The organism is Halothiobacillus sp. (assembly GCF_028710545.1).
GTDB lineage: Bacteria > Pseudomonadota > Gammaproteobacteria > Halothiobacillales > Halothiobacillaceae > Halothiobacillus.
In genome coordinates, this window is record NZ_JAQTTX010000017.1 from 1 (window position 1) to 54,798 (window position 54,798).

51 protein-coding genes are annotated in these 54,798 nt (G+C 58.2%); 22 read left to right on the plus strand and 29 right to left on the minus strand.

The genetic code is table 11. The features are described 5' to 3' along the window. Positions 1–531: 531 nt before the first annotated feature. The 3 genes from PHD44_RS04905 to ectA are packed head-to-tail and all read right to left on the minus strand — an operon-like array spanning position 532 to position 2,735. Complete coding sequence (locus tag PHD44_RS04905; RefSeq protein WP_300188677.1) at positions 532–927, minus strand: ectoine synthase; 396 nt, start codon at positions 925–927, stop codon at positions 532–534. Continuing rightward, a complete protein-coding gene (gene ectB, locus PHD44_RS04910) occupies positions 924–2,213 on the minus strand; it encodes a diaminobutyrate--2-oxoglutarate transaminase (RefSeq protein ID WP_300188680.1) in 1,290 nt (429 codons plus the stop codon). The genes PHD44_RS04905 and ectB overlap by 4 nt, the downstream gene beginning before the upstream one ends. Positions 2,214–2,246: 33 nt before the next feature. Next, entirely contained in the window at positions 2,247–2,735 is a 489-nt protein-coding gene (gene ectA / locus PHD44_RS04915) for a diaminobutyrate acetyltransferase (protein ID WP_300188683.1), read from the minus strand. Positions 2,736–2,917: 182 nt separating this feature from the next. Here ectA and opgC point away from each other — a divergent pair, with 182 nt between their 5' ends. After that, positions 2,918–4,060, plus strand: coding sequence for an OpgC domain-containing protein (gene opgC / locus PHD44_RS04920; protein ID WP_300188686.1), 1,143 nt, complete (start codon positions 2,918–2,920; stop codon positions 4,058–4,060). Positions 4,061–4,072: 12 nt separating this feature from the next. Here opgC and PHD44_RS04925 read toward each other — a convergent pair whose 3' ends face one another. Continuing rightward, positions 4,073–5,575 carry a YdiU family protein gene (locus PHD44_RS04925; protein ID WP_300188689.1) on the minus strand — a complete coding sequence of 501 codons (1,503 nt, stop codon included), beginning with the start codon at positions 5,573–5,575 and terminating at the stop codon, positions 4,073–4,075. Positions 5,576–5,708: 133 nt separating this feature from the next. Between PHD44_RS04925 and PHD44_RS04930 the strand changes: the two genes are divergently transcribed. Together PHD44_RS04930 and PHD44_RS04935 are read left to right on the plus strand one after the other, a co-directional pair. Continuing rightward, entirely contained in the window at positions 5,709–6,056 is a 348-nt protein-coding gene (locus PHD44_RS04930) for a high-potential iron-sulfur protein (protein WP_300188691.1), read from the plus strand. A gap of 429 nt (positions 6,057–6,485) precedes the next feature. After that, entirely contained in the window at positions 6,486–7,085 is a 600-nt protein-coding gene (locus PHD44_RS04935; RefSeq protein WP_300188694.1) for a thioredoxin family protein, read from the plus strand. A gap of 102 nt (positions 7,086–7,187) precedes the next feature. On the opposite strand, the gene PHD44_RS04940 is transcribed toward PHD44_RS04935, so the two are convergent. The 10 genes from PHD44_RS04940 to PHD44_RS04985 form a co-directional block, all read right to left on the minus strand. Continuing rightward, on the minus strand, positions 7,188–8,249 hold the full coding sequence (locus tag PHD44_RS04940) for an NAD(P)-dependent alcohol dehydrogenase (protein WP_300188697.1): 1,062 nt from the start codon (positions 8,247–8,249) through the stop codon (positions 7,188–7,190). Between the two features lie 161 nt (positions 8,250–8,410). After that, positions 8,411–9,748 (minus strand): hypothetical protein, encoded by a 1,338-nt coding sequence (locus PHD44_RS04945; RefSeq protein WP_300188699.1) that lies wholly within the window; start codon positions 9,746–9,748, stop codon positions 8,411–8,413. A gap of 308 nt (positions 9,749–10,056) precedes the next feature. Beyond that, entirely contained in the window at positions 10,057–11,985 is a 1,929-nt protein-coding gene (locus PHD44_RS04950) for a VWA domain-containing protein (protein ID WP_300188702.1), read from the minus strand. A gap of 2 nt (positions 11,986–11,987) precedes the next feature. Next, entirely contained in the window at positions 11,988–12,977 is a 990-nt protein-coding gene (locus PHD44_RS04955; RefSeq protein WP_300188705.1) for a VWA domain-containing protein, read from the minus strand. Further along, positions 12,974–13,489, minus strand: coding sequence for a hypothetical protein (locus PHD44_RS04960; RefSeq protein WP_300188708.1), 516 nt, complete (start codon positions 13,487–13,489; stop codon positions 12,974–12,976). The genes PHD44_RS04955 and PHD44_RS04960 overlap by 4 nt, the downstream gene beginning before the upstream one ends. Then, entirely contained in the window at positions 13,479–14,495 is a 1,017-nt protein-coding gene (locus PHD44_RS04965; RefSeq protein ID WP_300188711.1) for a DUF58 domain-containing protein, read from the minus strand. The genes PHD44_RS04960 and PHD44_RS04965 overlap by 11 nt, the downstream gene beginning before the upstream one ends. Positions 14,496–14,521: 26 nt before the next feature. After that, positions 14,522–15,490 (minus strand): MoxR family ATPase, encoded by a 969-nt coding sequence (locus tag PHD44_RS04970; protein ID WP_300188713.1) that lies wholly within the window; start codon positions 15,488–15,490, stop codon positions 14,522–14,524. Further along, positions 15,487–16,170: a metalloregulator ArsR/SmtB family transcription factor gene (locus tag PHD44_RS04975; RefSeq protein WP_300188715.1), complete on the minus strand. Its 684-nt coding sequence runs from the start codon at positions 16,168–16,170 to the stop codon at positions 15,487–15,489. The genes PHD44_RS04970 and PHD44_RS04975 overlap by 4 nt, the downstream gene beginning before the upstream one ends. 72 nt (positions 16,171–16,242) lie before the next feature. Continuing rightward, the gene (locus tag PHD44_RS04980; protein WP_300188718.1) at positions 16,243–17,391 is read right to left on the minus strand and encodes a YeeE/YedE family protein; all 1,149 of its coding nucleotides are present in this window, start codon (positions 17,389–17,391) and stop codon (positions 16,243–16,245) included. A gap of 19 nt (positions 17,392–17,410) precedes the next feature. Then, positions 17,411–18,139 (minus strand): MBL fold metallo-hydrolase, encoded by a 729-nt coding sequence (locus PHD44_RS04985; protein ID WP_300188721.1) that lies wholly within the window; start codon positions 18,137–18,139, stop codon positions 17,411–17,413. 192 nt (positions 18,140–18,331) lie between these two features. Here PHD44_RS04985 and PHD44_RS04990 point away from each other — a divergent pair, with 192 nt between their 5' ends. Together PHD44_RS04990 and PHD44_RS04995 are read left to right on the plus strand one after the other, a co-directional pair. Then, complete coding sequence (locus tag PHD44_RS04990) at positions 18,332–19,561, plus strand: MFS transporter (protein WP_300188724.1); 1,230 nt, start codon at positions 18,332–18,334, stop codon at positions 19,559–19,561. Between the two features lie 300 nt (positions 19,562–19,861). Beyond that, a complete protein-coding gene (locus PHD44_RS04995; protein WP_300188806.1) occupies positions 19,862–20,440 on the plus strand; it encodes a DUF4124 domain-containing protein in 579 nt (192 codons plus the stop codon). A 10-nt stretch (positions 20,441–20,450) separates the two neighbouring features. Here the strand turns inward: PHD44_RS04995 and PHD44_RS05000 are convergent, their stop codons facing one another. From PHD44_RS05000 to coaBC, 4 genes are all read right to left on the minus strand, one after another. Continuing rightward, entirely contained in the window at positions 20,451–20,999 is a 549-nt protein-coding gene (locus PHD44_RS05000) for a hypothetical protein (protein ID WP_300188726.1), read from the minus strand. Between the two features lie 103 nt (positions 21,000–21,102). Further along, the gene (gene argB / locus PHD44_RS05005) at positions 21,103–21,990 is read right to left on the minus strand and encodes an acetylglutamate kinase (protein WP_300188729.1); all 888 of its coding nucleotides are present in this window, start codon (positions 21,988–21,990) and stop codon (positions 21,103–21,105) included. A 34-nt stretch (positions 21,991–22,024) separates the two neighbouring features. After that, entirely contained in the window at positions 22,025–22,495 is a 471-nt protein-coding gene (gene dut / locus PHD44_RS05010) for a dUTP diphosphatase (RefSeq protein WP_300188731.1), read from the minus strand. Continuing rightward, positions 22,488–23,681 carry a bifunctional phosphopantothenoylcysteine decarboxylase/phosphopantothenate--cysteine ligase CoaBC gene (gene coaBC / locus PHD44_RS05015; protein WP_300188734.1) on the minus strand — a complete coding sequence of 398 codons (1,194 nt, stop codon included), beginning with the start codon at positions 23,679–23,681 and terminating at the stop codon, positions 22,488–22,490. The genes dut and coaBC overlap by 8 nt, the downstream gene beginning before the upstream one ends. 83 nt (positions 23,682–23,764) lie before the next feature. On the opposite strand from coaBC, the gene PHD44_RS05020 reads away from it, so the two are divergent. Beyond that, complete coding sequence (locus PHD44_RS05020; protein ID WP_300188737.1) at positions 23,765–24,424, plus strand: redoxin domain-containing protein; 660 nt, start codon at positions 23,765–23,767, stop codon at positions 24,422–24,424. Positions 24,425–24,596: 172 nt separating this feature from the next. Here the strand turns inward: PHD44_RS05020 and gltB are convergent, their stop codons facing one another. From gltB to PHD44_RS05045, 5 genes are all read right to left on the minus strand, one after another. Further along, a complete protein-coding gene (gene gltB, locus PHD44_RS05025; protein ID WP_300188740.1) occupies positions 24,597–29,057 on the minus strand; it encodes a glutamate synthase large subunit in 4,461 nt (1,486 codons plus the stop codon). Positions 29,058–29,336: 279 nt separating this feature from the next. Continuing rightward, entirely contained in the window at positions 29,337–30,845 is a 1,509-nt protein-coding gene (locus PHD44_RS05030; RefSeq protein WP_300188742.1) for an SPOR domain-containing protein, read from the minus strand. 12 nt (positions 30,846–30,857) lie between these two features. Continuing rightward, the gene (gene aroB / locus PHD44_RS05035) at positions 30,858–31,985 is read right to left on the minus strand and encodes a 3-dehydroquinate synthase (protein ID WP_300188745.1); all 1,128 of its coding nucleotides are present in this window, start codon (positions 31,983–31,985) and stop codon (positions 30,858–30,860) included. Between the two features lie 118 nt (positions 31,986–32,103). Beyond that, positions 32,104–32,535, minus strand: a complete 432-nt coding sequence (locus PHD44_RS05040; protein ID WP_300188747.1) for a hypothetical protein — start codon at positions 32,533–32,535, stop codon at positions 32,104–32,106. Between the two features lie 84 nt (positions 32,536–32,619). Beyond that, complete coding sequence (locus PHD44_RS05045; protein WP_300188749.1) at positions 32,620–32,910, minus strand: YcgL domain-containing protein; 291 nt, start codon at positions 32,908–32,910, stop codon at positions 32,620–32,622. Between the two features lie 81 nt (positions 32,911–32,991). On the opposite strand from PHD44_RS05045, the gene PHD44_RS05050 reads away from it, so the two are divergent. From PHD44_RS05050 to PHD44_RS05090, 9 genes are all read left to right on the plus strand, one after another. Continuing rightward, positions 32,992–34,242, plus strand: coding sequence for an MFS transporter (locus PHD44_RS05050; RefSeq protein ID WP_300188750.1), 1,251 nt, complete (start codon positions 32,992–32,994; stop codon positions 34,240–34,242). Between the two features lie 16 nt (positions 34,243–34,258). Continuing rightward, a complete protein-coding gene (locus tag PHD44_RS05055; protein WP_300188753.1) occupies positions 34,259–34,735 on the plus strand; it encodes a hypothetical protein in 477 nt (158 codons plus the stop codon). Positions 34,736–34,782: 47 nt separating this feature from the next. After that, on the plus strand, positions 34,783–35,691 hold the full coding sequence (locus tag PHD44_RS05060) for a ProQ/FinO family protein (RefSeq protein WP_300188756.1): 909 nt from the start codon (positions 34,783–34,785) through the stop codon (positions 35,689–35,691). Between the two features lie 75 nt (positions 35,692–35,766). After that, positions 35,767–36,654: a glycosyltransferase family 2 protein gene (locus PHD44_RS05065; protein WP_300188758.1), complete on the plus strand. Its 888-nt coding sequence runs from the start codon at positions 35,767–35,769 to the stop codon at positions 36,652–36,654. Positions 36,655–36,868: 214 nt separating this feature from the next. Next, a complete protein-coding gene (gene msrA / locus PHD44_RS05070; RefSeq protein ID WP_300188761.1) occupies positions 36,869–38,119 on the plus strand; it encodes a peptide-methionine (S)-S-oxide reductase MsrA in 1,251 nt (416 codons plus the stop codon). Positions 38,120–38,198: 79 nt separating this feature from the next. Further along, positions 38,199–38,450: a PP0621 family protein gene (locus PHD44_RS05075; protein ID WP_300188763.1), complete on the plus strand. Its 252-nt coding sequence runs from the start codon at positions 38,199–38,201 to the stop codon at positions 38,448–38,450. Positions 38,451–38,489: 39 nt separating this feature from the next. Then, on the plus strand, positions 38,490–40,124 hold the full coding sequence (locus PHD44_RS05080) for an ATP-binding protein (RefSeq protein WP_300188766.1): 1,635 nt from the start codon (positions 38,490–38,492) through the stop codon (positions 40,122–40,124). Positions 40,125–40,152: 28 nt separating this feature from the next. Beyond that, positions 40,153–41,616 (plus strand): sigma-54 dependent transcriptional regulator, encoded by a 1,464-nt coding sequence (locus tag PHD44_RS05085; RefSeq protein WP_300188768.1) that lies wholly within the window; start codon positions 40,153–40,155, stop codon positions 41,614–41,616. Between the two features lie 525 nt (positions 41,617–42,141). Then, on the plus strand, positions 42,142–42,516 hold the full coding sequence (locus tag PHD44_RS05090) for an SCP-2 sterol transfer family protein (RefSeq protein ID WP_300188771.1): 375 nt from the start codon (positions 42,142–42,144) through the stop codon (positions 42,514–42,516). A 37-nt stretch (positions 42,517–42,553) separates the two neighbouring features. Here the strand turns inward: PHD44_RS05090 and phoR are convergent, their stop codons facing one another. Together phoR and phoB are read right to left on the minus strand one after the other, a co-directional pair. Then, positions 42,554–43,972 (minus strand): phosphate regulon sensor histidine kinase PhoR, encoded by a 1,419-nt coding sequence (gene phoR / locus PHD44_RS05095; protein WP_300188774.1) that lies wholly within the window; start codon positions 43,970–43,972, stop codon positions 42,554–42,556. A gap of 6 nt (positions 43,973–43,978) precedes the next feature. Further along, positions 43,979–44,671: a phosphate regulon transcriptional regulator PhoB gene (phoB, locus tag PHD44_RS05100; RefSeq protein ID WP_300188777.1), complete on the minus strand. Its 693-nt coding sequence runs from the start codon at positions 44,669–44,671 to the stop codon at positions 43,979–43,981. A 184-nt stretch (positions 44,672–44,855) separates the two neighbouring features. On the opposite strand from phoB, the gene murI reads away from it, so the two are divergent. After that, positions 44,856–45,722: a glutamate racemase gene (gene murI, locus PHD44_RS05105; RefSeq protein WP_300188780.1), complete on the plus strand. Its 867-nt coding sequence runs from the start codon at positions 44,856–44,858 to the stop codon at positions 45,720–45,722. A gap of 355 nt (positions 45,723–46,077) precedes the next feature. On the opposite strand, the gene PHD44_RS05110 is transcribed toward murI, so the two are convergent. Continuing rightward, a complete protein-coding gene (locus PHD44_RS05110; protein ID WP_300188783.1) occupies positions 46,078–47,064 on the minus strand; it encodes a 2-hydroxyacid dehydrogenase in 987 nt (328 codons plus the stop codon). 194 nt (positions 47,065–47,258) lie between these two features. On the opposite strand from PHD44_RS05110, the gene nadC reads away from it, so the two are divergent. Beyond that, positions 47,259–48,113: a carboxylating nicotinate-nucleotide diphosphorylase gene (nadC, locus tag PHD44_RS05115; RefSeq protein ID WP_300188809.1), complete on the plus strand. Its 855-nt coding sequence runs from the start codon at positions 47,259–47,261 to the stop codon at positions 48,111–48,113. A 49-nt stretch (positions 48,114–48,162) separates the two neighbouring features. On the opposite strand, the gene PHD44_RS05120 is transcribed toward nadC, so the two are convergent. From PHD44_RS05120 to PHD44_RS05130, 3 genes are all read right to left on the minus strand, one after another. Beyond that, positions 48,163–48,669: a cytochrome b/b6 domain-containing protein gene (locus PHD44_RS05120; protein ID WP_300188785.1), complete on the minus strand. Its 507-nt coding sequence runs from the start codon at positions 48,667–48,669 to the stop codon at positions 48,163–48,165. Positions 48,670–48,675: 6 nt separating this feature from the next. Next, positions 48,676–48,948, minus strand: coding sequence for a PepSY domain-containing protein (locus PHD44_RS05125; RefSeq protein WP_300188788.1), 273 nt, complete (start codon positions 48,946–48,948; stop codon positions 48,676–48,678). Positions 48,949–49,345: 397 nt separating this feature from the next. Then, a complete protein-coding gene (locus PHD44_RS05130) occupies positions 49,346–49,669 on the minus strand; it encodes a hypothetical protein (protein ID WP_300188791.1) in 324 nt (107 codons plus the stop codon). A 175-nt stretch (positions 49,670–49,844) separates the two neighbouring features. Between PHD44_RS05130 and PHD44_RS05135 the strand changes: the two genes are divergently transcribed. The 5 genes from PHD44_RS05135 to PHD44_RS05155 are packed head-to-tail and all read left to right on the plus strand — an operon-like array spanning position 49,845 to position 54,593. Continuing rightward, a complete protein-coding gene (locus PHD44_RS05135; RefSeq protein ID WP_300188794.1) occupies positions 49,845–50,213 on the plus strand; it encodes an ArsC family reductase in 369 nt (122 codons plus the stop codon). Further along, positions 50,210–51,361, plus strand: coding sequence for a succinyl-diaminopimelate desuccinylase (gene dapE / locus PHD44_RS05140; RefSeq protein ID WP_300188796.1), 1,152 nt, complete (start codon positions 50,210–50,212; stop codon positions 51,359–51,361). The genes PHD44_RS05135 and dapE overlap by 4 nt, the downstream gene beginning before the upstream one ends. A 28-nt stretch (positions 51,362–51,389) precedes the next feature. Next, a complete protein-coding gene (gene murJ / locus PHD44_RS05145) occupies positions 51,390–52,955 on the plus strand; it encodes a murein biosynthesis integral membrane protein MurJ (RefSeq protein WP_300188798.1) in 1,566 nt (521 codons plus the stop codon). Then, on the plus strand, positions 52,945–53,889 hold the full coding sequence (locus PHD44_RS05150; protein ID WP_300188800.1) for an NAD-dependent epimerase/dehydratase family protein: 945 nt from the start codon (positions 52,945–52,947) through the stop codon (positions 53,887–53,889). Before murJ ends, PHD44_RS05150 begins: the two co-directional genes overlap by 11 nt. A 59-nt stretch (positions 53,890–53,948) precedes the next feature. Continuing rightward, the gene (locus tag PHD44_RS05155) at positions 53,949–54,593 is read left to right on the plus strand and encodes a 2OG-Fe(II) oxygenase (protein WP_300188803.1); all 645 of its coding nucleotides are present in this window, start codon (positions 53,949–53,951) and stop codon (positions 54,591–54,593) included. Positions 54,594–54,798: the final 205 nt, after the last annotated feature.

Sequence of the window (54,798 nt, forward strand, 5' to 3'; positions counted from 1 at the left end):
TCGGCGTAAAAACCGGGCAATGCTGCTTGGAAAGGTCGTCGTTTGTTGTGAAATTTGAGCTGGATTCGGCCACAGGCATGATTCAGTGGCTGAATTCATTGAAAATCTCGGGTTATTCGAGCTGCCCATCTGTTGAATAAATCCCCCTCAATCACCCTTTTGCAAAGGGGGAGGCAGGAAAGCCACCTTATTGCACAGAGGAGGCAGGACAAGCCTGATTTTGAAAACAGATTGCTCGCTTTGAAAAAGCCCCCTTTTTCAAAAGGCAATGCCACCCCCCTTTGAAAAAGGGGGGCAGGGGGGGATTTACCAACCTGCCCTATCTGTTGAATAAATCCCCCTCAATCCCCCTTTTGCAAAGGGGGAGGCAGGAAAGCCCCCTTATTGCACAGAGGAGGCAGGACAAGCCTGATTTTTAAAACAGATTGCTTGCTTTGAAAAAGCCCCCCTTTTTTCAAAAGGCAACGCCACCCCCCCTTTGAAAAAGGGGGGCAGGGGGGATTTACAAACGGGTCGCGTCTTTTTAGAACGTCACGACATCAACGGATAATGCCCGTTCTCGTCGTGCACTTCCTTGCCGGTCAGCGGTGGATTGAACACGCAGATCAGGCGCATGTCTTCCGTGCCGCCGCGCAGGTAGTGGCGGTCATGGTTATTGAGCAGATACATCATGCCGTCGCTGATCTTGTGCGTGGTGTCGTTGGCAATATCGTGGATTTCGCCATTGCCTGCCACGCAATAAACGGCTTCGATGTGGTTGGCGTAATGGATGTAGGTTTCCGTCCCCGCGCGGATAATGGTGTCATGGAAGGAGAATCCGACACCGTCATCGGCCAGCACCAGGCGGCGGCTGACCCAGTTGCCATTCTCGGCTTCCACTTCCCGGTCAGTACCCAGAATATCGGGTGTCAATCGACGAACAATCATGCGGTAACCTCTTGCTTGGTTGTGGGATGTTTTGCGGCAGTCGCTTCAATCGCGGCTTCCAGAATATTCAGACCCTTGTCCAGCTCCACATCAGAGATGGTCAACGGAGCGAGGAACTTGATGACCTGATCCGTCGCGCCTGCCGTTTCGGCGAGCAAGCCGTGCTCGAAGGCTTCGCGGGATACTTCATTACAGAAGCCCTCGATGGATGATTCGATGCCCCAGATCATGCCGAGGCCACGTACATCGCTGATGTGATCCGGAAAACGGTCTTTGATTGCGCGAAAACGTTTCTCGACCCCTTCACCTTTGCGACGAACTTCCTTGGCGAAGTCATCGTTGTCCCAGCGCTTGAGCGCCGTAGCACCGGCAACGAACGCGAGACTGTTGCCCCGGAAGGTGCCGGTATGCTCGCCCGGCGACCACTGATCGATTTCGGGGCGCATCAGCACGATCGCCATGGGCAAGCCCGTACCGATGGATTTTGAAATGGTGATGATGTCCGGCGTGATGCCTGCCCGCTCGAAACTGAAAAAGTTACCCGTGCGGCCATTGCCAACCTGGATATCATCGATGATGAGCAGAATGTCCAGGTCGCGGCACATTTTTTCGAGCTTTTTGAGCCATTCAACGCTGGAGACGTTGATGCCGCCCTCGCCCTGGATCGTCTCGACGATAATGCCAGCGGGCAGTTCATAACCGGAACTGCCATCCTCGTAATAACGGCGCATCATGTCGATGCTGTCCATCTGGTCTTCTTCATCGAAATAATGATCGAACGGCATCTTGCTGACATTCAGCGGTACGCCGTAATAATCATCGTGATAGAACTCGTTGCCGGTCACGGCGAGCGCACCGAGCGTATGCCCGTGATAGGCATTGGTGAAAGCGACGATCTTCGAGCGCTGCTTGACCTTGCGCGCCAGCTTGAGCGCGGTTTCCACGGCATTGGTGCCTGTGGGGCCGACGAACTGGATTTTATAGTCCATCCCGCGCGGCAGCAGGATTGTTTCCTGAAACTTCTTGATAAAGTGGTACTTGGCATCAGTCGCTTTATCCAGCGCGTTCAACATGCCGTCCCGACGGATGAAGTCGATCATCGCCTCTTGCACGGCTGGGTCATTGTGGCCGTAGTTGAGCGACCCGGCACCGCCAAAAAAATCAATATACGATTTGCCGTGGTGGTCCCAAACCGTCGCGTTTTTGGCGCGGGTAAAAATAGTCGGGAAAGAGCGGATGTAACCGCGTACATTGGATTCATATTTTTCGAACAGATCAATGTCCATCAAAAGTTCCTCGGTGCGTGAAAATGAGCGGATTTAGCGCAGGTCGATCGAATAGAGATCTTCCGGTTGGTGACCGGTGTCCTGCCCTGAATTGAGTAGTTCTGAAGAGAGATAGGGCGAAACCGTGAGTGGGCGCTCCAGCCGCGCGGCCCAACGACGGAACAACGCCTGAGAAGCCGTGTTATCGGGGGATATGGTCAGTTCGATTCGACGAATGTCTTCGAACCATGTGCGCCGGGTGAGTGCGTCGAGCAGACCGGAAGCCACGCCACGCCCTCGCCAGTCGGGGTGAACGGCTACCTGCCAGATGAACAAGGTATCTGGCGCACGGGGCAAGCGGTATGCGGTAAGAAATCCGCAGAGCACCGAATCAGATTCGGCGACCACACAGGTATCGCGAAAGTGATCCGAGAGCAGAAAATAGAGGTAGGCCGAATTGACATCCAGCGTACCCGCTTCAAGCACCATCCGATGAATGCGCGCCCCATCGTCAAGGCGCGGTTCTCGATAGTCTAAGGTCATGATTTTATTTCGTCAGCTGCACCAAAAAAGGCGGCTGCGTTAATTCAAATGAGTCAAGAGGGTAACGCGATGAGCGCCGAATTTCAAATCGCATCCGGACTTTTTGCCCCGGGAAACAGGTGAAAAACGCACTATTACCCCGTTCGTAATCCGCTCCAACACCCTTCGGAACAACCCGCGCCATGAGCCACAAGCCGACTCAATCAACCCAAAGCAACCGACTGTTATATTTGGATTTTCTCAGAGGACTCATGCTCGTCGGCATCACGCTTGGGCATTTCGGGCCCACCTTCGAATGGCTGATGTGGCAACCCTTGGGATTCTTCAGCAATGCCGAGGGCTTTGTTTTACTTTCCGGCACCATATTCGGACTGGTCTACGCCAAACTCGAGCAACGTGATCCTGCTTCCATGGCCATCAAGGCAAGATATCGCGCGTGGGTCATTTATCTCAGCCATTTTGCGCTGCTGATTTTTGTCGCGCTCTACACCTGGCTTACCAACGGCTGGGCGGATGACTGGCATAGCCACGCCCAGTTCATCGCCCAAGCGCCCGCGCTGGGGTTGATACTCGGCACGTTGCTGATCTACCAGCCGCCACTGCTCGATATCCTGCCGATGTATGCGCTGTTCGTGCTTGTCGCGCCGGGGATCATCCGACAATTAGTCGCCGGGCGCGTTTGGCTGGTATTGAGTGTCAGTCTGCTGGTCTGGTGGTTGTTCTCGCAGGTGATTGCAGGTGGGCACTGGCGCACGGCGCTCGCTGAATCGATGGGGCTGGGCTTTCCGTTTCAGGTCGGTGAATTCGATCCCCTCGTCTGGCAAATCCTGTTCTTCGCCGGCGCGGCGCTGGGCGTTCGCATGTTCCAGCAACGTCTGCCTCGGCAACCGCAGATCGTGCTCGCGCTCATCGCCATGGTCGCGGTCGTGTTATTTTTCGGTTTGCGCCACGAGCTGATACATGCCCCCACCTTCTGGAACCCCGCCTGGGTGGATCGACACCAACTGGCCGGACTGCGGCTGGTCAACATCGCCGCGCTTGCCTACACGTTCTGGACGCTGCTGTATCTGGCACGCAAAGTGGATTGGCCCGCCTGGGCACTGACACTACCGAAACCGTTCGCCTGCCTCGGGCGCCATAGCCTGGCGGTGTTCAGCACGCATGTGGTGCTCATTTATCTCACCATTCCGATTCAGATGACCTACCCGCTGTTCTGGCGTTATGTAATCGGCCTGAGCCTGATATTCATCCTGTTGGCGCTGGCTTGCGGACTGGATGTTCGTGCCAGGCGGCAGCGGCAGGCGCAGTCCATATCCGCCCGGTGACAGCGGCGCGATTCAGGTACCGCAGAATGTCGTGAACGGTCCGAACGACGCGGGTGCCGGTTCGGCGTACTTCTGCCACTCGGGGCGATTTTCAAACGGATGCGTGACCGCCGCGAGCAACGCGTGAAAAGGCGCAAAATCACCCTCACGCACCGCGGCCTCAATCATTGCTTCCACCTGATGATTGCGGGGGATGATCACCGGGTTCACGGCATCCATGCGTTCGGCGCGCGCATCGGCCGTCCGTTTTTCCTGTGCCACGCGGGTGTTCCAGCGCTCAAGCCAATCGGCAAAATCCGCCGAGCCATTGAACAACGAGCGCAGCGGTTCTGAATTACCGCGTACCGCCGTCGATAGTTGTCTGAAACCTTGCGTGAAATCGACCCTTTCGGACTGCATGGCCGTCAGGAGCCAGTGAATCAGTTCCGTATCGGCGCTATCGCTCACACCCGTATCGCTACTCAAACCGAGTTTGGGGCGCATGGCCGCCAGCCAGTGTCGGGCATAACGGCCCGGGAAATCAGCCAGAACGGTATTGGCTTGCGCAATCGCTGCGTCACCATCCGTATCGATCAATGGCAATAGGGTTTCTGCAAATCGCGCCAGATTCCAGCGCGCGATATTCGGTTGATTGCCGTAGGCATAACGCCCCTGCAAATCGATCGAACTGAATACGGTTTTCGGGTGATAGGCATCCATGAACGCGCAGGGGCCGTAATCGATGGTTTCGCCCGCGATGCTCGTGTTATCGGTATTCATGACGCCGTGCACGAACCCGATCGACATCCAGCGCGCCACCAGATTTGCCTGCGCATCGACCACCGCTGCGAGTAACTCGATATAAGGCGAAACGCTGTCCTTCAAGGCAGGATAATGACGATTGATGACGTAATCGGCGAGCTGTTTCAACCGAACGGCATCCCCGCCGCGCGCGGCGAGAAACTCGAAGGTACCTACCCGGATATGGCTCGTCGCCACCCGTGTGAGGATGGCGCCCGGCACCTCGCCCTGGCGCCACAGCGTTTCCCCGGTAGTCACCGCCGCCAGCGCACGCGTGGTTGGAATGCCTAGGGCATGCATGGCCTCGCTGACCAGATATTCTCGCAGCACCGGGCCGAGGGCCGCCTTGCCGTCGCCGCCGCGCGAGAACGGCGTTCGCCCCGCCCCCTTGAGCTGAATATCCCGCCGTTTTCCGTAGCGATCGACCACTTCCCCCAGCAGCAGAGCCCGACCATCGCCCAGCAGCGGCACAAAATTGCCGAACTGATGCCCGGCGTAGGCTTGAGCCGACGGTTCCGCGCCGGCAGGAAGGCGGTTTCCGGAAAAAATCTGCGCCCCGGCTTCATCGTTTGGCAAATCAAGCCCCATCTCGGCGGCCAGTAATTCGTTCCAGGCGATCATTCGCGGGTTCGGCACGCGATCTGCTTGGGCGGGCAGACACAAGTCATCGACGGCATAGGCCAACGTCTGCTCTAAACACCAGTGCGAAGAATCCTGCTTGGGAGAAAAAGACATGAGAACCCTCGATACGAAAAGGCGATACAGCAAACAGTATGGCCTGATGAACAAAAAATCGGGAGGAAGGAGGAAAAAGATAGCAAAACCATCTAGTATAAGAGGGGCTTAAACAGCACAGAGGAGATTGAACATGAGTAATAATCGTTCCGAGAGCGCTTCTGCGCCCACCCGTCGTCATTTTTTGAGCGTTGCCGTCAAATCGGCTGTACTGATTCCAATGGCCGGTATGGGTATGGCGCGTATGGCCGTCGCCGCAGACTTACCGCACCTCTCGCCTTCCGACCCGACAGCCAAGGCATTAAGCTACGTCGAGGTGGCCTCCGAAAGCAAAAGCTCGGCGTATAAAGCGGGTGATGCCTGCGATAACTGCGCACTGTATCAAGGGGACCGCAAAGCCGATTGGGGGCCATGCGCCGTTTTCCCGGGCAAAGATGTCTCAGCGAAAGGCTGGTGCACCTCGTACGTGAAGATGAGCTAACGCCCAAGCCACACAACAGCAGGCGAATTCGCAAAATCTCGCATCATGTCAACAAAGCCCGCGCATTGCGGGCTTTGCTTGTTTTAACTTTAGGGAAGCGCTGCACAAAAGCAGCTTTGCTTTGAGTAGCAGGTATGACTCGGCAAATCCCCCCAGCCCCCCTTTTTCAAAGGGGAGAGGGCAGCCCTTTCTTTTGAGCGAGAGTGCCTCCCCCTTTTCAAAGGGGGGAGAATCAGCCCTTGCTTTTGAACGAGAGCGCCTCCCCCTTTGTAAAAGGGGGAACGAGGGGGATTTAAGGGGGCTTGTCTTCATGCAGGGGGCTTAACAAATTGAGTTGCTCATTTAAGTCATTGCCCGTATAAACAATCAGGCAAACAGACATCATCATTCGAGGCGAAAAGCCCAATTTCAGTGATCGGGGGAGATCAAATGGCCAAAATGCCAGAACGCTATAACGCACCACATCGGCGCATTTTCACGCTTGTGCTGCTCATCACGGCAATTTATATCGGAACACCCGTTTACGCTGATGCCACGACCGGTACCGCATCGGATAGCGGAGTGGAGATGGTTGGCAATGTGGCGTTCGTCGATCACCTGATCAACCTGCCCGCCGATTTCGCTGTCATGCGCGAAAAGAAAATTCCGATGATGATTTTTTTCCACGCCAGCTACTGCGGTTACTGCAACCAGGTGGATGATCAGTTCCTGATCCCCATGCGGATGGACCCCGAGTTTCAGGGCCGCTTGCTGATCCGCCGTGTGAAGGTGGACGCCGATACCCAGTACATCGGGCTGGATGGCAAAAAACACGATTATCCTTATCTCGCCAACAAGCTGGATGTGCGTGGCGTGCCCTATATCCTGTTTCTCGCCCCCGATGGCTCACGCATTACCTCGATCCAGGGCACCGCCTACGATTATTACGACTACTACCTGAGCAAGGACATCAACCTCGCCACAGACTGCGCCAAAAATCCGGGCCAGAAGAAATGCGACGGACGGGCGGACGGGCCGGGGCTCAATTAAGAAATCGGCAAGAATCCTCCCCGGGCTTCATGCCGATATGTCAAAAGCGGTACTGCCCGGTCCATCACGGCGCGGTTGCGCCGTGGCTTTATCCCTGCGCGATCATGCCTGTTCGTTGAGAGAGGCCATGTCGATCACGAAGCGGTATTTCACATCGCTTTTGAGCATCCGCTCGAAAGCTTCGTTGATTTCCTGGATATTGATGACCTCGACATCGGATGTAATGCCATGCTGCCCGCAAAAATCAAGCAGTTCCTGAGTCTCGGGGAGGCCGCCGATGAGCGAACCGGCGATGGATCGGCGCCCCAGAACCATAGGTACGGTGCTGAGCATGGTATCGAGCGCACCAAGATAGCCCACCAGAACCAGAGTGCCGTTGACCGACAGGGTGGGTATATAGGGATTGAGATCATGAACATAGGGTACGGTATCGATGATCAGATCGAAGCGCCCCTGAACTGACTCCATCTGCTCTGTGTCGGTGGAAAGCACCACCTGATGCGCGCCCAGACGGCGGGCATCGGACTCTTTGCCTGGTGATCGGGTAAACAGTGTCACATCGGCACCCAGGGCATTGGCGAGTTTGAGCGCCATGTGGCCCAGGCCACCCAGACCGATCACGGCCACCTTGCTGCGTGGCCCAACCTGCCAGTGGCGCAGCGGCGACCAGGTCGTGATGCCTGCACACAGCAAGGGGGCCGCACCGGCGAGATCCAAACCTTCCGGCACCTTGAGTACAAACTTCTCGCGTACAACAATCTTTTCGCTATAGCCACCAAAGGTAGGGCTCTGGTCCCGACGATCCACGCTGTTGTACGTCATGGTGGGAAAGGCCTCGCAGTATTGCTCAAGGCCATCGGCGCACGAAGCGCAGTGCTGGCAGGAATCCACCATGCAGCCAACACCCACACTGTCGCCGGGTTTGAAGCGAGTCACCTCGGCCCCCACACTGATCACTTTGCCGATAATTTCGTGACCGGGCACCATGGGGTACATGCTATCTGACCAGTCATTACGGGCTTGATGCAGATCCGAATGGCACACACCGCAATAAAGAATCTCGACGACCACATCATCAGGGCGGGGCTGACGGCGCTCAAAACGGAAAGGTTTCAAGGCATCTGTCGGCGATTGCACTGCGTAACCGAGTACGTTCAAGGTCATGTTTTTTGCTCCATTGGAAAATATGCCTTAAGAGCGTAGCAGAGTAATTTATTATCGTGCTACTTAATGACCCGAACGGGAAGCTGGCGCAAGCCCGCATTCAGACACGCCTTGGCCGATACATGCCCTGCACGGGAAGATCTGCATTTTTGCAGACCTTCTTAAAAAAACACCCTCGGCAGCCAACGCACCAGTTCCTCGTGCGTCTGGGCCCACTGTGATGGTGGCGCTTGGGTATCGCCATAACAGGCGGCATCAAGGGCGTGCAGCGCGGCCATGAACCGTGGATTGGGGGCGCGGCAAATCATGCCATTGATACTCGATTCGCCCGTCAGCCAACGCAGTAACTGCAACACGGCCTGTGGGCTATCCAACGCCGCCAGCTCGACCTGCGCCGCCCGGTGACGACGACGGCGCTGCCACCGTCGCCAGGCATCATTCAGCGCAAAGCCGGCGCCATACGCCAACGCAAGCAGCAACAGGCCTCGCCACCACCAGAATTCCACAGCCTGCGCCAGGCGCACACCGGCCGGCGCGGACCAATGCAGGGTCCGCCCAGGCAGTATGGCCTCGCTCAACACCTGACCCGGCGCGTCACCTCGACTGTCGATAAATGGCAGGCGCAGTGCGGGCAGCGTTCCTTGGGTGCTGCCCTTGCCTTCGGGGTCGGGCAAGAGCGAAATACGAATATCGAAGGTTTGCGCGAGTAGGTCAGTGGCGGGCACAGGCGCATCCGGCGATCGGTTGATTTGGGCATGGCCGATACCCAGGGCGGATGTGCCGAGCAATTGTTCTTCCAGCAGTTTACGCAGCGCGTATTCACTCAAATCACGACCGGTGATGTGGAGCACCCAATCCACCGGTTGGCCAGCCGCCATCGGCGGTAGCGGTTCCTCGGTGATGCGCAAGGCCGGCGTCACCGGCAGATAGGCGGGCCAGAATCCGGGCAGCGGGCGCACGGTCAGGGTGCGCGCGACGGGTATGAACGCGTAACGGGTATCGGCATCACCCACTTCGCGGAATGTCATTTCTGCAAAACCCAATGAAACCTCACCTGCGGACAGAGGTGTCACGGCAAACCGATACACGCGCACATTCGCCATACGGCCATCCACCGACATCAACTGCTGGTTGATGTCGATACGGCGTGCTTCGATATGATCGCCTTGCGGGCGATGCAAGGTCAGCGAGGCGATGGATTTGTTCCTGTCGGTTATTGTCAGTGTCACCAGAAATGGCGCGCGCAGCAAGAATCCGCCTGGCGTGGCGACAATCTCGGTGCGAATGCTTACCCCGTCGGGCAGATGTCCGGCACCCGCCGTGGTATCCAACTCAGGTGTAGGCGCCAATGGCGTGACGGGCCCGAAATCCTTCGGCACACTGAAAGGTGTTGTCGTGATTTTCTGCGGCTGGTTTTGTGGCGTGGGAATATCGAACGCCCAGGCTGGTTGCCCGATCAAACCAAGTATGCCCAACCCTACGAACACCCATCGTTGCATAGGGAGGCTCTGCGGAACCACCAAGGGTCTCGATGCAAGGGGAATAGTCACCGCCATTCTCAAGCGTCGCAACGCTAACGCGGGCTTGCGCCTGCTTAACGCAGAGCTGGCGTAAGCCCGCATTAAGCTGACGAAGTCCGCAAATAGGCCCTTGGCAACCCACCCCAATCCCCCTCGTTCCCCCTTTTTCAAAGGGGGAGGCGCATAAGCATGAAAAAAGGCTGACCCACCCCCCTTTTCCAAAGGGGGGCAGGGGGGATTTGCTCGCACTCGATATTGCCAACGCTTGGATGGTCTCCTCACCGAACTCATGGCACCTCCGTCGGAATTGGCTGATTTTTGCCCGGCGCGGAGATTGTCGGCAGATGATAGGGCTGCTGGCGCAACAGGCCATCGAGCAGTGGCGCGGGCGCATCGTGGATCAGATTCAACTTGGCGCGCGCACTGCTGGCCGTGGCCTCGTTCAACACGAAAGGCGTCGCGGAGGCATTTGCCGCCGGACTGGCGGGTTGTGCGGCGATACTCTCAGTGGCGCCATCGGATTTTTGGATTTCCTTGTCCATCCGGCTTTTCGTCGGCTCTTGGTAATAACCGTAGGTCGCGATTTGATGCCCCTGAAATTTCGGGCTGTCTTTGCCGTTTTTGGCCGCCGTTTGCAGGATTTTCTGCAGAATATCCCGGTTATTGAGCGCCGCGTCGCTCAACTTTCGGGGCAATGGCTTGATCGAAAGTACATGATTGAACGCATCCAATGCGGCGGCATAACGCCCGGTCATCGTCAGCGCATTACCCAGATCGAAACTGGCCATAGCGGCCTGATCCGGCGTCGAGGCCAACCAGATGGCCTCTTGCCATTGATCCACCGCAAAGGCGTAATCCGCCCGGCGAAACGCCGCCAAGCCCGCACCCAGTCGAGCTCCGAACCCTTTGGCGGACGCAAACTCGACCTGTGCTTCGGCGTAGGCGCCCCGCAGCAGCGCCCGATTGCCCGCCGCGCCCCGCCGCTCATTCGCCGAATGGCTCAACCAGTCCTCGGCCAAGGGCGTGGAAATCGCTTCAGCCGCATGCGCACCAGTAGGCGCCGTGACCACACCTGCCCAGAATGCCGTCTGAGCCAGCATGAGCACAGCCCCCAAAGCGGCGGGCGGCACATTGGGTCGCAAGCGCCGAAGCGCGGGTTGCAACATCACGCCAACGGCAATCAATGCACTCAGCCATGCCAGCAACAACGGCAGGGCATGCAGTGAACGCTGTGACTTTACCGAGTTTTTGTCCGGCGGGCGGTTCGGCATGGCATCGACAGCCTGTCGAACAAAGGCGACATCCTCGGGCAAGGTGCGGGTTTGCGCCGCTGCTCCATGCGTCAGCCCGGCAAGCTCGGCCACACGTTCCGGTGACGGATCGCTGGTCAGCACCTGCTCTTCGGTATTTTTCATCGGCAGCCCATCCTTACGCATCGGCCCGCCTTCACCTGCGACAGTCAATGCGATCAGTCGCACATTGGCCTTGTTCAACGCCTCGGCGGCCGCGAGCTGCCGACTGCCCAAGGCAGCCTGAAAACTCGCCGAATCGCCACTGGTCAGCCAAACGACCGCACCGCCGTGCATCTGCGGCATCCGGGCGATCCAGTCGAAGGCCCGATCCGGTCTTGGAACGACCAATGGATGATTCAGCGTGGGCAGTTGTTTGAGATAGAACCCGAACAGGCCGGCATCGCCAGCGGGCGGCAGGAGCAGGCCCGGTTCATCGTTGTACACCATCAGCCCCATCCGGTGACCAGACAAATCACGAGCCATCAGCCCCAGCAACGCCACCGCCCGTGACAGGCGATCCGGGCTGACATCCGCCACGCTCATGGCGGCGGAATCATCCACAAGAAACAATACCGGCGGGCGAGTGGCCAGCGTGTCATCGCCCGCCTTGGGCACTTGTGGATCGGCCAGCGCCAAACAGAGAAACAACCAGAATGACAGCATCAACAACCAAACCACACGCCCTCGCCACCGTGCCTCTTCTTGGGACAACCGCACCAATGCCCAGGGTTGCAACGGCTCATCGGCGTAATGCATCAATTTCTGGCGGGCGCGCAGTCGCCAGATCAGCAGCCCCAATGGCAACAGAAGCAGGCCAAGCCAAAGCGGATGCGCGAGTTGCGGCATCACGAGCGGCCTTTGCGACAACCAGATGAAAACATCGTGCAGGCCAAGCACGGAAGCGGCATGAGAGAGAAAGGACATGCTCATCCCTCCGCCCCCGGCTCTTGCCACAACAGGGCTTGTGCGAACAGAAGCAGCAAGGCCGCCAGAATCACAAAACCGGCGTAGAGCGGTATGTGTCGGCGCTCGGTCGATAACGCCGCTTTGGGGGACTCGCTCAAGGCGACCTGATTGGTCACCTCGTTCATGGCGGCAATATCGCCCGCAAGAATCGGCTTGCCACCCGTCAGATCGGCCAGCTCCGCCAGACTGGGCTGGCCTGCTTCCGGCGGACCGCCCTTCGGTGCGAGATTCACCGTGAACAGATGGATATGGTAGCTGCGCGCCAGTACCAATGCTTCGGCAGGCGTCATCAAGCCGCCGGTGCTGAACCCATCGGTCCAGACCACCAGCAACGGCGCGGGCTGACCGGCCTGACTCTGCGCGGCGATGCTGCGAATCGCCATTGCCAGCCCATCGCCCAACGCCGTATCCGAACCGTTGATTCCGGCGCGCAGTTGGCGAATCCAGTATTCAAGCACCGCATGATCGGCGGTCATCGGCACCAGCGTGCCCGCCGAATCGGTCACAACGATCAGCGAAAACCGATCTTGAGGGCGGGCGGCAATAAACCGCAACAATCCCTGTTTCATGGCATCGATACGGGAAATAAAGTGATCCTTGCCTGCGGGAAAATCCTCCGCCTGCATACTCGGGCTGGCATCCACCAGCAGCAGGATGGAACGCGCGGGTGGCGGGGCAGGAATGAAATCGCCTTCCCATACCGGATTGGCCAAGCCGATGACCAGTGCCGCATACGCGCCAAGCCATAACCCGGCGATCGTTTGAACCCGGCGTGAAGGCGGGCGTGAATTCTCGCTCCCCTCAACCAGTGGGTGACGCAGCATCACGGCGGCCGGGCGGCTGGCGAGATAGCGCCTGATCGGTGCATAGAACCACGGCAGAGGCAACAAGGCAAATAGCCACCAGGGCGCGGTCATGCTCAGTGCAGAGGGCATATCGAAGCCAATCATGATGATGTCGCCTGCGGGTGAGTCGCGCAGCGCGCGCGCGTGAGCGTGGCGATGTTATCAAGCAAGGTCAGCCAATCGGTGGTGGGTGCCGCCGGGCCGAAACGCAGTGCGTCCAATGCGCCGATCTGCACCTGCCACTCGCGTGGCAGCGCGCGCCGATCCACGCCCGGACGCATGCGAAAATAACGCGCCAAGGCCCACATCAGGGCCGCGCCGACCGGCTCCGGCGCACTGCTGGGGTCTCGTTGCAGCAAATGCCGCAATCGGCGGATCTGCCAACGCAGCAGGCGGCCGCGCCAATCACGCCAGAACCAAAGCCCGAATCCAATCAGCACAACAAGCACAAAGCCCCAAAACACCAGACCGAACGCATGCGCAGCAATGGCGTCCACAAGGGCGGCCCGCGCCTGTTCAGCAACGGGCGGCTGCGTGTTCATCCACACATCCACCAGCCCCTTGGGCGCCCCTTGAGGCAAACCGCCCGGCGGGTGAATCAACAGATCACGGCTCATGGCGGGCCTCGTCGCCTTCGCCCGGGTGACGACCAAAGCCCGTCAGCAGCAGTTCGGAGAATGCCTTGAGCAATTCGGGGACGTCGGTTGTGGTATCGACCTCATCGAACAGCCCGCCGACAGCCAGACAAAACGCCCGAACCGCATGCTGACGCTCGGAAAAACGCGCGGCCAGTGCCGCACGCATTGCCGGATCATGGGTATCGAGCCGCTGCGGGCTTTTCGGTGGCATGGCCGCGAAGGTGACCGTGCCCATGTCGGTAAGCATCCGTTCCGCGGGGTCGACCATCGAAAGCAGCATCAGCCGGTGTTTTCTCGCCAAGGGCAACCACCCCATCATGCTGGGATCTTCTGCATATTCGGTCTGAAAATCGCCGATCACGATCACTAATTGCCCATCCGGGAGACATCCCTGCAATCGTCCGCGAAACCCCGTCCAGTCAATCGGCTGCGGTGCGGCAGGCGGCGCAAGCCACAAGCCGATCTCGTGGATCTGATCGAGCAGGGCGGCACGACTGGTGCCCGGGTGGCGGGTGGCGCGCGCGGTCAGCCCCGGTGTGTGAATGGCTACGGACAAATTCTGATGCAGGGCCGCCGCCGTCAGCAGATGCGCCACCGTCAGTGCTTGGGTAATCTTGAGTTGGCGGCGGGTGCCGAAGAACATCGAATCGCTGGTATCGAGCACAATATGGCACTGGCGCTGTGCCGGTTCACGAAAAATCCGCACGACCGGCTCAGCTGTGCGTGCGGAAATACGCCAGTCGATCAGATGCGCCGGTTCACCGGGTTGATAAGCGCGCAATAGCTCAAAATCCATGCCTTGGCCAAGGCGTACCGCGCGCTGATCGCCCGGAAACAAGACCGCAGCCGACATATTTTCGGGGGCGAGCGGCGGCAATTGCCCGCCCAGATGCCAGGCAGTTTCAATCGCTTCGGGCGAGGGCACAACATGAGCACTGGTCGGGGCCGCGCTCCGTGCCGGACGTCTTAAAAAGGCAGGCCACATGTGCCGTATCAAATTCACGGTGTGGATCAAGGCAAGGGGATTTCGGTACACAGCCTGGCAATCAATGCATCACGGCTCAACCCCGAAACCAGTGCCTTGGGACTCAGTATCAAACGGTGACGCAGCGCGTCGCCGGCCAGTTCCAGCAAATCGTCCGGCACGATGAAATCACGCCCATTGAGCCAGGCCAGCGCCTGCGCCGCCTGCACCCAGGCCAGCGCCCCGCGGGGCGAGGCACCAACCAGAACCATGCCTGCCAACGATTCCAGCGCCGGGGCTGCTTTCTCTGGCGCACGGGTAGCCGCGACCACATCCACCACCCAGTGCTGCAAGGCCGCATCGCAATGCACCGCCCGCACATCGGCGCGGGCTTCGAGCACTTCATCAACGGTCAGACCCGTCGCCTCGTCGTCGGCACGGCCCAGCGTGCCTGCCAATGTGCGCGCCAGAATGTCGTATTCATCCTGCCGTTCGGGGTAAGTGAGCGACACATGCAGCATGAAGCGATCGAGTTGCGCTTCGGGCAACGGGTAGGTACCTGATTGCTCCAGCGGATTTTGTGTCGCCATGACCAAAAACAGCGCAGGCAATTTGCGACTCTCGCCCGCTACGGTTACCTGCCGCTCCGCCATGGCTTCCAGCAGCGCCGATTGCACTTTGGCCGGCGCGCGGTTGATTTCATCGGCGAGAATGATTTCGTTGAACAACGGGCCGGGCTCGAAAGAGAAACTACGGGTCTCGGGGTGATAGACCTCGTTGCCGAGCAGGTCGGCTGGCAAGAGATCCGGCGTGAACTGTACCCGTTTGAAACGCGCATGGACGCCCTCGGCCAGCGCCTTGACCGCCGTGGTTTTCGCCAGGCCCGGTAGCCCTTCGACCAGCAAATGCCCGCCGGTCAGCAAGCCAATCAATAGCCGATCAACCAGCGCGGCCTGGCCGACGATGTGGTGAGCGAGGTGCGTTCTGAGCGCGGCGATGGCTGTGGGTTCGGTCATAAGGAAGCCTGATTGGTCGGTGAAGTCGCAGGATAGATTACAGAGTGCCCGGCCAACTGCCATTCGGGGAAGCCAACAGCGAGCCGTCGGGCACTAAAGCCGCGCTCACGCAAAGCGGCCACGGCATCATACGAAAAAGCACAATAACGCCCCCGACAGTAGGCCACCACGGGGCGCGTGGGGTCAAGTCGGTCGAGTGCAGAGGCGAGTTGATCCGGCGGGATATTCACCGCGCTCGGCAAATGGCCCGCTGCAAACTCCTGCGGTGGGCGAACATCAATCAGCGTGATGTCACCCGCAGCCATTTGTGGCTGCAGTTCGTCCAACGTGATGGGCGCGAGCGCATCACGTGGCGCCAGGTGTGTGGCCACCAACGCTCGAACTTCGGCCAAATGCCGATCGGCCAAAGTGTGCAGCGTATTGAGCAAGGTAACCACTTCCCCATCAGCAAGCTGATAGATGATGTATTTACCTTGACGATTCGCCCGCACGAGGCCCGCTTGCTGCATTTTCTGCAAATGCTGAGAGGTATTGGCAATCGTCAACCCGCTGACCTCGGCCAATTGCTCAACCGAGCGCGGGGCTTGGGCGAGGTAATCGAGCAATTCCAGCCGACGACCGCTGCCAAGCACTTTGCCCATGCGCGCGAATTGGTCGTTAAGGTCTTGTTTGAAAGCCATGAGTGATCCGTTGGTAACGTTTATTTAAGCATTCAATCATATTGAAGAATGTTGATCAATAAGGGCGTGCCTTTAAGGCGCTTCATGTTGGGCGAGGCAGGCGTCTTCGGTGCAGGTCATCACCGCTTGACGGCTAAACGCGGCTTCGACGATCAATGCGACCCAGGCACCGGCCGCAATGGTAGCAAGCGCGATGAATGAGCCCAACGCCAGCGTCGAGATACCGCTGAGGCCATGACCCACCGTGCAGCCCATGGCCAGCACACTGCCGACACCAACCATCAGCGCCCCGATGATCGTGCGGCCCCATTCCGACCAAGAGCGGGGAATCGTCCATTGAAACTCACGGCGAACAAGTGCGCTGATGAAACTGCCCAGCAAAAGCCCCGCCACAGCCACCACACCAAAGGTAATCGTAGCGAATTGGGTTGGGTGTTGCAGGTAGTAGACAACATCCCCCATTGGCGCGCTGAAGGTGAACGATTGCAAGCCCAAACCCTGTTGCGGGTTATTCATCATTTGTGCCGCATCTGACGCCGCTTGCCCCAATGACCCGCCGGTGACCCAAAAAGCAAGAGCGACGACCAAGCCAATCAGCACTGCGCCCAACCAGCCCAGGCCATTTGCGCGTAGCGGCAGCCAACGCCAGGAAACAAAAAACAGCAATCCACTGATGGACAGCGCCAAAACCCAATACAATGCGCTGCCGCCGCCCAGCAGACTGGCCAGATCCTGATGCTGAATGCCAAACGCGGTGAGGTTGGTGCTCAAGTGGCCAACCCAGGGCAAAAAAGCCGAGGCATATAGACTGGTGCGTGTCATGGCGTAAGCCGCCAGCGCCATGAAGACGACGGCCAGCAGCGCCTGAAGATTCCCTTGAGTGACCTTGACGAGGCTACGCACCGGGCAACCGCGAGCCAACACCATACCCACGCCAAAAATAAAGCCACCGATGACATAGCGCCCCCAGGCAAAATCGGGCGAGCGGTACGCCGGACGCGTCGCATCTAGATCGATACCAGTGAGTGATTGGATCACGGTAGTGGCGAGCAGAGCGACTCCGATGGCGGCCAGATAGACTGCCAGACGCCGTCCGTCCCGCGATTGCCGATAGCTGCCGAGTCCACCGACCAGGCAGAAGCGAGAAAACTGAGCCGCCAGACCGAACACAATCGACAGGCCGAGCACCCAGGACAAGTAATGAATGATGACGGGATCCACGATAAAACTCCTTTCCGACTCAAAGGGATGTGTTGGCTTGGATGATGGCCTGCATTTCATCGACCGGCGGCAACACGACCGCACTGACGGTTTCGATGAACTGTTCGCGGGATTGGCTCAATGTGGGGTTATGCCGCTTCTCGAACCCGATTGTTGAGCAGGGCTTGCCACTAATGCCGCCGCCGCAGACGCTGCCAGCCTGCGCGCCCGGCAGAATTTCCAGATAGTCGGGCAGACACAGGAGGCGGTTGACCAGCGAATCATAAAGATGATCGGCCATCTCTTGAGTTCGTCCTTGCAAATCAGGCCGACCGATGCTGCCGACGAACAGCGCGTGCCCTGTCAATACGAACCACGGCTCATCACCACGAGAATGATCGGTTACGAGCAGGCAGATGTGGTCTTCGGTGTGCCCAGGCGTGTGCAACACTTTGACCGACACATTCCCCAGTGTGAGCGTTTGCCCATCAGTCAGCGGCAAGAATTCGAACGGCAAGCTGAGATCACTCTCATGCAAAGCGTATTTTGCCCCCGTCAGTTCGGCCAAGCGACGCCCGCCCGATACATGATCGGCGTGAATATGGGTATCCACGACATAGTTAATTTTTACTCCTCGCGCCTGCGCCATCTCCACGAAACGCTCTTCGTCCCCGGCGTGGACATCGACGGCCATGGCCAACCCTTTGCCCGCACAGCCAAATAAATAAGCCAAAGACGCGTGTTCACAAACGACTTGCTCAAGAAACATAGCTACCCCCTGATGAGTTGAGAAATCTCTGAATTCGATGAGCGACAGCTGAAGGCTTTTGCGCTCCGATTGCTCAATCATTCAATCATATTATTGATTGAATGGTCAACTTGTTTCATACTGTGCCGGATGGTTGGGTGGTTTGCTCAACCCACCGCTGACCAATCACACCACCGGAACAAAGAGGCACCCATGCACGTCAACCAGGCCATCACCTACGGTATTCGCCCCAATGCAGCTCAGTTCACCCTACAGTTGCTGCAGGTGTTTCTGGTGGGCAGTCTGGTGGGGATGACCCGAACCGTTCTGCCGGAACTGGCTGAGTCCAACTTTGGTTTGACGGCGGGATCTTTTTTGGCGCTGGCCACCTTTGTTGTCGTGTTTGGGCTGGTCAAAGCGCTCTTGAATTTATTCGCAGGCACCTTGTCGGATCGCTGGGGGCGGCGGCGCGTGCTCATCGCCGGATGGGTGAGCGCCTTGCCCATTCCCTTGCTCATCCTGTACGGCCCGAATTGGGGCTGGATTATTCTTGCCACCGTGTTCTTGGGCATTAATCAGGGTCTGAGCTGGTCCATGGCCTTGAACAGCAAGCTGGATCTCACCCATGCGCGTCAACGCGGGCTGGTCAATGGCTTCAATGAGTTTGCTGGATATGGCGGAGTGGCGATTGCCGGCATACTGTCGGCCCTGGCCGTTCATGCACTTGGTGCGCGCACTGGGCTGTTCATCTTTACACTAGCGATTATCGTGCTGGCATTGTTGATCGCGCTGGCGGCGGTTCGGGAAACGCGTCCCTGGGCCATGTTGCATCAGGGCAATCCCACGATCGAGCCAATTGGAATGCGCGCCTTGTTTGCTTATGCCAGTTGGAAAAATCGATCACTGCAGGCCCTTAATCAAGCCGGTCTGGTGGAAAAATTCACCGATGCCATGGTCTGGTTGTTTTTTCCGGTATTTTTCATGGCCAAAGGATTGTCATTGGTCGCCTCCGGTTCGTTGATCGCCATCTACGGCGTGGTTTGGGGCGCAGGACAATTGATTACCGGCCCCTTGTCGGACCGAATCGGCCGAACGATCATGATCGTCGGCGGCATGTGGCTTTGCGGCTTGGGTGTGGTCGCCGTCAGTTTGAGCCACTCGATAGGGCTTTGGGGGCTGGAACTGGCATTGATCGGCATTGGCATGGCGATGCTCTATCCCACTCTGGGTGCGGCGGTGGCCGATCAGGCCGAACCGGCCCAACGGGCGAGCATTCTGGGTATTTATCGCTTCTGGCGGGATTTGGGCTACGCCGTGGGCGGGTTGCTCCTGGGTCTGACAGCGCAATGGAGTGGTGGAATTTTGCTACCCTTTTGGCTGGTTGGATTGTCCATGGCCGCCTCCGGGTTATGGGTGGCCGTGGTTGCGAATAAAAGCCAATAAAAATTACCCATTCAATAACAATAGGTTGTCTTGACATCGAAGGAAATCATGATATCGATTTGGTGATTTTTTGTTCAACAGGGTGAATGCCACGTCTTGTTAACTCCGCTTTACACGGGCTGATTGCCCGATCAAGTTGAATACCGGCAAGTGATTAGGCAAACTGCCATGATTGTTTGGCAAAGGAATGCGCTCATGAGTTCTGTGAAAATCCACACCGGTTTTTCTTCACCGTTGCCACTACTTTCTCGCTTTCGAACTTTATGCTTGTTACATGTCTTTGTGGTTTTGATCACGATGATGTGCACAGGTTTTGTGTCTGTCGCTCACGCAGATTTGTATCGCTGGACAACCAAGGACGGGATGGTGCATTACGGCGATAACATGCCGTCATCGCAAGCCATGGATGGTTATGATCTGATCAACCCATCCACCGGTGAGGTAGTACGGCACATCGACCGGGCGAAGACACCACAGGAACTCGCCGCCGAAGCCGCCGCCAAAAAGGCGGAAGAGCAAGCGGCAGAAAAAAAGCGCACAGAAGAAGAAGCACAAGCCCGACGTGATCACATGCTGCTGGATCTTTACAGCAACACGTCCGATCTGGAACGGGCAAAATCGCAACGGCTGAGCGAAATTGATGGCCTGATCAAACAAACCCAGAACGCACTGGATCGCGCCATTGAGCGATCTAAACACGCTCAGGCATCATCGGAGCAAAAAGCGGCGTTCAAAGATATGCTGCAATTGCGCAAAAACCTGTTCGATCTACAGGAGCGCCGCAACGAGACCGCCAAACGGTTTGATGAAGATCTTCGGCGCTTCGAACAACTACAGGCCAAAGACAAGCCCGAACAATCAGATCAAGCAGTCCAGTAGACCGTCCGCATCAAGGCTTGTCGGCGAAATACCCGGCAACCGCCAGGTCATGCACGCGCACAATACCGGCCGGAACAACCCGTGCCGCTGGCACAAGCTTGGGCGCGTAACCCAACATCTGAGTCTCATGGTGAATGGCGTTGCCACAAGCTGAAAAACGTACGCCTTGCGCACTGAGCTTGCCAATAAATGGATCTAGCGGGTTGTCATTCGCAAAAAGCAGCTTGATTCCGGGGCCGAAGGCAACCACCTCGACATCGACCTTACCTTTGCCATAGCGCTTGAGCAAATGTTCAGCAACCGCCAGCACCTCGTGTCGTCTGCTGGCATCGGCATCGCTGATCTGCAGCACATACCGAGCGGCGACATCCGGTGTTTCCGCCTTGATGGCTTCGACGCTTTTGGCCTGAGGGTAATGCGCGGCCTTGATGAGTGCGGCGACATCCACATGCGGTGTTTGGGCGGGCGGCGCGGCCAGACTGGCCACGGGCAGCAGAACAGACAGACTGAACACGCCTGCCAGACAGAGCGGTTTGATGCGGACAGAGCTGATCATCATGGTCATTCCTATGTTCCGAGTTGGGACGACCGAGATTAGACCAATATAGATGCATTTACTATTAAATTATAAGGCAAATCAGAATCGCCCCGGATTTGCATGATCAACCACGAATCAGGGTGCCGACGCCCTTGTCCGTCAACAACTCCAGCAATACGGCATGCGGGACGCGCCCATCGATGATCTGAACCGTTTTGACTCCGCCGCGCACGGCATCCAAAGCAAAATCGATCTTTGGCAGCATGCCGCCGTAAATCGTGCCGTTTTCGATCAAGGCTTCGACATCCCGCGCCGAAAGGCCCGTCAAGAGCTTGCCTTCCTTGTCCAGAACACCGGCCGTATTGGTCAGCAGCAACAGTTTTTCCGCACCCAACACCTGCGCGATCTTGCTCGCCACCACATCGGCGTTGATGTTGTAGGCGGCGCCATCCTCACCCACGCCAATCGGCGCGATGACGGGAATGAAATCCTTGCTTTCCAGTAAATTGAGAATGGATGGATCGATACTTGCCACTTCACCGACGTGACCGATATCGATGATTTCCGGTTCCAGCATATCCGCCGTTTGGCGGGAAACCTTGAGCTTTCGGGCGCGCACCAATCCGGCGTCTCGCCCCGTCAACCCCACCGCGCGGCCACCATGACGATTGATGAGCGCCACGATGTCCTTGTTCACCAGCCCGCCCAGCACCATCTGCACCACATCCATGGTTTCCCGATCCGTGACGCGCATCCCCTGAATGAACTCGCCCTGCTTGCCGAGTTTTTCAAGCAACTGATTGATTTGTGGACCGCCACCGTGCACCACGACAGGATTCAGCCCTACCTGTTTCAACAGCACGATGTCGCGGGCGAACGCGTCCTGCAAGGCTTCATCCACCATGGCGTTACCGCCGAATTTGATCACGATGGTCTTGTCGAACAGCCGCTGGATATAGGGCAGCGCTTCCATCAATACTTCGGCGGTCACCTCTGGGGCGTAACTGGTCATGATGTTCCTCAAAAAAATTCGGTAAGTGGGAAGGTCAGGCGCGGCCGGTATGACCGAAGCCGCCGCTGCCCCGGTGGCTGGGCGTGAATTCTTCAACCGTCTCGAAGGCGACCTGCACCACCGGCACCACGACGAGTTGCGCAATGCGCTCGCCGATATTGATGGTGAACGGCTGGCTGCCTCGATTCCAAACAGAGACAAACAACTGCCCCTGATAATCGGAATCGATCAAGCCGACGAGGTTGCCGAGCACGATGCCGTGTTTATGCCCCAGCCCCGAGCGCGGCAGGATGATCGCCGCCAAGCCCGGATCTTCAATATGAATGGCCATGCCGGTGGGAATGAGTTCGGTTTGCCCGGGATCAAGCACCAAAGGTTCGGCCAAACAGGCACGCAGATCGAGCCCGGCTGAACCGCTCGTGGCGTAATCCGGGCGCGGGATGGCATCGCCAAGACGAGCGTCCAGCCACTTGACTTCAACCTTGTTTTTCTTGCTATCAGGCATCTGTTTTTTCTCTGTTCATGATCTTGTCCAGCAAGGCAATCAACTGTGTTGCCAACAGTGTTTTATCGGCACGCTCAAACTGCTGCGCGCCATCGGCCCAGATGACACTCAAGGCGTTATCCGGCTGATCGAAGGCCAATCCTGCGCCCACGAGGTTGGCACAAATCACGTCCATGCCTTTGGCGCGGCGCTTTTGTTCAGCATAGGCCTGCAGATTCTCGGTTTCTGCTGCAAAACCGACCACGAAGGGTTTCGCGGTGCGTTGTGCGACTTCGCTGATGATATCCGGATTTTTCACCAGTGTGAGCGTCAGCGAATCGACATCGGGTGATTTCTTGAGCTTGTGTTCGGCGGGTGCACTCACACGGTAATCGGCCACGGCGGCCGCGCCGATGAATACATCCATCTGCTCCACCGCCGCCACGGCCGATTGCATCGCAAGCGCGGTTTCGACATCGACCCGATGGACTCCGGCGGGCGTGGGCAGGTTGTTCGGCCCGCAGATCACGGTTACGTCCGCACCAGTCTCACGCGCCGCTTCGGCTAAAGCAAAGCCCATTTTGCCGGAAGAGCGATTGGCAATGAAGCGTACCGGATCGATCGGCTCGCGCGTTCCGCCTGCCGTAATCACAACCCGTTTGCCTCGCCAATCAACGCGTGATCGGGCACGCAGAACCTGGGCTGCAATTTCCTCTGGCTCGACCATCCGACCGGCACCCACTTCGCCACAGGCCTGCACGCCGGATGCCGGGCCGATCACGCGCACTCCGCGTTTTTTCAGCACATCCAGATTGGCCTGGACCGCCGGATGCGCCCACATCTGCTGATTCATGGCGGGTGCGACCGTCACCGGCGCGGTCGTCGCCAGCACGAGCGAGGTCAAAAGATCGTTCGCCATGCCAGATGCCATCCGCCCCAAAATATCGGCTGAGGCAGGCGCGATCACGATCATATCGGCCCAGCGCGCCAAGGCAATGTGATCCATGCCTGCTTCCGCTTCGGGATCGAACAAATGCGTGCGCACCGGCTGGCCGGAAACGGCTTGCAGGGTCAATGGCGTCACGAATTGCGTGCCGCTCTCCGTGAGCACCACACGCACCTCGGCACCCGCTTCACGCAAGCGCCTGATCAAGATGATGGATTTATAGGCCGCTATGCCGCCGCTGATCCCGACTAAAATCCGCATAATATGTGTGCTCGTCTTTGTTGCCATGGGCGTGCCATACAGTCCATAGTGTACCAGTACCACCGGAGAACCCAGCGCCTGCCATGACCCGATCAGCGCCCCATGACGACAAACACGATCACACACCCCACGGTGTTCCGGATTCATCTGGAAACTCGCCCCGAAATTCGCCCGAAAAAACACCAGAAACACCGCCCGAAACACCGCCCGAAACATCACCAAAGAAACGACGACGCTGGCGCAGATGGCTGATTGAAATCGCGGTGTTTGTCGGCGTGTTGCTGGCGGTACGCGCGTACATGGCGCCTGCCATTCCAACCGATTTCGCGGATGCGCCCTTACCCGCCATCACCTTCCCGACACTGACCAATGGTACAACGGGGCCGGGCACAACAACCTTGGGCAGTAACCCGCGGCCCACGGCGCTGGTGTTTTGGGCCACCTGGTGCGGCGTTTGTCATGTCGAACTGCCCTGGCTCAATGACCTGGCCAAAACACACCGCATCATCACTGTCGCCATGCAATCGGGCGACGCCGAAGCCGTGCGCGCATACCTGAACAAGAACCAGTTCAATCAGCTCAGGGTCATCAATGATCCCAATGGGCAAATCGCCAAACAATTCGGTGTGTCCGTCACCCCTACCCTGTTTTTCATCGCGCCCGACGGCCGCATCGCGATGGCCGAAACCGGCATCACCAGTCCCTGGGGTATTCGCTTGCGTTTATGGTGGCTGGGGCTATGAGAACGTGATCAAAAAACCGCCGCGCAACTGAGAGTTTGAGCGGCGGTAATGCAAAAAACATTTAAGGGCTGGGGCAGGTTGTCTGTCAATACCTGTCAGAACAGTTAAACGGATGCCCACAATACCGCGAGGTGGTAGTGGGTATCCATTCAACAAAGCCCTTCGATGGACCTTACGCGGCGTTAACCAGTGTGGCCATCAAATCGTGGATGTCGGTTGCCTTGGGCTTGATGAGCCAGAACTTCGGCAGGAACAGTTCAAAGTATTCCAGAATTTCCGCTGCCCGTGCGCTGCCGGTTTTGGCCAGATGGGTTTCCAACGTGCCGCGCAGGTGCTGGCGATGACTTTCCAGTTCTGCCGCTTGCAGACGATTGATGTCAATCAGCTCATGGTTGTAGCGGTCAACGAAATCGTTGGCTTCATCCAACACATAGGCAAAACCACCGGTCATGCCGGCGCCGAAATTCACGCCCGTGCGGCCGAGAATGGTAACGATGCCGCCGGTCATGTATTCGCAACCGTGGTCGCCGCAACCTTCGATGACGGCAACGGCGCCGGAGTTGCGAACAGCAAAGCGCTCGCCTGCCTGGCCTGCTGCGTAGAGTTGCCCACCCGTGGCGCCATACAGGCAGGTATTGCCGATAATGGGCGTTTCGAAGGTGGTAAATGTGCTGCCTTTGGGCGGGTAAATGACAAGTTCACCCCCGGCCATGCCTTTGCCGACATAATCGTTGGCATCGCCTTCGAGTGTCATGTTCAGGCCGCCTGCATTCCACACCCCGAAACTCTGGCCGGCAATGCCGGTAAATTTGAGGTGAATCGGCGCATCCACCATGCCAAGGTTGCCGTAGTGTTTGGCAATTTCGCCGGATATGCGAGCACCCATGGAGCGGTTGATATTCTTGATGTTGAAATTGAATTCACCACCCGTTTTCGCTTCGATGGCGGGCAGAATCTGCCGCACGATCTCTTCTGCGAGTTCGCCCTGATCGTGCGGGGTGTTGTGCGGCGCGATGCAGCAGGTGGCAGCGTCGCTAATCAGGCCGCCATCTGAAATCAGCGCGTCCAGATTGAGATTGGCCTGCTTTTCGGTTTGCGGCTTGCGTTGCTTCAAAAGATCGGTACGGCTGATGAGTTCATCGATCGAGCGCACGCCCAGTTGCGCGAGCAGCTCACGCACTTCCATGGCGATGAAGCGGAAGTAATTCATCACCTTCTCGACATTACCCTTGAAGTGGTCGAGGCGCAGCACCTTGTTCTGCGTGGCTATGCCTGTCGCACAGTTGTTGAGGTGGCAGATGCGCAGATACTTGCAACCCAGCGCAATCATCGGGCCGGTACCGAAACCGAAACTTTCGGCGCCCAGAATGGCGGCCTTGATGACATCCAGACCGGTTTTCAGTCCGCCGTCGGTTTGCAGGCGAACCTTGTCGCGCAGGTCGTTCGCGCGCAGGGTCTGATGCGCTTCGGCCAGCCCCAGTTCCCACGGTGAACCGGCGTATTTCACCGAGGTGAGCGGGCTGGCACCGGTGCCGCCGTCGTAGCCGGAAATCGTGATCAGATCAGCGTAGGCCTTGGCGACACCGGCCGCGATGGTGCCGACGCCCGGCTCGGAGACGAGCTTGACCGAAACGAGGGCTTCGGGGTTGACCTGTTTCAAATCGAAAATCAGTTGCGCCAGATCTTCGATGGAGTAGATGTCGTGGTGCGGCGGTGGGGAGATCAGGGCAACACCGGGGCGGGCATAACGCAGGCGTCCGATAAACGCATCGACTTTATGGCCGGGCAGCTGCCCACCTTCGCCGGGTTTGGCCCCTTGCGCAATCTTGATTTGCAGCACTTCGGCATTGACGAGGTAATGCGGGGTGACGCCAAACCGTCCGGAGGCGATCTGCTTGATTTTGCTCATCTTGGCCGTGCCGAAGCGCGCGGGGTCTTCGCCACCTTCACCCGAGTTGGAACGGGCGCCCAGCCGGTTCATGGCTTCTGCGAGCGTTTCATGGGCCTCGGGCGAAAGCGCACCGAGGCTCATGCCCGCCGAGTCGAAACGGCGGATGATGGATTCGAGTGATTCGACCTCATCAATCGGGATCGGCTGGGTATCGTGTGCCAAATCGAACAGGTCGCGCAAGGTGGCGATCGGGCGGTGGTTCACATGGGCCGAATACTGCTGCCACAGCGAGAAATCCCCGGTGTTGACTGCCTGTTGCAGGGTTTGCACCACATCCGGGTTGTAGGCATGGTACTCGCCGCCATCGATGTATTTGAGCAGGCCGCCCTGACGTGGCCGCTTGCTCTTGAGTGAGGCTTCACGGTGCAGGATTTTCTGGTCGGCTTCGAGATCGACGAACCGTGCGCCTTCGATCCGGCTGGTGGTGTCCTTGAAGCAGAGGTTGACCACTTCGCTCGCCAGACCAATGATTTCGAACAATTGGGCGCCGCGGTAGCTGGCCACGGTGGAAATCCCCATCTTGGAGAGGATTTTTTTGAGGCCCTTGCCCAGCGCTTTGACATAATTGCTGGTGAGTTTTTCGCTGCTATCCGCCGAAATCTGCTTCGTTTGCCGCATGTTTTCGATGGCTTCGAAGGCGAGATACGGATAGATGGCGGTGGCGCCATAACCCAACAGAACGGCACAGTGGTGCGGGTCGCGCGCGGTGGCGGTTTCAACGATGAGGTTGGCATCGGTGCGCAGACCGTCGCGGATCAGACGGTGATGGACTGCACCGGTGGCCAGCAGGGCATGAATCGGCAGGCGATCGGCGCTGATGCCGCGATCGGACAATACGATGATGACCTTGCCCGCACGAACCTGGGCGACCGCTTCGTCGCAAACCCGCTCAATCGCCGATTGCAGGCCTTCATTGACCGGGTAGTTGAGGTCGATGCGGCAGGACGCAAAATCGGGATCGGTTTGCGCCACCAGTGCCTGGAACTTGGTTTCACTCAGAATGGGGGTTTCCAGTTGCAGGCGATGCGCATGCTCGGGTGTTTCCGCGAAGATGTTGCGCTCGCGCCCGATCAAGGTTTCGAGCGACATGACGATGGCTTCGCGCAGCGGATCGATTGGTGGGTTGGTCACCTGCGCGAATTGCTGGCGGAAATAATCGTACAGCGAGCGCTGGGTCTGGGAGAGGACGGCCATCGGCGCATCGTCGCCCATCGAGCCGATTGCTTCCTGTCCATCTTCCGCCATGACGCGGATGACCTGATCGCGTTCCTCGAAGCTGAGCAGGAACTCTTTTTCGTATTGGCTCAATGTATCGACATCGAAGGGCTGGCTGGTGAGCTGGCCTTCGTCCAGCGCGCTGGCAAGTCGCACGGCATGGGCCTTGAGCCAGGCACGGTAGGGCTGGCGACCTTTCATGAGATCGTCAATGGCCTCGGGTGCCAGCAACTCGCCTTTGGCCGTATCGACTGCGATGATCTGACCGGGGCGAACGCGCCCCTTTTTCACGACATCAGAAGGATCGTAATCCCATACGCCGATTTCGGAGGCGAGCGTGATGTGACGGTCTTTGGTGATGACCCAGCGGGCCGGGCGCAGGCCGTTGCGATCCATGGCGCAGGCCACGGTCTGGCCGTCGGTCATCACGATACCGGCCGGGCCATCCCAGGGTTCCAGATGCATGGAATTGTATTCGTAGAACGCACGCAGATCGGCATCCATGTGTTCCACGTTCTGCCAGGCAGGCGGCACGATCATGCGCATGGCGCGCAGCATGTCGACGCCACCGGCCAGCAGCGCTTCGAGCATGTTGTCCATGGAAGAGGAGTCGGAACCGGTCGTATTCACCAGCGGGGTGACGAGACTCATGTCGGGAATCAGTGGTGTTTCAAACTTGCTGGAGCGCGCCAGGGCCCAGTTACGGTTGCCTCGAATGGTGTTGATTTCGCCGTTGTGCGCCAGATAGCGGAACGGTTGCGCCAAACGCCATTCCGGGAAGGTGTTGGTGGAGAAGCGCTGGTGGAAGACGCACTGGGATGAGGTGAGCGTGCTGTCCTTGAGATCGAGGTAAAAACCGGCGAGATCGTCGGGCATCATCAGCCCCTTGTAGGAAATCACCTGAGCCGACATCGACGGCATGTAGAACACCGGATCGTCGGCCAGACGTTTTTCGGCTACGCGGCGAGCTATGTACAGACGCGTGTCGAATTCGCGCGCGGTCAGATTCGCTGGCGCGTTGACGAATACATGCAGTACATCCGGGCGTTTGGATTCAGAAATGGAACCGAGCACGGAAGGGTCGACGGGCACATCGCGCCAGCCGGCGACCGTCAGGCCCTGTGCCGCGAGTGTTTCGCCCAAGGTGGTTTTAACGGTTTGGGCAGATGCCGCGTCACGGCCGACGAAGACCACGCCGACGGCATATTGATCGGCCAGCGTAAAGCCCAGCTTTCCTGCTTCTGCACGGAAAAAAGCATCTGGTTTTTTCAGCAGAATGCCGCAGCCATCGCCTGATTTGCCGTCGGCAGAAATACCGCCACGATGGGTCATGCGCGCCAGTGCTTCGATGGCCGTGGAAACCAGTTTGTGGCTGGGCTGGTCGTCCATATGGGCGATCAGGCCAAAACCGCAGTTGTCCTTTTCGAAACTCGGGTGATACAGACCGGCGGTTGGGGCGCGATTCATCAGGCTAAAACCTCTTCTCATTCTTAAAATACAGACCCGAAACCCGTGTTCAAGAGCGCGCTCTCAAGCCTGGGGCGGGCGGTGCAGCGGATCAAGCAAAGGCCTGACGGGCCGGCAAGTGAAAGCCCAGAATCCATCCGTTGCTTTCCATTGCTTGTCAAAATATAGCATCTACCGTGTGTTTCACGGACAAAATGGGGCCGAATTTTAGCGGCATGTGGCAAAGCTGGCAAATTTACGCCAGCTTGCAGGGCGATGTGCGCCGATTTGGCTGAACGGTCAGGGCGTTAAGACCGCGCGGATAGAGCCGAACGACCGTGGGTACGGCTTGAGTTTTTGCAGGGTGGAAGGCAACTGTGTGACGCCTTTGCGCGCAGCTTCCAGCGTGGCAAAGTCGCCCGCGGTGACGGTGTACAGCACCTGATTGTTCTTGGTCTGGGAGAACACATGCCAGTCGTTGATGTGCGCACTCGCAGCGTATTTTTTGATGAAGCCCAGCGCTGCTTTCTCATCGTTGAACGCACCGAACTGGATCGAGGCACGCTTCGGGGCACGGGCGCGATACCACGCATTGTCCACCCCTTTGACGTCAACGTGCCTGACGGCTGGCTGTGGCTTGGTTGCTTTTGCGACCGGGGCTGCGGCCTTCACCTGTGGAGCGGTTTTTTCCACCGGTTTTATTACGTGCTCAACCGGCTTGTCCACTGGTGTCTGAGGCTTGGGTGGGATCAGGTGCGGCTCACTCACGACCGGGGCTGCTGCTTGCTCAGCAGTTTTGTCGGTTCCTGCCGGTTTGGTGGCCGGAGCTGGTGTCGGCGTGGTCGTTTCATCTGATTGGGGCGCGGCCGGGGCGGCGGCGGGCGATGTCGTCGGTGAAGGCGACGCGGTGATCTGATTGTCCTGGATGCCCGGGGTACTGGCTGCGCCGTCATTCGGCAACGGGTTGCCTGTTTGCGACGTGTCGTTGCTGGCCAGTGATGGTGCCGTTGTGGCCGGTGTTTCGGTCGGTGTTTGGGTCGGTGTTTGGGTCGTCAGCGGCAGGGTTTGGGGTTCTGCCGGTTTGTCGGTGGAGCGGGTGAGTAGCGCGAAACCGCCGAAGGCAATAATGGCCACACTGATGCCGGCAGCGATCAGTAATGTCGGACTGAAGCGCTTGGGCGGCGTTAGGTGATCGGACGGACTGAAACGGCTGCCAGCTTCTGGGTCATCGACGAACAGTGATTGGGTCGTTGCCGCGGCCGGTGCTTCAGTAGATGTTTGTTCTGTTGAAGGCGGAGCTTCTCCCAGCAGTTGGCACGGGTGCATATCACTCTGCATTTCGGAGAGTTCGGGTTCGAGCCGGAGTTGATCGGTCAGACCGATATCGCCCGTTAACAGGAACAGCAGTTGGTTTGGTGCATAGTCGTGCGCCGCACGCAGGTAACTGACCATCTCTGACCATTGCGGGGTGTTGAGCCATGCATGGGCATTTTCAATGATGACCAGAATGCGTTCGGATGCCGTGAGCGCTTCGTGAGCGGCGGTGGCCAGTTCTTGTGGGGATTCGATTCTCGGCGAGAGCTGCAACGCGTCGGTGACCAGGGTGATGATCGCCGATGGGGTGGTGGTCGGGCTGGCTCTCAGGCCGAGGATGTCGATGTGATCCGGCAGCTGATCGTCCAGCAGTTTGACGAATGCCCGTCGTTCCGGTTCGGATGCGCTCTCGACCAGGATCGTCCGGTCGGCGTACTTGATCAGTTGCGTGATCAGATTGGCTTGTTCGAGGGCGTGTTGCTGCGCGGTATTCATGAGGGTGTCCATTCAAATCAAAGAGGCCGTTGCATGGGTGTGTCGTAGCGTATCCATTAGGGTTTCTTCCGAAGCCTTATCGGTGACGAGCGCCGAACCGAGGCCGTGCAGCAGAACCAGTCGAAGCCGTCCGGCCTGTACTTTCTTGTCACTGTCCATGAGGCTGCGGATCGTTTCGACGCTGAGCTCGCTTGGGCTGCTTGTCGGCAAACCAGCGGCGGCCACAATGCGATAAACGCGGGCCAGATCGGTAGCACTGATCCATTCGAGCCGGTGGGAAAGGTCGGCCGCCATGCACATGCCGGCACCCACGGCCTCACCATGAAGCCAGTTGCCGTAGCCCATACCTGCTTCGATGGCGTGACCGAAGGTGTGCCCCAGATTGAGCAGGGCGCGCAGGCCGCTTTCACGTTCGTCCTGATTGACGATATCGGCCTTGATGGCGCAAGAACGTGTGATGGCGTGTTTTAAAGCGGCTTCGTCACGGGCGCGCAGCTTGGCCATATTGGCTTCGATCCAGTCGAGGAAATCCACATCCCAGAGCAGGCCGTACTTGATGATTTCCGCCAACCCGGCCGACAGTTCCCGATCGGGCAGGGTGTCGAGCGTACGGATGTCCGCGATGACACAACGGGGCTGGTAAAACGCGCCGATCATGTTCTTGGCGCGAGGGTGATTGACCCCCGTTTTTCCACCAACTGAGCTATCGACCTGCGAGAGCAGTGTCGTCGGAATCTGGATGAAGGGCACGCCACGCTGGTAGCTGGCGGCGGCAAAGCCGGTGATGTCGCCGATCACGCCGCCGCCCAGGGCAACCAGCGTGGTCTGGCGGTCGCAGCGCGCATCCACCAGGGCATCGAAAATGGTGCTGAGTACCTCAAGGGATTTGTACTGCTCGCCATCCGGCAACACGATCTGTTCGACTTTCTTGAACTCACTTAATCCGTTGATCAACGCATCGGCATAAAGCGGGGCAACGGTGGTGTTCGAGACGACGACCGCGGTGTCACCCGGAATGTGTCGGGCCAACAGCTCGGGCTGCTTGAGTAAATCGACCCCGATGTAGATCGGATAACTGCGATCTGCCAGGTCAACAACCAGGGGAGCGGTGTTCGTGATTGCAGCTGCAGTATCTGGCATGGGGCCACCTTCGTTCATGGAGACAGTAAGTTGGACGAGTACGATACAGTCCTCAAGTTATGGACTATATCAGGAAGATGGAAACGCGGCAGCCGCAGCGTGGCGACGTCGAGCGGCATTATTTACGCTCTACCGGCATCCAGCCGCTGGACCCTTTCAAGAGTTGCAGGCGCGCGTGATAGGTTTGCGTTTGTCCTGCCTTGAAATTGCCGAATTGCAGCATCAGGCCAATTTGCCCGACGGTGCCCAGTAAACTGCTGGCCGAATCGGCGCTTTGCAGTGATTTGGCAACCTGTTCTGCGCTTTGTTTGAAGATCAATGTGGCGGCGGTATCGACCGTCCATTTCTGATCGTGTTCGGCCGAATTGAGGGAATCGATGTGTTCGACTACGATGACTTTGCCGGACGGATCGAGTTGATCTTGCAGAATCTGTCGCACGGAGTCCTTGTCGGGGCCGTTGTTGAACAGGCAGCCGCCCAGAGACATAAAAACAACAGACAAAAGAACCAGCGAAAAGAGACTACGGGTCAAAAAGGTCAATGGTCGCAAGGCGAAGGCTCCTTAAAACAGAGTATGGACTCGGGTATCGAACGGGATGGGCCGGAATCTCGAAGCCGGGCTACAGGCTACAGGCTATGGGCCAGCTGGCCGCGCAATGCCGGCCTTGAGGTTGTCCCAATGCGCCCAGTTCTGGCTTCCGGGCGGCGTTTGCACATAAAACCCGAGCGTCGACAGATAGTGGCGCACGGTGGCCGCATCCGTCCGGGCCAGCGCGCGATCCACGCTCAAATCCAGATGCATGACCTCTTCGAGTCGGCCAAAAGGTGCCAGTATTGTCGCGTCCAGCGTTTCCGGCAAGGTGCCCTTGGGCAGAAACAGATACAAATCGGCTTTTTTCAGGCTTTTGTAGATAGTGCAGTGCATGGTGATCAATTTTGGTGGTGAACGAGGCGAAGTTTATCGCAAATGCAGCGTAAACCGATTTTTCATGCGAGGATGCGCAGCATGAATACCGCCTGGTTAGCCCCTTTTCGCCGTGTCCTGACCTCGCGAACCGAGCTGGCGGTTCTGTTGCTTGGGTTTTCTTCGGGGCTGCCATTCCTGTTGAGTTCCGGTACCTTGCAAGCATGGTTGACGGTGAGTCATATCAGCACGTCCACAATCGGCTTGTTTGCGCTGGTCGGGTTGCCCTATACGCTCAAGTTTCTCTGGGCGCCTTTGCTCGATCGATACAGCCTGCGCTGGCTGGGGCGGCGTCGAAGCTGGATGTTGCTGGCGCAGGTCGCCATCGCGCTGGCGTTGCTGGCCATGGCAATCACGAAACCGGAAAGCCAGATCTGGGCCTTTGCTCTTTTGGCATTGATGTTGGCGACACTTTCAGCCACGCAGGATATCGCCATAGATGCGTGGCGAACTGACACACTCAGCCCCGAAGAGCGTGGTTTTGGCGCGGCATTGTTCGTTATGGCCTATCGCCTCGGAATGCTGGCGGCCGGTAGTCTGGCGATGATCTTCGCGCAATATTTCGGTTGGCCGCTCACCTATACGGCGATGGCCGTGTTCATGGGTATCGGCATCGTCGCCACCTTGATTGCCCCGGAGAAAAACACCCTGGAGCTGGCACCGCCGAGCTTGATGGCAGCGGTGGTCGAGCCGCTGCGGGAGTTTTTTGGACGACGCGAAGCCTGGGCCTTGCTGGCACTGATTGTGCTGTACAAATTCGGTGATGCCTTCGCCAGTGCGCTTTCAACCACGTTCCTTATTCGCGGTGCCGGTTTCAGCTTGGCCGAGATTGGCCTGATCAACAATGGACTGGGGTTGGTCATCACCCTCGTCGGCGGTTTGTTCGGCGGTTTGTGGATGATCAAGCTGGGGCTGTTTCGCTCGCTGATGGTGTTTGGTGTATTGCAGGCGGTGACGAATCTGGGTTACGCCCTGCTGGCAGTGGCGCCCAGCCTGGAGTTGATGGTGCCGGTCATCGCGCTGGAACATTTCACGGGCGGGCTGGGTACGGCGGCCTTTGTCGCCTTGCTGATGGCCGCTTGCGACATCCGTTATTCCGCCACGCAATTTGCCCTGTTGTCGGCAATTGCCAGCCTGGGGCGTGTTTATCTCGGGCCGGTTGCGGGGTTGACGGTAACCGCCTTGGGGTGGCCCAGCTTTTTTGTGCTGACTTTTATCGCCGCTTTGCCCGGGCTTTGGTTATTATTCAAACTTAGGTCGATGATCCAGCAAATGGATCGTTCGCCGAATTAACCCGGGAGGGTGTGCTATGCGTTTGAGAAATCAGGTTTTAATGGCCGTTGTGGCCGGTATGTTCAGCGTGAGTGTCGGCAGCACGGTTGCGCGTGCCGACCCGCCACCTTGGGCTGGCGGACAAGATCGATCGGATAAACATCACGGTGGCGACCATGATCGCGGCGATGATCGTCGTGGTGAGCGAGCGGATCGTGGGCACGATCACTACCAAATCACCACCCGAGAGCAGTACTACATCAACGACTGGTATCGCCGCCACGGGCACAAGAATCATGCGCATCGACTGCCGCCGGGGCAAGCCAAAAAACTCTATCGCGGCGCACCTTGGCCACCACCGTATGCCTATGCCCCACTGCCTTACGAGGTTGTGCGCGGGTTGCAGCCATTGCCGCCCGGATACCGTTATTATCAGGTGGGTGCCGACGTGGTGATCGCCAATTTGGCCGGACGGGTTGTCACCGATGTGGTGTACGACTTGCTAAACCGTTAAGCTCCGCATCCTGACTTCCTTTGTACCATGGCCAGTAGCGTTTGAATATGACCGAGCAATCTTCCCGCCCTGCCGCTGATGCGGCTGATCAATCCCCATCCCGCGATCTGGCTCTTGATCAGACCGGCCCCATGGCATCGGTGCCGGATGCTACGGCATCGGCAGAAGCCGACATGACTTCTGAAACATCCGTGGAACAAGTAGTTGAGTCCAGCGCTGACTCCATGCAGACAGGGTTGGAGCAGACAGATTCGGAGCCCACAGATTCTGAACAAAAGACGGATAAACCCGCCAAAAAGCGGGTTCCGCCGCAGGAAGTCATCGCCCGTCTGGTCGCGGCCTGGCCTTCGGCTTTCTTTGCGGAGCCGCGCTCGGTCAAGCCACTGACGATCGGTGTGTTGCAGCAGATTCTGGCGAATCGTCCGGCTGAACTCGATGGCTTGAACAGCCACGCGATTCGCACGGGCATCAAATTTTATACATCCCGGTTGTCGTACCACTACGGCATGGTGCACAACACGCACCGCATCACGCTCGCGGGAGAACCGGCCGAGGAAGTGGACGATAAGGCGCGCGAGTTTGCCAAAGCCCAGATCCTAGCGATCAAGCAACAGCGAGAAGCGCGCCAAAAAGCAAGCCAAGCTGAACAGAATCCGGAGGATGCAGCCTCGGGAGCGCAGGCCGCGGATGAGCCCGCGGAGGGCAAGAAACCGTCCCGTTCCAAGCAGGCCCGCAAACCGCGCCCCGCCAATGGCAGCGAAGGAAAAGGGCGTGATGCAGATGCTGGCACACCATCAGGGCAGCGTCCGCGCCGTCCGCGCCGGGATCAGGCGCGCCCTCCGCGATCAGACAAGCCGGTGGCTTCCGGTACTCAGGCTGCGGCACCCGCAACCGAGAACCTGAGTATGGAAGAGAAGCTCGCCCGTCTGGCACAGCACTTCGGCAAGCCCGGTTAAGCGCCCGGTTAACAGCCAGATTAGATCGATAACAGACCGCTGTATTCAATCAGACCCTTTAAGGAACCCCATGCCATGATGGCTTCAACCGCCCTCTCGATCATCCTGCCCGCCAAGAATGAAGTGGGGGCGGTGGGGGATACCGTCAGGCGGATTCGTCTGGCCTTTCCCGATGCGGAAATTCTCGTGGTCAACGATGGCTCGACCGATGATACGGCCCAGGTGGCAGAAGCGGCTGGGGCACGGGTCATTACTCATCCCTACAGTATGGGCAATGGCGCGGCCATCAAAACAGGCGCACGTCACGCGACCGGCGAGGTGCTGGTGTTCATGGATGCCGACGGTCAACACGATCCGGCGGATATTCCCCGTTTGCTTGCCCGGCTCGATGACGGGTTGGACATGGTGGTGGGCGCGCGCCAATCCGGTTCACAGGCCAGTGTGGGTCGTGGTTTGGCCAACCGCTTCTACAATGCGCTGGCTTCCTGGATGACCGGTCAGAAGATCGAAGATCTGACTTCCGGCTTTCGCGCCGTGCGCGCCGATAAATTCCGTGAATTTCTCTATTTGTTGCCCAACGGATTCTCCTACCCCACCACCTGCACAATGGCGTTCTTCCGCGCCGGCTATGGTGTGGCCTATGTCCCGATCATGGCAGCCCAGCGGATTGGCAAAAGCCATATTCGGCTCGTCAAGGATGGCATCCGTTTTTTGCTGATCATCTTCAAGATCGGCACCCTGTACTCCCCCCTCAAATTGTTCCTGCCGGTTTCCCTGCTGCATTTCATAGTCGGTCTGGGCTATTACCTGTACACCTACAGTGAATTCAATCGCTTGTCGCTGGCATCGGTGTTTTTGTGGAGCGCAGCGGTCACCATTTTTCTGATTGGCCTTGTTTCCGAGCAGATCACGCAGTTGATGTACAAGGACAGCGGCAATCGGCCCGATTCCCGGCACGAATAGCCTGTCAAAAAAGGCACTTCCGCCCTTTTCCCAATCACCCCGTTTTTTCTGCCCGCTCTCATCAGGCTGCCCGTATGATTTCTGTAACGGAATTTCATCGTTGATCGAACTACACTCAGAGCACAAACAAATACGTGGGAAATGAGTCATGTTTCAAAGCAGTCGAAAGCAGATCTGGAAAAAGTTAGGTTTATTGATCGGAGGGATTGTACTCATGGCAAGCAATGTTCACGCGGCCGATACCGGCGCAGGTCAAACAAGCCCCGTGGCCACCGACTCGATCGTTTTGGGCATGGGCTGCTTCTGGGGTGCGGAAAAGCGCATGTCGGAAATCCCCGGTGTGGTGGATGTCGAATCCGGCTATGCGGGCGGTGACAAGGCGCGGGTTGGCTATCGCGAGATTCTGAACGACGAGCAGGCCATCCGCCGGGGTGCGCTTAACGAGCGGAATCACGCCGAAGTCATCAAGGTCACTTTTGATCCGGCCAAAGTGAGCCTGAAAACCATCCTGATCAAATTCTGGGAAAACCATGACCCGACTCAAGGTGATCGTCAGGGTAACGATGTCGGCAGCAACTACCGCAGCGTGATTTATTACCATGACGACGCGCAAAAGGCGGTCGCACTGGAAACGCGAGACGCGTATCAAGCAGCCTTGACGCGCGCCGGACGCGGCACGATCACCACCGAGATTGCACCGTTGCGTAATTACAATACCGCCGAGGAATACCATCAGGACTACCTCAAGAAAAACCCGAACGGCTACTGTGGTCTGGGCGGCACCGGCGTGGCCTATCCCGGCAGTGATCAGGCCGCTTCTGCCCCGGCACCGCAACTGGTCGCGGCGGATTTGAATGCCGATCGTCAACTGATCGTGTTTGAAGCGCATGATTGCCCGTTCTGCGCCCAGTTCAAGAAAGACGTGCTGGCCGATTGGCGTTCGCCTGTGCCGGTCGTCGCCACGCTCAACCCCAATCCACCCAAGGGCTGGACGTTGGAGAAAGCCCTGTTTGCCACGCCCACCATCGTGCTCTTCGAGCAGGGCAAGGAAGTATCCCGATACACCGGCTACAACGGCGACAAGGACCGATTCTGGAAATGGCTCGGCTTTCATCTTTTAACGCCGGAACAACAGAAAATCGCCTTTGAGCAAGGCACGGAGCGGCCGGGAACAGGATCGCATCTGGACGAAAAACGCCCCGGCACCTTCGTCGATCCGATTACCGGTGCACCCTTGTTCCGAAGCGACACCAAATTCAACAGCGGCACCGGTTGGCCGAGTTTCTTCAATCCCCTACCGGGCGCCATCGAGCTCAGAGAGGACAATGCCTACGGCATGCACCGCGTCGAGGTGATCAGCGCCAGCTCGGGCATCCATTTGGGGCATGTTTTCGATGATGGCCCACCACCGACCGGCAAACGCTACTGCATCAACGGCGATGTACTGAATTTCGTGCCGGATTAGTTATCTGGTTCCCGGGCCAAACGCAGTAAGATAAGCGGCAGTTCTTGTATGTGCCCTGATTTTTTACTGTGAAGATTTCATGTCTAAATTATTGTTCTGGATCGTCATCATTCTCGGGATTGTCGGTTACGTGGTATACAAGCGTCGTGCACGCACGGCACCGCGATTGCCACGCGACAAGCCGCTCGACACCTTCGAGACGATCCGCTGTGCCGAGTGCGGCGTGTTCACGGCAAAAAACAAGGCGGTGATGCGCGATGGGCACTCTTTTTGCAGTTGGGAGCATGCCCAGAAATGGCATGATCGGCATTCCTCAAGCGATCATTCGTGATCCGCGAAACCATGACCCGACATCAATGATCGAGGCCCAATGATTCAGACTCGCCCCAACACCAGATCCGGTTCCGAAGCCGACAACTGGCGGGGTATTCGTCTCGTCAATGCCTACCGTGTTTTTCTTGCCTTTGCGCTCGTCGCTGCCTCTATTTCCGGCCGGGGCCCGCAGGTTTTCGGTCAGCAGGATCCCTACCTGTTCGGTTTTGTGGCCTGGGGTTATCTTGTCCTTGCGATGGGGTTCGAGTTCCTGCTTGAACTGCATGTCCTGCCTTTCCGTCCGCAGGCGCATTTGCACGCGCTCGGCGACATCATTGTTCTGGTGCTGGTGATGCATGCATCGGGTGGTCCGGGTGGTGGCATTGCCCTGTTGATGATTATTGCGGTCGGCCTGTCGGCGGTCTTGTTGGGCGCTACGGCCGCGATGGGCTATGCCGCCCTGGCCAGCATCATGGTACTGGGCGAGACGATGGTTTCCTCTCTGGTCGATCACGAAGAACGTCAGTTTGCGGCTGCGGGCTTTCTGGGTTTTGCCCTGTTCGTGGTGGCGATCCTGGTGGCAACATTCGAGCAGCGCGTCCAGCGTATAGAGCGTCTGACTCAACGCAAGGAAAAGGAAATTAATTATCTGTCTACCTTGGCCGTCCAGATTATCGAGCGGTCGCCGAATGGCATCCTGATCAGCGATCCGACCGGGCAAGTGGACTATATCAATACGGCGGCACGACAACTGTTGGCGGCCCGCCGACGGAGTGATGTCCGGAGTGTCGAGGGGAAACCCCCATCCAAATTGCGATTACGGGATACGCATCCCGCGCTGGCGAATGCACTGCAGGACTGGTACGACGGGCGGATCACCAAACATATCGAGTGTGACGAGCCGCATCGATTCAGGGCGGAATTCCACGCGCTTCAAACCGAACTGGGACAGCGGGCACTGGTGGTTCTGGTGGATCTGTCTGCCGAAGATGCCCGTGTGCAGCAGAACAAACTGGCCTCATTAGGGCGGTTGACGGCGAGTATCGCGCATGAAGTGCGCAACCCCTTGTCGTCCATTCGCCAGGCCAGTGAGCTGCTCGCCGATTCGACGTCGGAAGAGGAACGCGCCGAGCTGATCCCGATCATCATCCGCCACAGTGCGCGCATCAACACGCTGGTCGAAGGTGTGCTGGATGTCGCGCGCAGGCCGCAGGTGCAGCCGACCCGTATTGATTTCACCCAATGGCTGGCCGAGTTTGTCGAGCTTCATCGGCTCGACTGGGAGGCTAACTCGGTCGTCTGGCAAGCACCGGCAAAAGCCGATAAGGCCTGCGCATTGACCTTTGATAACTCACATCTCTGGCAGATTATGGATAACCTCGTTACCAATGCGATGCGGCATGGTCGTAGTGCCGATGGTGTGACCTATTTGAATATTGCCTGTCAGCTCGTCGAGCCGGATACGGTGACGATCCGTGTCTGTGATCGCGGCCCCGGCTTGTCCGATACGGCCACTCATTCGTTGTTCGAGCCCTTTTTCACGACACACGTCGAAGGCGTGGGACTGGGATTGTATGTCAGTCGGGAACTTGCCCTCTCCAATGGCGCGCAACTCTACGCCGAAGCCGCAGGGAATGATGCCGCCGGTTCGACCGGCACCTGCTTTGTGCTCCGTTGTCCGCGCGCGGTATGATGGCGCTTCATGAATAGGGATTTTGTTTATGACCGCTTGCTTGATCGTTGATGATGAACTGGATATTCGCACGCTGATCGCCCTATCGTTGCGCCGTGAAGGCGTGACCTGTCATCTGGCCGCCGATCTGGCCAGCGCGCGCGCTCAGTTGGCCGAGCTGGGCCACACGTTAAGTTTTTGTTTGACCGACATGCGCCTGCCCGATGGCGACGGGCTTGATCTGCTCGATGAGATTCGCCAGCGTTTTCCCGATTTGCCTGTGGCGGTGATTACGGCGCATGGGCAGGTGGATGCGGCCGTACGCGCCCTCAAGGCGGGCGCATTCGATTTTGTGTCCAAGCCGATCGAACAGTTGGTGCTCAAGCGTCTGTTGCGCGATGCATTAAAGGCCAGAACGCTTGATTCGGCCACTGATGGGGCAACACTGGATGCTGAAGGGGTAAGTGCAACTCAGCAGGAAACAGCGCCTGGGGATGGTCAGCCCGATGTTGGCATGAACGCAGCGGCCAAATCGCCCTTGATCGGTCAGTCGCGTGCCATGCAGATGCTGCGCGAGACCATTGCCAAGGTGGCGCGATCTCAGGCACCGGTGTTCATCTGCGGCGAGTCGGGCACAGGCAAAGAGCTGGTAGCGCGACAGATTCATGAACTCAGCGGTCGGGCAGATGGCCCCTTCATCCCGGTCAACTGCGGCGCCATTCCCGCTGAATTGATCGAGAGCGAGTTGTTCGGTCACAGGAAAGGCGCATTCACGGGGGCGCATCAGGCGCATGAGGGGCTCTTCCGTGCGGCGGAAGGCGGGAGCCTGTTTCTGGACGAGGTGGCCGATCTGCCGCTTGGCCTGCAAGTCAAGTTATTGCGCGCCATTCAGGAGCGCAAGGTGCGCCCGGTGGGTGAATTGACCGAAGTCCCCATCGATGTGCGCATCATCTCCGCGTCGCATCAGGACCTGAATGCGGCGGTGCGCGATGGGCGCTTCCGTCACGACTTGTTTTACCGCCTCAATGTGATCGAGCTGCGCGTGCCGCCCCTGCGCGCTCGTTTGGAAGATCTACCCGAACTCTGCGCCCATATTCTGGGCAAACTGGCCGAACGGGAGCACCGTCGTCCCCCGCACCTTACTGCGGATGCCTTGCACTGGCTGGCCCAGCAGTCATTCGAGGGGAACGTTCGGGCATTGGAAAATCTCTTGGAGCGGGCGATTGCGTTGACCGACAGTGATCTGCTCGGTGTTGCCGCACTGACCGATTTCCCCGACACGGGCGCGCTTACCCCGGCGATCGATCAGAATAATGCTCATCTCGATACATCAGGGGTCGTCAAGTCAACTTGGGGCGCTGCGCCACCGACCAGTGCATTGGAAGCGGAAGAACAGCGGCAGGTGCTGAGCGCGCTGGAAACGACCCGGTGGAATCGCAGCGAGGCGGCCCGGCGTTTGGGGTTGAGCCTGCGGCAACTACGCTATCGACTGGCTAAATGGGGTGTCGAATAAGCCCATCGCTTACCGTTGGTGATCCGTGTGTTTTGATGTGGTGCGATACGCCAGGGTTCGCTCGGCCTATGAGCGAATAACTAATTTAGTATTAACGAATTTACTTGGACAGGCTCCGGGATGAGCGAATAATCCAGGCATCGGGCAAGAGGCCCGTGTACTGAGGTGATCGGCGACGCACTTAGATTCGATGCCGATTATTGGATAATCACTCAGCTAGTGTACTGTTTCGCTCTTGGAGGTGCTTTCAGCGAGTCGCTGGCCGATTAGATGCAAGGCGCGCCCGCGCCGCAAGGGCCACCCCCTTGCAAGCGGGCGCAACACCGCAGATGATCGGCCAGCGGCTCGCCCGAAGGGAGTCCTCCGAATGCGCCATGACGGCGTTGCCGTGCTTGCCAAGGGCGTGGCCATTGCCTGCGCACGGCGCCTTGTCCTGACACATTCGGAGGACTCTGAAAGTACCCCCAAGAGCGAAACAGTACACTAGGAGGCGGTGAAAAGATGGAATTGTTCGGAACAGAATGGATGAATGCATATCAACAACAATGGAATGCCGCGCCGGAAGTTGCCGGCGCGTTGTCCGAGGCGGGTTTTTCAACGACGATCGGGGTGGGCTTCCCTGATGATCCGGCACCTAAGGCGTATGTTCGCGTCGAACAGGGCAAGATCGTTTACGCAGGGGCTTATGACGGCAGCGAACTGCACTGGGACATGCGCGCCGCTCCCGAGCAGTGGGAGAAGTGGCAGGATTCCCCGCCGGGTATGGTGGGACTCGGGTCCGCCGTGGCCTTGGGGCGACTGAAGGTTTTTGCCGGCGATTACGCCACCATGATCAAGAACCCAGCCTTGGCCGGCCCGTTCGTGAAAAGCTTTGGTCTGATGGGTAAAGTGGCGGCCTGACGCAACCAACTCATGTCCCGTTCTAAATTAACGCCCTTTACTGGGCGTTTTTCATGCCTGTTGTCAGATTCGGCGCGTTGTGGCGCTCGGCGCGCGAGGCAGGGAAGGTGACCCGGAACACGCTGCCCTGATTGAGTTGGCTGGTGATGTCCAGCTTGGCATCGTGTCGCAGAATCACGTGTTTGACGATCGCCAGGCCCAGCCCCGTGCCGCCGCGCGTGCGTGATCGCGCCACGTCGATCCGGTAGAAGCGTTCGGTTAAGCGGGGAATGTGCCGCGGCTCGATGCCGATGCCGGTGTCCTCCACTTCAAAAACGGGTTGGTTTTTTTCGTTTTGCTGCCAGCGAATGGTGATCGTACCGCCGCCGGGGGTGTATTTGACGGCGTTGAAGACCAGATTCGACAAGGCTGAGTGCAGCTCTCGCATGATGCCGACCAGCCATAGCCCCGGGTCTACTTCCAGCAGAATCTGATGCTGTTCTGCGCCAGACAGTAATTGTGCGTCGTGAGCGACGGTTTCGAGCAGACTGCGCATGTCGATGGACTCGAAATACTCCTCGTCGGGGCGCGAGGTTTCCAGTCGCGAAAGCAGCAACAGATCTTCGACGATGCGACGCATACGCTCAGATTGTTGGTGCATGTTGGTGAGGATGCGGAACATTTCACCCTGCGTATCTTCCTCGCTGTCGAGCAGGGTTTCGAGGTAGCCCGCCAGCACGGTCAGCGGCGTGCGCAATTCATGCGACACGTTGGCCACGAAATCCTGCCGCACGCCCTGAAGACGATAGAGTGCCGTCACGTCCCGTCCGATCAGCAGGCTGCGATCCTCGCCATAGGGCTCCATGCGCAGATTCAGCGCCCGTTGCTCATCGCCCGGAGACTGGAATTCCAGAACGCGCCCCGAAGCGCCTTCCCCCAGCCAGTTCACGAATGTGGGATCGCGTATCAGGTTGTCGATACGCAGGCCCACATCGTTCTGCGTCAGATTCAGCAGATCGCAGGCGGCATCGTTCAGCCACTCGATTTCACGCAACGGGGTCAGCACCACCATCGCATCCGGTACCGACATGGCGGAACGATGGTAGCGCTTCAACAAATCGACCAGCTTGCGTTGTCGCCGAACCCAGGAGGCGCGTACACGGCGTTGGCGATCCTGAATCAGGCCGGTCAGACCGTAGGTTGTCTGACCGGTGAATTGACGCCGGACGTTACGCGCCAGACGCATCAACCGATACAGCAGCGAGAGGGCGTAACAGGCAAACGTGAGGGCGATGGCCCAGCTGATTGCGCCACCCAACATGAACAGAACCCCGCCCGGCACGGCAGAGAGCAGGAGTAACAGCAATTCCTGCCGCCAGCGTGCGGCGTTCAGGCGCCATATCCGGTCTTGGTGCCTGTATCGGGCAGTGGGAGATCGATCGGGTCGTTTGACGGTGTTGAGTATTTTCTGTGGCACGATCGATCAGGCTTTGCTGGATAGCCGGTAGCCGACGCCGCGTACCGTTTGAATCAGGGCATCGAACCCGCTGGGCACCAGGGCCTTGCGCAGCCGCAGAATGTGGACATCGACGGTGCGCTCTTCCACATAGGCGTTGCGGCCCCAGATGCGGTCGAGCAATTGCGTCCGGCTGAACACGCGCTCCGGGTGCGTCATGAAGAAGGTCAGAAGACGGAATTCGGTCGGGCCAACTTCGATATCGACACTGCCGCCCGTCACCCGATGGCTTTCCGGATCAAGCCGCAAGCCCGCCACTTCGATCACGCCACCTTCGCTATCGGGTGATGCGCGACGCAGAACAGCCTTGATGCGCGCCATCAATTCCCGCGGTGAAAAGGGTTTGGTGATGTAGTCATCGGCACCGGCTTCGAGGCCGCTGACCTTGTCTTCTTCCTCGCCGCGCGCGGTCAACATGACGATCGGCACATCCCGTGTGAGTTCATCCCGCTTCATGCGCCGGGCGAATTCGATGCCGCTTGCGCCTGGAAGCATCCAGTCCAGCAAGACCAGATCCGGTAGTTTGTGCGAGAGTTGTTCGAATGCTTCGGAAACATCGCTCGCTTCGATCAGATCGTAGCCCGCGCGCCCGAGGGCGAACGTCACCATCTCCCGAATGGGTTTCTCGTCTTCAACGATCAAAATTGTTTTGCGTGCCATGATGAATGCTCGTGTTGCAGGGTGATGACTATTTGACCGCAAGGGAATGACACGATTATGACAATATGACAAACCGCCCGATTCTCCAAGCAGGGAACTTCCAAATAATCGCCATCTTTTTGTATGTTTTCTGCATAATCCCAAGAAACCGGGCAAAATCGCCTGGCACTCACACGAATGCACTGTGAAAACAACTAATCTCACCTCCTCGATTCTCAGCCCCTCGGCGCCTATCGGCATTTTCGACTCGGGTGTGGGCGGCCTTTCTGTTTATCAGGCGGTTCGCCATGCGCTCCCTGCGGAAGACATCATCTACATTGCCGATTCAGGCCATGCACCGTATGGAGATCGCTCATCCGACTTCATCACAGAACGGGCAGTTGCCATGACCGGGTTTCTTGTCGCCGCGGGGGCGAAGGCCGTGGTTGTCGCCTGTAATACGGCGACGGTCATCGCCGTGGAGCAACTGCGCAGGCAATTCTCGATTCCCATCATCGCGCTGGAACCGGCGATCAAACCCGCGATAGAGCATTCCCGATCTGGCGCCATCGGCGTGCTCGCCACCCGCAAAACAATCGAGAGCCCGGCCGTAGAGCGCTTGTGCCGCACACACGGGGCCAACACGCGCGTGCTTCTTCAACCGTGCCCCGGGTTTGTGGAGCAGGTCGAGCGGGGGGAAATGGAACATCCGAAGACTTACGAACTCATTCGTCGCTACGTCGAACCGCTGCTCGCGTCCGGGGCGGACACGCTGGTGCTGGGATGCACGCACTATGTGTATCTGGCTCGGCAGATCAGAGCCATCGTTGGGCCGGATGTGACCATACTGGATTCGTCGGCCGCCGTAGCCAGACAGGTCGGGCGGCGCATCGGCTCATCCAGCGTCGCCGCATCGGATGGTCGGAGCATCGAGGATCAGTTTTTCACTACCGCAGCATCGACAGATCATGCGCGCACGGTCATGTCCACACTACTGGGGCGTGCAGTCGATGTACGGTCTGCCCAAAGCACGAGCCCCGATTGGTCATGTACACACGAGGCGGTTCCCTGAACCTGCAAGACAAAGGGGTTCCCCAAAAAATTCCATGGAAGGTGTTTTCGAGGTTCCCTTGGGTGAAATGGAATGGTTATATTCTGCGTCCCTGAATAACCCGCACCAAAATTACGATAATCGCAAAAATCAATAAAATATGGGGCACATCGAAAAACCTTTCGATGTGCCCTTAATTTATAAGGCCGTGCCCGTGTACTACCCATCCCATCACGCACAACTCAAGGCGCATAGCCTCGCGAGCGAATCTGAGCCCTGTGGCGAAAAGGGAATCTCTGAACGCGGGCTTACGCCTGCTTCACATTAAGCTGGCGTTCACAAGCCGGCGCGCGGGCCGATCACGGATGGCTTGTGTTTACAGGCGATTCGGGCAGGGCTCAGCCGCTTCAACCTGCTTGAGATTATTCAGCGTGATCTTCGCAATGGCGTCGATCGCCTCTCGGGTAAAAAACCCCTGATGGGCGGTAACCAGTACATTGGGGAAGGTCATCAGGCGTTCAAGCACATCATCCTGAATGATCTCCTCGGAGTGATCTTCGAAGAACAGATTTTCTTCCTGTTCGTACACATCCAGACCCAACGCCCCGATGTGGCCGCGCTTGAGCGCTGCGATCACTGCACGGGTGTCGATCAAAGCCCCGCGACCCGTATTGATCAGCATGGCACCGCGCTTCATTTTGCCGATGGCCTTCGAATCGATGAGGTGGCGTGTTTCCTCACTGAGCGGGCAGTGCAGGCTGATGATGTCGCTTTGCGGCAGTAGTTCATCCAGCGAGACATACCGCACGCCCAGGGCCTTGCATTCATCGTTCGGATACAGATCGTACGCGAGCACGGTGCAGCCGAAGCCGAGCATGATGCGGGCCAGTACGGTGCCGATTCGCCCGGTGCCGACAATGCCGACCGTCTTGCCGTTCATATCGAACCCGAGCAGGCCATTGAGCGCAAAATTGCCTTCGCGCACCCGGTTATAGGCCCGATGGGTATGGCGGTTGAGCGTCAGCATCATCGCCACCGCATGCTCGGCCACGGCATAAGGTGAGTACGCCGGCACCCGCACCACATCAATGCCCACTTCACGCGCGGCGGGCAGATCGACGTTGTTGAAGCCGGCACAACGCAGGGCGACGGCCTTGACGCCGCGCCCCGCCAGACAGCGCAGCAGATGCGCGTCGATCTGATCGTGCACGAACACACAGACGGCCTCGGCATTTTCTGCCAGGCTGCATGTTTGGAGATTTAGTGCCGCTTCAAAGAATTGCAGTTCATGCCCGAAAGCCGCATTGGCTCGGGTCAGACTTTCCTTATCGTAGGGTTTGCTACTGAACACGGCAACACGCATGGCGAAATCTCCTACTGCTGAATCAAGAATCGGAACGCATCAAGCTTATCGCAAAGAGTGCCAATGCTCAGGTACGATTGCCGACATAGGGGCCTATCGGACTGTGATGGCGAGATGGTTTAGACTAGGGAGTCCTCTTCTATACCCCTGGCGATCCACGGTAAACGCCCTGAAATTCCGGAAAATATAAAGTGATGATTGATTCCCAGCAGATAGCCGACGATGTAACACGCGCGCTGACCGAAGATATGGGCAGCGGCGATGTCTCCGCGCGGCTCGTTCCTGCCGAACAGATGATGCAAGGTCAGATCGTGGCGCGAGAATCGTGCGTGTTGGCCGGCACGGCCTGGGCGGAAACCGCGTTCCGCCGTGTATCGAACCGCTCACTGGTTCAGTGGTTGTACCGTGATGGCGATACTGTCGCGGCAGATAGTGTCATCTGCACGCTCGATGGACCGGCACGCGCGCTGCTGACGGCCGAGCGCACGGCCTTGAACTTTCTGCAAACCTTAAGCGGCACGGCGACGATCACCCGCGCCTATGTCGATGCCATCAGCGGGACATCGGCACGCATTCTCGATACCCGCAAGACGATCCCCGGTTTGCGTATGGCGCAGAAATACGCCGTCACCTGTGGCGGCGGCTTGAACCACCGTCTGGGTTTGTACGACATGGTTCTGCTCAAGGAAAACCACATCATGGCGGCGGGGTCGATCACGGCAGCGGTGCAGGCCAGCCGCGTGATCAACCCGGATGTTCCGCTTGAGGTAGAAGTTGAAACCCTCGATCAGCTCGAAGAAGCATTGGCGGCGGGCGTTGACCGGATTCTGCTGGATAATTTCGATCTGGCCGGACTGCGCGCCGCCGTGGCAGCGAACAAGGGGCGGGCCAAACTCGAAGCTTCAGGCAATGTGGATTTGTCCACCGTGCGGGACGTTGCCCTGACCGGTGTGGATTTCATTTCGACCGGCGCCATCACCAAGCACGTTCAGGCCATCGACCTGTCGCTTCGTTTCACCCCTTCGTCCGACCACCTGATCGTGCCCTGAACCCCATCGAGAGGGCTGATGCCTGCGATTGCAAGCGATTCGGGGTGTTTTACGCCCCGTCCGGGCCGAGTACGGGCCGACGTCTCAGCCAGCGCACAAGGTGGGTCAGCACATGCAGTGCCGTCCAGGCCAGGGTCAGATTGAATGCCCAGTAATGACGATCCTCGGCAGCATCCTCGCCAACAAACTGCTCGAGTGTCAGCATCCAGCCCGTGACTGCGGTGGCGGTCATCAATAACAACAGCATCATGGCCGAAAAAGCGCCCAAGGGACCGAGCACAGGGCGCCCATCGGGATGATCCGCCGACGGCGACCGACGGAAGGCAAGCAGTTGGTGCAGGAAAAATCCCCATCTCGCATGCGGATGCCTGCTGCCAAAGCCGATCAAAAAACGCAGCCCGAGCAAGGCCAAGGCCCCGTAGCCCACCCATTCGTGCCATTCATCGCCATTCGATCCGCTCCACCACGCCAACAGCAGGATCAGCACCAAGCCCCAATGGATTGCGCGCTGACTGCGCGACCATCGACGGGTACCGGATATCGGGCGTTTCAGCACCATCGATTACCAGCTGCCGCGCTTGACGACCTCGCCGGTGACCGGGTGGTAGTAGATTTCCAGCTTTTCGCCGGCCTTGCCCCAACCGTAGATCTCAAAACAGTTGCCATCCGTCACCTTGAACAACTTGAGCTTGGGCACCTCTTGGGTGGCCTTGGCCAGCACCTTGTCTGCCGGCATCCAGGCCGAACGAGGCTCTTGCGTGCATTGCGGGCCAGCCTGGGCCGCGGTGCTCATGAACGCAGCGGTCAATCCAATAAAAAAATAGCGCAGTCTCATTGTGCAAAACCTCATGCTTGATTGAATAACCTGAGCCGCCCGCCCTGACGACCCTCCAAAAACAGTACGCGGCACACCTGGGTTTATGTTCCAAATAGCGTCCGCGGGGTACGATTGCAAACGCACCGTCACAAACCGCATCGACAAGGGGGCGGGCGCATCACTAAAGTTAACGTTAATGCGAATGATTATCAAAATAAATCGACTATAGGGCGCAACTAATTGCCTGGCTAACGAGGGCAACCCATTACTTAACCAGAATCTGGTTTTAGGGAATATTGAAAGGTTGTTCGAGGTGGCTTTAACAAATCGTTCATGGCAGCACATTCTTGTGCCGCACAGAACCTACGATTAAAGCAGAGTGTCCCTACGGGCTATCCGGCTAGTCGGCACGGGTCTAATCGAATTGATAATAGGTCTGATTCAGATAGGCCGACACGGCACTTACTTCCTCATCGAACCAGGGCACATTGAAGTGGTTGGCACAGGATTGCACCATCGTGTTCAGGCTGGCCATGTTCTTGATTTTACCGCCGCGTTTGGAAGTATAAAAAGCGGCATCATGAGGAGCGGAGTGGCAGTCGGCGCAATGCTGTGCATGCAGTTCGCTACCCCAGGAAGCATCATGCTGTTCGGCCGCTGCCGGCAAGGCGATCACGAGCAAAGCAGCGGCAAGTGACACACTTCGGGCATACTTGATGGTCAATGGCGTAGAATTCATGGATGGCTCCTCAATGAAATCGATTCGTTTGGCGCTGCTTCTGCGTGTGAGGCATCCCGCCGATTGGCGGTTTTTTTAATCTCACTCGTAGTTTAGTAATCGGTGAACGTGCCGCGAATCAAACTTATCTATCTTGAACAATACAAATCACTTGCACAGCATATTAATGAACATGATGACTTTATTCGGAATTCCTCAATGCGACACCGTGAAGAAAGCCCATGTCTGGCTGACCGATCACGGCGTGGATTACCAGTTCCATGATTACAAGTTGGCCGGTGTGCCAGAAGAACTGCTGGATCGCTGGCTGGATGAATTCGGTTGGGAAACGGTGATTAACCGTCGTGGCACGAGCTGGCGCCGTTTGCCGGAAGCTGAACGCAACGCGATGACCACAGCCACTGCACGCGCAGCCGCTTTGAGCAATCCCAGCCTGATCAAACGTCCGATTCTGGTGTCGGATCAATTCACCTTGATCGGTTTTGATCCAGAGCAATGGCAACACGCCCTCACTCAAGCGACTACCAACAAGGTGCCATCATGAACGACGTGCTCAATCCCAACCCCACTATTGCCCTGGCACAAGATCTGATCCGCCGCGCTTCGATCACGCCGGAAGATGCGGGCTGTCAGCCACTGTTGGCGGAGCGCCTGGCGGCCGTGGGTTTTACGATCACACCCTTGCCGTTCGGCGCGGTCGATAATCTCTGGGCCGTGCGCGGATCATCCGGCCCGTTGTTCTGTTTTGCCGGGCACACCGACGTGGTGCCGACGGGCGATGCCGCAGCTTGGAGCCAGCCGCCGTTTGCCGCGAATATCGTCGATGACGTGCTGATCGGCCGCGGCAGCGCAGATATGAAAGGCTCGATCGCGGCGATGGTCACGGCCATCGAGCGTTTTGTGCAGACGACGCCCGAACCACCGTTTCGCATGGCCTTTTTGATTACCAGCGATGAAGAAGGCGTGGCCGTCGATGGCACGGTCAAGGTCATCGAGTGGTTGAGCGAACGCGACGAAAAAATCGACTGGTGTCTGGTGGGCGAGCCCTCCAGCCGCGAGCGACTGGGCGATGAATACAAGATCGGTCGTCGCGGTTCGATCACGGGTAATCTCGTCATCCACGGCAAACAGGGCCACGTCGCCTACCCGCATCTGGCCGACAACCCCGTGCACCGCGCCGCGCCGTTTCTGGCCGAACTCACGGCCATCGAATGGGATCAGGGCAACGCACACTTCCCACCGTCTACCCTGCAAATCGCCAATATCCATGCGGGGACGGGCGCGAACAACGTGATTCCCGGTCAATTACAGGTGCAGTTCAATCTGCGCTTCAACACCGAAAGCAGCGTGGAGAAAATTCAATCCCGTATCGAAGCTTTGCTGGAAAAACACCAACTGCGGCATAGCTTGAACTGGTCGATTTCGGGGCAACCCTTCCTCACGAAACAGGGCCCGTTCGTCCATGCCGTCGAAGCGGCGGTGGCGGCCGTGACCGGTGTCAAACCGTTGCCGTCGACGGCGGGCGGCACCTCTGATGGCCGGTTCATTGCCCCGACCGGGGCCGAGGTGATCGAACTCGGCCCATTGAACGCGACGATTCATCAGATCGACGAGCGGGTGCCTATGGCTCACCTCATCGACTTGTCACGCATTTATGAGGCCCTGCTCCACCAACTGGCAGCGGCGCAATGATTCTTAAGCGCGCCGGTCACTGACTGCCATGGGCCTACTGCGTTCCACCGCGCTGATCAGCAGCATGACGATGATTTCGCGCGTGCTGGGTTTCGTGCGCGACATGCTGCTGGCGCGCGTCTTTGGTGCCAGCCCGGCCACGGATGCGTTTTTCGTGGTGTTCAAGATCCCCAATTTCCTGCGTCGCCTGTTTGCCGAAGGCGCGTTCCAGCAGGCGTTCGTGCCGGTGTTGTCGGAATATCGGGAGAAGAACAGCCGAGCGGAACTCAAGGATTTTATCGATCATATGTTCGGCACGCTGGCGGCGGTGTTGATCGTGGTCGTCGGCTTGGGCATCAGTGCCGCGCCGCTGGTCATTACTGTCTTTGCACCGGGCTTTTCGGATGATCCGGCGCAACGGGCGCTTGCAGCGCACATGCTCTGGATCACGTTCCCCTATCTGTTTTTCATCTCGCTGACGGCTTTTGCCGCCAGTACGCTCAACGCCTTCGGGCGATTCGGCATGCCTGCGCTGGCGCCGATCTGGCTCAATATCTCGCTGATTGCCGCCACCCTCGTTGCCGCGCCCTGGTTCAAGGAGCCGGTGATGGCACTGGCCTGGGGCGTGTTTTTCGCCGGGATTCTGCAGTTGTTCTTCCTGCTGCCTTTTCTGGCGAGACTGGGTTTGTTGCCGCGCCCGCGATTCGGTCGACACGCGGGGGTGCGCAAAACCATCCGCCTGATGATTCCGGCGATGTTCGGCGCCTCGATCACACAGATCAATTTATTGGTCGATACCATCCTCGCCTCCATGCTGATGGTGGGTAGCGTGTCGTGGCTGTACTACAGCGATCGGCTGGTCGAGCTGCCGCTGGGTGTTTTCGGCGTGGCGATTTCCACGGTGATTCTGCCCAAGCTCTCCCGCGCCTACAGCCGCACCGATCAAGGTGATTTTTCCGGCACGCTCAACTGGGCGATCAAGTTCACCGTGTTGCTGGGGCTGCCGATCTGCGCTGGGCTGGTGGTGCTGGCGCAACCGATGCTGGCGACGCTGTTCGAATACGGCTCGTTCAACGCGTTCGACACGCACATGGTTGCCCTAGCGATGTCCGCCTATGCGCTGGGTTTGCCCGCCTTTTTGCTGATCAAGATGTTCGCACCGGGTTTCTATGCGCGGCAGGATACGAAAACGCCGGTCAAGATCGGCATGGTCGCGGTCGGGGCAAACCTGACGTTCAAGGCTATCATCGTTTTGCCGTGGATGTTCCTGTTCGGCGGTTATGCGGCCCATGCGGGCCTGGCGCTCACCACCGCGATGGCCGCCTGGGTCAATTTCGGCTTGCTGGCGTATTTCCTGAAAAAACGTGATGCCTGGAAACCAGATCCGGCCTTATGGTTATTCTTGCGCCAAGTGCTGGCCGCCACGCTCGTGATGGCGGCGGTCTTGCTCTGGCTGCGCCCCGACGCGGCGCAATGGACGCACGCCCATGCGCTGACTCGAATCGTCTGGCTGTTTTTACTGATCGCGGGCGGCATGCTCGTGTACGCCGCCAGTGGGTGGTTGACGGGCTTGCATCCGCGTCGTGTCTGGCAGCATCTGAAAAATGCCAATTGACCTACTTTCTCCAACGGCATTACCGCTAGTTCTCATCGGTTACGGTGATATCGCCCGGCGCGTGGCCGAACGGCATCCCGACCACCCGATCATCTCGCTCGCCCGCCATCTCGCCCCGCCGCCCGCCGGGCATCGAGCCGCATGGGCGGCACTGAATTTTGATCTGGATCGGGACGAACCACCCGCGAAGCTGCCGTCAAAGGCCATCTGGCTCTATTTCGCCCCGCCGCCCAATGATGGCGTTGTCGATACCCGTGTGGCCCGATGGTTGGCGGCCATCCCGCCCGCACAACATCCGCAAGGGGTGATCTATGCCAGCACCACGGGAGTGTATGGCGATCACCATGGGGAATGGATCGACGAGCAGACGCCGGCCAATCCCGCCCATGATCGAGGCCATCGCCGGCTGGACGCCGAAGCCCGCTTCGACGATTGGTGCCGTGCGCGATCCATCCCGTTGACCGTGTTGCGCATCACCGGCATCTACGCCTGTGATCGCCTGCCGCTGGAACGCATCCGCGCGGGCGCGCCGGTTGTGTGCCTGGATGAGTCGCCGTGGTCCAATCGCATTCATGCCGACGATCTGGCCGATATCTGCACTCGCTTGATCGCCCGGCTGGAACAGGGCAAACCCGTTGCGGGGCTGTTCAACATCAGTGACAACAATCCTCGCCCGATGACGGAGCTGTTTCTCGCCACGGCGGCGCATTTCAAGTTGCCGCCGCCACCGTGTCTGCCGCTGGCGGATGTGCTGGCGCAGTCCTCGCCGATGGCTCGTGAATTTCTGAGCGAATCCAAACGGATCGACGCCAGTGCGATTCAACGCGAACTGGATTGGCGACCGCGTTACCCCAGCCTGGCGGCCACTCTGGCCGATTGTCGGGCAGAGGACATGGCCGATGGACAGCCCATCAGCTTGCCCCCTCGTCGCTGACGTACGGCGATCCGCATCTTCAGCCCATTCCCTTCAATCCTTTCTGTTGTGAGTCGAGCATGACCCTGAACTTAACGCCCGTGCTGTTTGAACAGCTCGTCGATGGCCTCGTGGAACACGGTTGGTATCAATGGCCCCACGCCGTGACCGATTCGCTCTGCCAGGCCCTGTTGGCAGAAGCCGAGTATCACGATACGCAAGGCCATCTGGAGCGCGCCGGTGTTGGGCGTGGGGCGATTCATCAAATCAATTCATCGATTCGCCGCGACGAGATCAAATGGCTCGACGGGCATACGGCGGCGCAGAAAGCCTATCTCGACCAGATGGCCGAGCTTCAGTTGCAACTCAATCGCAGCCTGTTTCTGGGCTTGTTCGAATACGAGTGCCATTTCGCGCTCTATAAGGAAGGCGGCTTCTATAAAAAACATCTCGACAGCTTCCGCGGGCGGGCAAGCCGGATGGTTACGACCGTGTTGTATCTGAACCCGGACTGGCAGGCCGATTGGGGCGGCGAGCTGTTGATTTACAAGGAAGATTCCGATGAAAAGTTGGCGGTGATTACGCCGCAAATGGGCAAGCTCGTCGTCTTCATGAGTGAGCAGATACCCCACGAAGTGCTCCCCACCCATAAACCCCGCGCCAGCATTGCAGGCTGGTTCCGCTGCAACGCCAGCGTGACGGGGAAAATCGATCCGGCAAAATAAATCCCCCTCATTCCCCCCTTTTTCAAAGGGGGATGCGTATTCGTTCAAAAAGTGTCGCCCCTTTTTATGCAGAGGAAGGTAAGCGTCCAGCCGCCCCACCTGTTCTGACGGGGATTGAGTAGGGTAAAAAGTGTCCACCTATTTTTAGTGGACACTTTTATGAACCTGACACCATCTGCTCGCCAACGGCGCTACCATCCTGCTG

Coding starts and splice junctions, on each gene's coding strand:
- PHD44_RS04905 (WP_300188677.1), bottom strand. CDS start 927: ATGATTGTTCGTCGATTGACACCCGATATTCTGGGTACTGACCGGGAA.
- ectB (WP_300188680.1), bottom strand. CDS start 2,213: ATGGACATTGATCTGTTCGAAAAATATGAATCCAATGTACGCGGTTAC.
- ectA (WP_300188683.1), bottom strand. CDS start 2,735: ATGACCTTAGACTATCGAGAACCGCGCCTTGACGATGGGGCGCGCATT.
- opgC (WP_300188686.1), top strand. CDS start 2,918: ATGAGCCACAAGCCGACTCAATCAACCCAAAGCAACCGACTGTTATAT.
- PHD44_RS04925 (WP_300188689.1), bottom strand. CDS start 5,575: ATGTCTTTTTCTCCCAAGCAGGATTCTTCGCACTGGTGTTTAGAGCAG.
- PHD44_RS04930 (WP_300188691.1), top strand. CDS start 5,709: ATGAGTAATAATCGTTCCGAGAGCGCTTCTGCGCCCACCCGTCGTCAT.
- PHD44_RS04935 (WP_300188694.1), top strand. CDS start 6,486: ATGGCCAAAATGCCAGAACGCTATAACGCACCACATCGGCGCATTTTC.
- PHD44_RS04940 (WP_300188697.1), bottom strand. CDS start 8,249: ATGACCTTGAACGTACTCGGTTACGCAGTGCAATCGCCGACAGATGCC.
- PHD44_RS04945 (WP_300188699.1), bottom strand. CDS start 9,748: ATGCAACGATGGGTGTTCGTAGGGTTGGGCATACTTGGTTTGATCGGG.
- PHD44_RS04950 (WP_300188702.1), bottom strand. CDS start 11,985: ATGTCCTTTCTCTCTCATGCCGCTTCCGTGCTTGGCCTGCACGATGTT.
- PHD44_RS04955 (WP_300188705.1), bottom strand. CDS start 12,977: ATGATTGGCTTCGATATGCCCTCTGCACTGAGCATGACCGCGCCCTGG.
- PHD44_RS04960 (WP_300188708.1), bottom strand. CDS start 13,489: ATGAGCCGTGATCTGTTGATTCACCCGCCGGGCGGTTTGCCTCAAGGG.
- PHD44_RS04965 (WP_300188711.1), bottom strand. CDS start 14,495: ATGTGGCCTGCCTTTTTAAGACGTCCGGCACGGAGCGCGGCCCCGACC.
- PHD44_RS04970 (WP_300188713.1), bottom strand. CDS start 15,490: ATGACCGAACCCACAGCCATCGCCGCGCTCAGAACGCACCTCGCTCAC.
- PHD44_RS04975 (WP_300188715.1), bottom strand. CDS start 16,170: ATGGCTTTCAAACAAGACCTTAACGACCAATTCGCGCGCATGGGCAAA.
- PHD44_RS04985 (WP_300188721.1), bottom strand. CDS start 18,139: ATGTTTCTTGAGCAAGTCGTTTGTGAACACGCGTCTTTGGCTTATTTA.
- PHD44_RS04990 (WP_300188724.1), top strand. CDS start 18,332: ATGCACGTCAACCAGGCCATCACCTACGGTATTCGCCCCAATGCAGCT.
- PHD44_RS04995 (WP_300188806.1), top strand. CDS start 19,862: ATGTGCACAGGTTTTGTGTCTGTCGCTCACGCAGATTTGTATCGCTGG.
- PHD44_RS05000 (WP_300188726.1), bottom strand. CDS start 20,999: ATGATGATCAGCTCTGTCCGCATCAAACCGCTCTGTCTGGCAGGCGTG.
- argB (WP_300188729.1), bottom strand. CDS start 21,990: ATGACCAGTTACGCCCCAGAGGTGACCGCCGAAGTATTGATGGAAGCG.
- dut (WP_300188731.1), bottom strand. CDS start 22,495: ATGCCTGATAGCAAGAAAAACAAGGTTGAAGTCAAGTGGCTGGACGCT.
- coaBC (WP_300188734.1), bottom strand. CDS start 23,681: ATGCGGATTTTAGTCGGGATCAGCGGCGGCATAGCGGCCTATAAATCC.
- PHD44_RS05020 (WP_300188737.1), top strand. CDS start 23,765: ATGACCCGATCAGCGCCCCATGACGACAAACACGATCACACACCCCAC.
- gltB (WP_300188740.1), bottom strand. CDS start 29,057: ATGAATCGCGCCCCAACCGCCGGTCTGTATCACCCGAGTTTCGAAAAG.
- PHD44_RS05030 (WP_300188742.1), bottom strand. CDS start 30,845: ATGAATACCGCGCAGCAACACGCCCTCGAACAAGCCAATCTGATCACG.
- aroB (WP_300188745.1), bottom strand. CDS start 31,985: ATGCCAGATACTGCAGCTGCAATCACGAACACCGCTCCCCTGGTTGTT.
- PHD44_RS05045 (WP_300188749.1), bottom strand. CDS start 32,910: ATGCACTGCACTATCTACAAAAGCCTGAAAAAAGCCGATTTGTATCTG.
- PHD44_RS05050 (WP_300188750.1), top strand. CDS start 32,992: ATGAATACCGCCTGGTTAGCCCCTTTTCGCCGTGTCCTGACCTCGCGA.
- PHD44_RS05055 (WP_300188753.1), top strand. CDS start 34,259: ATGCGTTTGAGAAATCAGGTTTTAATGGCCGTTGTGGCCGGTATGTTC.
- PHD44_RS05060 (WP_300188756.1), top strand. CDS start 34,783: ATGACCGAGCAATCTTCCCGCCCTGCCGCTGATGCGGCTGATCAATCC.
- PHD44_RS05065 (WP_300188758.1), top strand. CDS start 35,767: ATGATGGCTTCAACCGCCCTCTCGATCATCCTGCCCGCCAAGAATGAA.
- msrA (WP_300188761.1), top strand. CDS start 36,869: ATGGCAAGCAATGTTCACGCGGCCGATACCGGCGCAGGTCAAACAAGC.
- PHD44_RS05075 (WP_300188763.1), top strand. CDS start 38,199: ATGTCTAAATTATTGTTCTGGATCGTCATCATTCTCGGGATTGTCGGT.
- PHD44_RS05080 (WP_300188766.1), top strand. CDS start 38,490: ATGATTCAGACTCGCCCCAACACCAGATCCGGTTCCGAAGCCGACAAC.
- PHD44_RS05085 (WP_300188768.1), top strand. CDS start 40,153: ATGACCGCTTGCTTGATCGTTGATGATGAACTGGATATTCGCACGCTG.
- PHD44_RS05090 (WP_300188771.1), top strand. CDS start 42,142: ATGAATGCATATCAACAACAATGGAATGCCGCGCCGGAAGTTGCCGGC.
- phoB (WP_300188777.1), bottom strand. CDS start 44,671: ATGGCACGCAAAACAATTTTGATCGTTGAAGACGAGAAACCCATTCGG.
- PHD44_RS05110 (WP_300188783.1), bottom strand. CDS start 47,064: ATGCGTGTTGCCGTGTTCAGTAGCAAACCCTACGATAAGGAAAGTCTG.
- nadC (WP_300188809.1), top strand. CDS start 47,259: ATGATTGATTCCCAGCAGATAGCCGACGATGTAACACGCGCGCTGACC.
- PHD44_RS05125 (WP_300188788.1), bottom strand. CDS start 48,948: ATGAGACTGCGCTATTTTTTTATTGGATTGACCGCTGCGTTCATGAGC.
- PHD44_RS05130 (WP_300188791.1), bottom strand. CDS start 49,669: ATGAATTCTACGCCATTGACCATCAAGTATGCCCGAAGTGTGTCACTT.
- PHD44_RS05135 (WP_300188794.1), top strand. CDS start 49,845: ATGACTTTATTCGGAATTCCTCAATGCGACACCGTGAAGAAAGCCCAT.
- dapE (WP_300188796.1), top strand. CDS start 50,210: ATGAACGACGTGCTCAATCCCAACCCCACTATTGCCCTGGCACAAGAT.
- murJ (WP_300188798.1), top strand. CDS start 51,390: ATGGGCCTACTGCGTTCCACCGCGCTGATCAGCAGCATGACGATGATT.
- PHD44_RS05150 (WP_300188800.1), top strand. CDS start 52,945: ATGCCAATTGACCTACTTTCTCCAACGGCATTACCGCTAGTTCTCATC.
- PHD44_RS05155 (WP_300188803.1), top strand. CDS start 53,949: ATGACCCTGAACTTAACGCCCGTGCTGTTTGAACAGCTCGTCGATGGC.